Raw genomic sequence first — 57671 nt, forward strand, 5'->3', positions numbered from 1 at the left:
CTGAGTATTTATGGCGGACAGGATAAGTATGCCGATAAGGAGGAATTTATGTCATCGGGCCAGACAGAGGAGCAAAGCTTTAAGATGAACTGGGGCAACGCAACAGGCGCTTTGCGCTGGAACCATGTTTTTGGGCCCAAGCTATTCAGTAACCTCACGTTGATATACAGTAACTATAATTTCAACCAGAACACAGCGTCAAGCAGAAAAGCGAATGACATTACCACAGCACGGACTATCGACTACAGTTCAAGTATAAACGACTGGGGCGCGAAAGCCGATTTTGATTACATGGCTTCTGCGATGCATAACCTGCGCTTTGGCGGCAGCTATACTTACCATACTTTCAAACCGGAACAGGCAACACTCCGCACCGATACGCTTACATTTATCTCTGATTCCTTTTCCACTATACTTGCCCATGAGTTTTATACTTATGCCGAAGACAGGATACAGATTGGAGAACGTTTGCAGGCAAGCGCCGGACTGCATTTCTCTGGCTTCAGTGTAAACGGCAAATTTTATACTTCGCTTCAGCCACGCCTGGCAGTGGGCTATATTTTGCCAACAGGCATTAGCCTACGGGCCTCTTACGTTACGATGGCGCAATACCTGCACCTGGTTAGCAACAGTACAACAGGCACCCCAACCGATATCTGGGTACCGGCCACGGATAAAGTAAAACCGCAGCGTTCGTGGCAGGCTACACTAGGTGCAGCGGCTCTGTTTGCGCAAAACTCCCTGGAACTAACCTCCGACTTTTATTACAAAGAGATGAAGGATGTGTCAGAATTCAGGGACGGGGGAGATTTTGTAGGCGACTTTCTGCGCAGCGGCCCCCAGACCAATTTTGCCAATTTTGTAGCACCGTCTTATGAGACGCGCATGGCAAGCGGCAAGGGCTGGAGTTATGGGTCAGAGTGGTTGCTGCGAAAACGGCAAGGTAAAACTACCGGCTGGCTGGGTTATACTTTGGCTTGGTCGTGGAGGCAACTGGATAGTATAAACTTTAACCAAAAGTACCCTTACACTTATGACAGCCGACACAGTGTATCTCTTGTTGCCAACCACCAGCTTACTGAGAAGCTAAGTATAGGCGGCAGTTGGGTATACCGCACGGGCTATGCCACCACGCTGCCCATGGTCAGGTACAAAGCCTACGATGAGCCCATTTACAGACCCGGTGCCTCGTCTCCCTACATAGAAACCATAGATTACATGGGCGAACGCAACAATTACCGCATGCCATCTTACCACCGCCTGGACTTAAGCCTGACACACACAAAGATTAAAAAGTGGGGCGAACGCAGCTGGAACCTGTCGGTTTACAATGCCTACAACCACAGAAATCCATACTATTTATACCTGACCAATGCCAGCACAAGTACAAGCACCACCTCTACGCGCAAGCTTTACCAAAAGTCATTATTCCCGATATTACCTTCTTTCAGCTATGGTTTTAAGTTTTAGATATATCAGAAAACTAACTTCGCTGCTCAGTTTTCTTATCCTGGCAAGCGCATGTACCGATGTTGTAGAATTAGAGCTCCCCGAACCAAAGGCACAGTTGGTAGTAAACAGCACCTTTACCCCGGACAGTGCCTGGGCAGTGGAGGTAAGCACAAGCCAGAGTTCCTTAGTGAGCCAGCCATACCATATGGTTGAGAATGCCGTAGTGGAAGTATACCATGAGGGCCAGCACATAACCACGCTACCCTATACTGGCAAAGGAAAGTATAAATCGGATAGTGTTAAGCCACAAGCGCAGCAGGAATATACTATAAAAGTAAGCGCCCCGGGTTTACCAGGCTGTACCGCAACCGACTTTGTGCCTTCCAGCCCAGATATCAAAAATGTAAAGTTAGCCAATGTTACGAACACCAAAGACCCGCAGATACGAGAGGTAGAGGTAACCTTTACATTGCAGGATGAGCCAGGGAAAGCAAACTATTATTACATAAAGGCCTATATACATGACACTTCACATTCCGGAGAGCCCTTTAAAAACTACACCAGCCTTAAATTTGTAGCTCCATTCGGGGAAGAGTTCGGCATTGGAAGCCGGTATTTCTTTAGCGACAAATTTATAGATGGCCAGGCTGCCACGCTTAAAATAAGGTATGAAAGGCCAGCGAATGGCAAACTACTAACGCTAAGTATAACCCAGGTATCTCCGGACTACTATACTTACTCCAAAACGCTGGAGAAACAGTCTTACAGAGATAATTTTTTAACTACGCCAACCCCAGTGCATAACAACATAAAAAACGGGTTCGGAATATTTGCAGGCTATAATTCCAAATCCATTCACATTAAGCACTAGTGAGATAGTGATATAGGCAAGCGAACTTTACATTGGCGTAATCCTTCAATTCTGAGGTGAGGCTGGGCTGTGCCAATCATTTGCAGGCAAGTATAACTCTTTAACTCCCAAACGCTCTAACTCCCAAACTCAAATCAGTTCCTTCGCTGGGTCCCAGAACAGCTTGTCAAAGTTTACCACCTGGTTGTTCTCTACTTTTACCCCTTCAGCCTCCAGCCGCTCCTGCATGGCGTTGGGTGAGTCGAAATGCTGGCTGCCGGTAAGCATGCCTATGCGGTTAACAACCCGGTGAGCCGGGATCCGGGTCAAGGGATGCGAGGCGATCAGGGCCCAGCCTACCATGCGTGCCGATCCTTTAGAACCCAGGTAACTGGCAATGGCGCCGTAAGAGGTAACTCTACCCTCAGGTATCAGCTTTACCACCTCATACACATCCTGAAAAAAATTTTTCTTTTTATTATTCTCACTCATATCGGGACTAATCAGGCCATACTACTGTTTAAACATAATAATCAGCAGTATATCGGGCATTTTACACAATTGGTAGCGTGCCCTGGGCTACTGTTTTTGTTTAATGAAGTGTGTTAGTAACTTTAAACGTTTTCAGTTTTTACCAGTCTAAGACCAGACGCACCAGGCAGCAGTACTTTAAACTGTGTAAATATAACGCATTACAGATAAAACTTTGATCAAGCATACATGAGCAAACCCTTAAAATCCATACTAATACTTGTGGCGGTGGTGGCTGTTGGCTACCTGATTTACTCCAAGCTACTTGCCGGCGACGATGCCCCGGCAGCAGGCGGTGGTGGAGGTGGCGGCGGCCCTATGGCACAGAAAGTAGCCGTAGACGTGTTTGTGGTATCCCCTACTGCTTTCCAAAACAATATCGCAGCCACAGGCACCGTGTTGCCAAACGAAGAGGTAGAACTGCGCAGCGAAATTGCCGGCCGTGTTACGAACATCAACTTCCAGGAAGGCAGCCGCGTGCGTAAAGGCCAGCTGCTGTTTACCGTAAATGCCGCAGAAATGCAGGCCCAGTTGCGCAAACTACAGTCTAACCAAAAGCTGTACCGCGAAATGGAGCAGCGCCAGCGTACCCTGCTGGAAAAAGATTACATCAGCCGCCAGGAGTATGACCAGGTAAGCAACCAACTGGCCACGGCCACTGCCGATATCCAGGCCCTGAAAGCCTCCCTCGACAAAGCCTATGTAAGGGCTCCTTTCGATGGCGTGGTTGGTTTAAGGCAGGTTAGCGAAGGGAGTTATGTTTCCGCTGCTACTCCGATCACCCGCATTGTAGACATCAGCCCTGTAAAGATCGAGTTCTCCATACCGGGCCGTTACAGCCAGCAGGTTAAAACCGGCGACAAGATCAGGTTTACGGCAGAAGGCAGCCCTACCGAGTATGAGGCCACTGTGTATGCCACGCAGCCTATCATAGACCCCGCCACCCGCACCATGCAGGTACGCGCCCTTTACGACAACAAAAACGAAGAGGTAAAGCCGGGTGCTTTCGTAAAGATCAACCTGAACCTGGAAGAGCAGAACGAAGCCATCCTTATCCCAACAGAGTCTATTATACCGGAGGCTACCGGCCATAAGGTGTTCCTGGCTAAAAGTGGCAAGGCAGTACCACAAATGGTGAAGATCGGACAACGCTCCGAAACCATGATACAGATACTGGAAGGCCTAGCCCCCGGCGATTCTGTTATTCAGTCTGGCGTATTGCAGGCCCGCCCTGGCGCCGACCTGTCTATCCGGAAGGTAAAGACCGGTAAGTAAAAAAAGCCTTGCACCACTGCATTATGTAAAGCCACAGCCGTTAAAGAACAAGTATAAGCAACCGCTGTTTTATTACAGTGGCGCCCTTGAGCCTGAGGACCTTACTATTGCAGGTGCAAACATTGGCCGGTTACAGAAACCGGATTTTGATTTATTGGCGAAAAAAGCAGGAGTGCGGCCCCTGATGAAGTATAAAAGTATAAATCTATACTCCCTCAGGCACCACAAACTGCTTATTGACAGATTATTAAACTGATTTATGGCAAGCTTATCATCCATAAGTATAAAACGTCCGGTACTGGCCATCGTGATGAGCATCACGATCGTGGTGTTTGGTATCATTGGTATCACATTTCTGGGGGTGCGGGAGTATCCCAGCGTTGACCCGCCCATTGTAAACGTATCAACCAGCTACACGGGGGCAAACTCCGAAACCATCGAGTCTGAGATCACGGAACCGCTGGAAGAATCTATCAACGGTATTGCCGGTATCCGTACGCTTACCTCCAGCAGTCGCGAAGGAAGCAGCAACATTACCGTAGAGTTTAACCTGGGCGTAGACATGGAGGCCGCCGCCAACGATGTGCGCGACCGCGTGGCCCGTGCCCAGCGCAGGCTCCCCGACAATGCCGATCCTCCAACGGTGTCCAAAGCCGATGCTGATGCCAACCCGATCATATTTGTAGGTATAAAAAGCCCGACCCGCTCATTGCTGGATATCTCTGCCATAGCCCAGGATGTGTTTAAAGAGCGTTTGCAAACCATACCGGGTGTGAGCTCCGTGGATATCTGGGGCGAAAAACGCTACTCTATGCGCCTGTGGCTGGACCCGGATAAACTGGCCGCGCTGAATGTTACACCCATCGAGGTGCAGAACGCCCTGGTACGCCAGAACCTGGAGCTGCCCTCCGGCAGGATCGAGGGTGCCACTACGGAGCTTTCGGTACGCACCATGGGCCGCATTTCCACGCCTGATGAGTTTAACAACCTGATCGTAAAGGAAGAGGCTGACAGACTGATCCGATTCAGTGATATCGGTCACGCAGAACTGGCACCGGAAAACGAGAAATCCATACTTCGCCGCGACGGTATCCCGATGGTGGGTGTTGTGCTGATACCACAGCCAGGCTCTAACCAAGTGGAGATAGCCGATGAGTTCTATGTGCGTCTGGAGCAGATCAAAAAAGACCTGCCCGAAGATCTGGAAGTTGTTATCGGCTTTGACAACACACAGTATATCCGGGCTTCTATTGCAGAGGTGAAAGAAACTATATTTGTGGCATTTGGCCTGGTAGTGGTCATCATCTTCCTGTTCCTGCGCGACTGGCGCTCTACGGTAATCCCGGTGGTAGCCATTCCGGTATCGCTTATCGGTGCGTTCTTCATTATGTACCTGATGAACTTCTCCATTAACGTGCTGACCCTGCTTGGTATCGTGCTAGCCATTGGCCTTGTGGTGGATGATGCCATTGTAATGCTGGAGAACATCTATGCCCGGATTGAGGACGGCCAGCAACCGATGAAAGCGGCCAAAAAGGGTTCTGCAGAAATATACTTCGCTATTATCTCCACCACGGTAGCCCTGGCAGCGGTATTTATGCCGGTTATCTTCCTGGAAGGTATAACCGGACGCCTTTTCCGTGAGTTTGGACTGGTAGTGGCAGGCTCTGTTATTATTTCGTCTTTTGTGTCGCTAACGCTAACGCCCATGATGTGTTCGCGCATGCTGAAGCACCGCGAAAGGCCAAACTGGTTCTACCGTAAGACGGAGCCATTTTTCACCGCACTTACCAATGGTTACCGCAACAGTTTAGAGAGTTTTATGCGCGTGCGTTGGGTTGCTTTTGTGATCATACTTGTTTCAGCCGGCGCCATTTATATGTTCATGAACACGCTACCATCCGAGCTTGCCCCCGACGAAGACCGCAATGGCCTGCGCATCAGCGTTACCGGCCCCGAGGGTGCTTCGTACGAGTTTATGGATGAGTACATGGGTGAGCTGACACAACTGGTAAACGACTCCATCAAAGGCATTGACAACATGGTGGCCATGACCTCGCCAGGCTTTGGCGGTGGCGGCTCCAACTCCGGTTTCCTGCGCGTGAAACTGGTTACCCCTGATAAACGCAGCCAGTCACAAACAGAGATAGTGGAGGAAATAAGCAGACTAACGGGCCAACTGACAGGTGCCCGCGCTTTCCCTAGCGGCGATAAGGGCCTGGGTGGCGGACGTGGTGCCGGACAGCCAGTGCAGTTTGTGGTGCAGTCGCCGGATGGTTCGAAGCTGCGTGAGATCGTACCTCAGATCATGGACCTTGCCCGCCAGGACCCAACCTTTGGTTTTGTGGATGTGAACCTGAAATTTAACAAGCCGGAACTGCGCGTAGATATAAACCGCGAAAAAGCACAGGCAATGGGTGTTAGTGTGCGTGATGTGGCGCAAACCCTTCAGGCCGGCCTCAGCGGTCAGCGCTTCGGGTATTTTATAAAAGACGGCAAGCAATACCAGGTTATTGGCCAGGTAGCACGCGAAAACCGCGCTGCCCCGATAGACCTGCGCAGCCTGTATGTGAAAAACAATGCAGGACAGTTGATCCAGCTGGATAACCTGATCGAGCTCAGCGAAGAAAGCGCCTCTCCACAACTATACCGCTTTAACCGCTTTGCTTCCGCTACTTTCAGTGCCTCTTTAGCAAAGGGCAAAACCATTAGTGAAGGTATAGAGGCCATGGATGGCATCGCCGATAAAGTACTTGACGACTCGTTCCAGACTTCACTGGCAGGCCAGTCACGTGACTTCTCGGAGAGCTCCAGTAGCTTAATGTTTGCTTTCCTTCTTGCACTTGGCCTGATATACCTTGCGCTTTCCGCCCAGTTCGAGAGTTTCCGCGATCCGGTGATCATCATGTTTACCGTACCGCTAGCCCTTGCAGGTGCCCTGATCAGCATCTGGTACTTCGGCGAAACGCTTAACATCTTCAGCCAGATCGGTATGATCATGCTGGTGGGTCTCGTAACCAAAAACGGTATTCTGCTGGTGGAATTTGCCAATCAACGCAAAGAGGCTGGCCTTACCAAACTGGAGGCAGCCACCGATGCGGCCGTGCAGCGCTTCCGCCCAATCCTGATGACCTCGCTTTCGACCATACTTGGTACCTTACCAATTGCACTGGCATTGGGTGCCGGTTCGGAAAGCCGCGTGTCGATGGGTATAGCCGTGGTGGGTGGTTTGATTTTCTCTACCGGCCTGACACTTTACGTTATCCCGGCCGTTTACTCGTTCTTCTCATCCGCAGAGGCAAACGTTGGTCGTATGCAGGATGACGATGAGGACAAAGGCGAAGATACCCCGAAGGCAAAGCAGATGCCAGAGCCTGTTCTTGCCAAATAAAAGTATAATCTGAAACTTCCGTTTTACAACCAACCTTGGATAAACGATTAATGTCTCCGTTAAAAACAGCAGCGCTACTGCTTACCGTGGCAGCGCTGCTTTTACCAGCCACCTCCTATAGCCAGGAAGGGCTTACACTTCAGGAAGCGATCCGGATAGGATTGCAACAGAACTATGATATCAGGATTGCAGACAAGCAGGAAGATATTGCTGAAAACAATGTCACATTGGGTAACGCCGGTTTCCTGCCAAACGTTGATGGCCGTGCAAGCCGCACGTTCAGCGAGAACAACTCCAGACAGGAGTTCCAGGCCAGGCCACCTGTGGTGCGTACAGGCGCCACCTCCAACAACATCAGCAGCAGTGTAGCCCTTAACTGGACCATTTTTGATGGTATGGGCATGTTCATTGAGCTGGACAGATTAAAAACACTGGAGAAGTCCGGCAAGCTGCTGACAAGACAAGTAATAGAGAACACTGTAGCCGATATCTCGGATGCCTACTATGAGGTGGTGCGCCAAAGTCGCAGGATACAGGCCCTGGAGGATGCCATTGCCATTTCGCAGCAACGCATCGATCTGGCACAGGCACAGTATGAGGTTGGCGTTCGGGCAAAAGTTGAGATACTGCGCGCGCAGGTTGACTTCAATGCTGACCGATCAGAGTTGCTGAGACAGGAAGAAGCCCTGCATAACGCAAAAATAACCCTGAACCAGTTGCTGGGCCGTGCCCCTACCACTACTTTCATAGCCACTGATTCTATCCAGGTGGACCATACGCTGAACTATAGCCAGGTTGATAATGCTTTAATGGCTTCTAACCCACTGTTGCAGCGGCTGCAGTTGAACCGCGAAATCGCTGTACTGGACATTAAAGCAGTCAGGGCCAGCCGGTTCCCGACTATCGGTATCGCGAGTGCCTACAACTTCTCACGCTCAGAGGCTGAGCCGCTAAACGAGTTCCAGGCGCAGTTTAACCGCAACCATGGCTACAACTATGGCCTGACACTTAATGTGCCTATTTTCAACGGCTTCAATATTAACCGTTTGGCCCAGAATGCACGCATAAACCTGGAAACCAGCAACCTTGAATTGCAAAGAGAACAGAATCGCTTGCAGGCAGAGGTGGCCAGGGCTTACAGCCAGTATGCCAACCGCTTAAAACTCCTGGAACTGGAAGAGTCTAACGTGAAACTTGCCCAGGAGAATGCCAACATTGCCCTGGAGCGCTACAAGCTTGGTCTACTTACAGCCATCGAGTTACGTGAGGCACAACGTAACCAGCTCTTAGCCGAGAACAGGCTTATTGATATAAAGTATGAGGCCAAAACTGCTGAAACAGAGTTAAAAAGACTTAGCAGCAACCTTCTGCAGGAAATAAAACCTTAAAGCATATATTTCTCCTTTATGAGTATGCAAGTATAAAAGTATAGCCATGGCTATACTTTTATCTTTTTCAGGAGTATATAAGGCAGCACCATTTACTGATCTATGGAGTCAGAGTTATTTCTGAAGCTGGGTATTTCGCTTGGATTAGGTTTACTTGTAGGCTTGCAACGCCAGCACGAGAAGTCGGAGTTGGCTGGCATACGCACGTTCCCACTCATCACCCTGTTTGGGTCGGTTGCGGCCCTGCTCGGCCAGCATTTTGGCGGTTGGATCATAGCAGTGGGGTTGCTGGGCGTTACGATACTGGTAGCAATTGCCAACATCCTGAAAAGGAAAAACCCTCATTTTGATCCTGGCCTTACAACTGAAGCTGCCGCCTTGCTGATGTATGGCGTAGGAGCCTACACCATGATGGGCAGCGGCACGGTTGCCATTGCTGTTGGCGCCACAGTAGCGGTTTTGCTTCATCTTAAAGAAACCCTGCACCGCATAGTAGAGCGTATCGGCGAAAAAGACCTAAAGGCCATCATGCAGTTTGTGGTTATCCTGCTGATCATACTGCCCATACTTCCCGATGAAACCTATGGCCCTTACGATGTCCTGAACCCCCATAATGTCTGGCTGATGGTGGTGCTGATCGTGGGTATAAGCCTGCTTGCCTATTTTGCCTACAAGATATTTGGAGGTAAGGCCGGCACCTTGTTAGGGGGCATTTTAGGTGGCTTGATCTCCAGCACGGCAACTACCGTCAGTTACGCGCGTCGCACAAAAGAGAGTGATACAAGCACCAGCCTGGCCGCTATGGTGATCTTCATCGCTACTGTGGTGTCGGTGGTCCGGATCATTACGGAGGTGGCGGTGGTTGCGCCATCTACCCTAGGTGTAGTGCTTCCTCCGCTGGCAGCTTTGCTTATACTTATGCTGATAATTGGCGCCGTTACCTATATCTTTAGCAGGAAAGAGCACGACACCATGCCCGAACAAGGCAACCCAGCCCAGTTTAAGACTGCACTTGTTTTCGGAGCTGTTTATGCCCTTGTTATACTTGCCACGGCCTTCGCCAAAGATCAGCTGGGAAGCAAGGGTTTGTTCATAGTAGCCATCATTTCCGGCCTGACAGATGTGGACGCTATTACACTTTCTACGGCACGCCTCATGAACATAGGAAACCTGGAGGTGCAGAACGGCTGGAAAGTCATACTTGTAGCGGCACTCTCGAACCTTGTGTTTAAAGGGGCATTGGTGGGAGTGCTGGGCAACACCAAAGTATTTGCCAGAATTACCATATTGTTTGGCATTGTGCTGGCAGGCGGACTGCTGGTTTTGTGGCTCTGGCCGGAAGACTTTATCCTGTCGTTTTTCTAAGGCAATACCTGCTGTCTGCCTCTCCCCCGCCTACTTATACTTTCCTCTCAAACAGCATCACACAAACCTGAGTATCACTTACTTAAATTCATACCCAAGGCTTGTAATTAGACACCCATTATGTTAACTTGATTCGTTATTATAGTATACTTTGCACTTACTTTTATGAAGCAGACTTTACCCTTTCTATTTTTCTTTTTCAGTATAAACCTGCTTGCAGCCCAAACGCTGCCAGGGCTGCGGGTTGGCGGGAGTTACAGCAAGATTAACGGCATCAGTACAACAAAAGGCTCTTACGATTGGCAACAGTCGGCGCATGGCGGCCTTTTTATTATGCATAAGATAGGCGACAAGCTTTACATGCAGCCCGAGCTGCTTTACTCCCAGAAGGGCTATCGCTATGAAATAGACCGCAAGAACAAAGGAGTGGTGATACGATCAAATATCAGGAGAAAAACAGGATCGATTACCTGGAAGTGCCTTTACTGGTTAAACTGGAAGCTAAGGGAGTTTATGTTGAGGCTGGTCCGCAGTTCTCTTTCTTCCTGAGTGGGGAGCGCACCGAAACACGTACCACCAATACAAATGGCACATTTAGCTACCACCAAAACAGCCGCAATTTGAGCCGCCTTGTAGAGCGGGTTGATGTTGGCTTTGCTGGCGGATTGGGATACCAGTTTGAATCCGGGCTTGGTTTGGGCGCGCGATTTAACCAGGGTTTTAGAGAATTGATCGACAAAGAGAACTGGAAAAAACTGATCACCCTGCAGGCCTCAGCTTTTTATGTGTTGGGCAAACGCAGACATGCCCTGAACGCGGCCCCTGCTGTGCCCCCGGCCATCCCCGCACCAGACGTAGAGTACTTCGACAAGCGAAAGGCCAGCACCAAAGGCTATCAGGTCATCAGCAAGATGAACATCAACCGTGTTACTTTCACAAAGGTGGCAGACAGCAAACAACTTCAGGTAGAGTATAAGATCATATCCACCGGCGCCTTTTTTCCTCAGGACGTGATACTGGCAGGCTCCAGCGGCGCTATAGTGAACAGTGGCATGTTTATGGGGCACCGTGAGGTGGCCTACCCATTCCAGGGCAGTGTGCAGTTTTCCACTCCGGCCACTATCGGCACCAATGATTTAATGCAAAGCAGAATGGAATATGAGATCAAAGAGCCCGGGCACTGGCGCATCACAATTACTGTGAGCAGGTAGTTAACCCAGATGGCGAAAAGCAATATCTGGAAGAGATTTTAAACCAACCCATGTACCAAAAGAATTCGATGCGGCGGATTTAAAGACAATTCAACGGTACCATAATCTAGACGCTCGCAGGAGCTGCGCACGCTGCGAGGTCATTTGAAGTATTGGTAATTTGGGAACCCCGGTGATCTCCAGTCTAAACTCCTCTTTTAAAGACAGGGTCGTTTCATTCTCTTTCTCCCTACCGCAAGTTTTCAACTTTTGGTTTGAAATGGTGTTAAGTCTCTGACTTAACTGACCTGGCAAGACATAGTTAGTTGGGCACAAACAAAGGTTTTTACAACTCCTTAGCTACTTCTTCACAATTCGTATAAACCCTCTGTCGTATACTCTTTTGCCTGTATCCTCGTCCGTTTCGTACCAGAGGTCTGCTACGTAGTGTGGGGTAATGTAAGTGGTGGCGAACTCATCGGCCCCGTTAATCTGCTTGTAGTCCATCACCATTTCATAGCCAAGTTCCTGTGACCTGTAGTGAGCTTCGTCCTCATCGTCAAACTCATCCAGGAAGCCGTTGTATACTTCGTGGTAGCTGTCGGTTATTGCTTCGTAAATTCGCTGCAACTGAGATGTCTCGAATTCCATGTAACCCTCTTCGTCTTTGGTCCACCAGCCTTGCAATTCCATACTTATATCATAGTTTAACTTTAAAACCCTGTCCGGGATTTAGCAACCCAACCCTGAATTTATACTTTTAATGATATGAAAGAAGCTGTTTAGAGTTTTGTATAAAAATTTGACCCCGCCATTGCTGGTGTTCTTCACCAACAATTAAAAGGCACTGGCTTTTTACTTGCTGGTGATAACACGCAGCAAGGGCATGCAGTATGGATTTTAGTAAACTCTAAGAGGCTGTTTTGATATTACATTAAACTAAAGTATTGCTTACTCTACGTTCAATATTTTATGTGTTTGCACCGATACCCGCCACTCCGGATTATCCAGGGCAAAGTTAATAGCCATTTGGGTAGCCTGCTGTAGCCTTGCCCCGTCTTCTGGTTGCAGCCACAATAATGGCAGCCTGTCGCCTTGCACCTGGTGTTGTCGCTGGCGCTGGGCAAAGTTGCTATACTTCTCCGGGTGATAATCTGGCAGTACCAGTTTCAGTTCATCAAAGTACTCAAGCGTTAACTGCTCTTCAGGTAACTTTGGGCTGCATACAATCCAGTCGGGGGCCACAAGTTCTCCGGTCAGTTTATCCTGGCAAGACTCCTGCAGACTTACGGTGCCGTTGGTCTCGATGGCGATAAAAAAGCCCTCCTGGTGCAAGGCCTTCACCAATTCAGCATCTAAATGCAGCAGCGGTTCGCCACCGGTAACCACGCAAAATTTCACATCGCCTCCCACCTGGCGCATTTCTGTGGCCAACTCTTTGGCAGTATAGGCTTTGCTCCCCTCTTTGGTAAAATCGGTGTCGCACCATAATGGGCAGTTGGCACCGGTACGTGCAGCATCGCGGTCACGGGTATCGGCGTAGCCAGACCACAGGTTGCAGCCCACCATTCGCACAAATACCGCAGGCCGGCCTGCAAACAAACCCTCTCCCTGCAGTGTTTTCCAAACCGATTTTACTCTATACTTTGTAGCTTTCGCTTTTAATATTTCAGTGCTCATGTGTCTTTCCCTCTCCTATCCTAACCAACCGTTTGCCTTAGCCTCCTCGTAGCCTTTGGCCCGAAGTATAGATGCCGGATTGTCCAGCTTGCCGTAGCCCCACTCATTATAAGTGGTGCGGTCGCCGTTGTAATCGGTATGCGACATGTCGCGCACAATATCCAACACGCCCAGGTCGTGAGCCAGTTTCCAGGCCTCTGCCTTGCTCTTATACATAAGCGGAGTATGAATGCGGATATCCTTGTCCAGGGCCAGCGACATAGTGGTTTGCAGCGAATCGATGAACACGCGGCGGCAATCCGGGTAACCCGAGTAATCTGCCTGGCACATGCCTCCTACAATGTCTGTTATGTTTCTTGTAAAAGCATGGCTGATGGCAATGGTCAGGAAAACAGCGTTTCTGCCAGGCACAAAAGAGGCCGGCAAAGCCTCGTTGAGCTCATGCGGTGCCGACATATCCTTGTCGTGCTCCGTAAGGGCTGACCCCTGCAACATGCCGCTGATATCGATGACGTGGAAAGGCACCTGCGCCTTTTCAGCGATCAGTTGCGCTTGCTTTAACTCAACCTCGTGCTTTTGGCCATACTTAAAGCCAAGCGCCTCAACATTCTTAAATTGCTCTTTTGCCCAGAAAAGGCAGGTAGTGGAATCCTGGCCACCCGAAAAAAGCACCAGGGCTTTATCTGTCGTTAAAGACATAATTGATTCTTGTAAATAAAAACTGACGTGCTATAGAGTAACTGCCTCTGCAACACATCTTTCTACTTTATCAGCCAGCAATGCGGCTATCTTAACTTCATGCTCTGCGTAACAGGTTTCCGTTTCCTGCAGCTTTACATAAACACTCTCGATGTTATACTTTGTCAAAATATCCAACCCATGCCTGCCAAGGTAATCGATCACGAACTGGCAGATATTCTCGGACGTGGTATCGTAGGGCAGCACAAAGTGCTTCGACTTTAGCAGTGCCACAGCCTGAAGTAGGTCTGTATCGGATTCGGCAACCAACACACCATGGTCCCATGCCTTTACCAACGGAGAGAGTACTTTCTTGATCTCCTTAAAATCGATCAGCATGCCATTGCTGCAGGCAGGGCCACTTAACTCCACCCACATCTGGTAAGAGTGCCCGTGCAGGTTTTGGCAACCGTCTGTGTGCCAGGGCAACCTGTGCGCCCCCTCCCATCTAAATCTTTTGGCAACTTTCATACTTCCTGTAAATGCCTGGCCAAAGTATAAATCCAGCCCGGCTTTAAATCTTGAGCGCAACTTGTCTGCTATACTTTTATCAGCCAACATTTTAGCTTTTAAAAGCCGATGCGCCATTAACCCCGCAATTTACTCATAAATTAACTTTGTTTATAGCACTTTCATTCCTTATGCCGATATATTTATGCAAATAGCACCAATTAAGTACTAACTTTGTTGAACCAAAAAATCATGCATAGTTAAAGTGATGAACAGTACAGAACAGATTGATATTAAGGAACAATTAAAAGACACTTACAGAAAAGCCCTAGAGCACACCAGCAGCGCCCTGGATTACATGGCTGAGTATGGCATTAAGCCTGATGGCAAATTTGGCTTGTTCTTCTCGCCGGATACCCGCCAGCAAGACATACATGTGATGCCCTACAAGCACAAGGCAAAGCAGGTGGTTGTGTATGAAACTGAACCGGGAGAGTTCTCTGCGCTGTGCCCGTTCTCCGGCTTGCCTGACTTTGGCACACTGCGCGTAGAATACGTTCCGGGCTCGCACATACTTGAACTGAAAAGCCTGAAGTATTACCTGTTGTCCTGGAGAAATATCGGCTCCGCGCAGGAAGACATCACGGCCTATGTTTACGAGGACCTGAGCAGAATTCTGCCTGACGTTGATTACCTGAAAGTAACGACTGTGTACAACGTGCGCGGAGGCATTAACACTACCTGCACCATCGACAGCAGAGGACAATAAGATTTTAACTGCACGGGCACTGCCCTTACATTTCATATATAAAGCCGCACCATACTTTCTGGTGCGGCTTTATATTTTTATGGCCCTGTAGCAACACCCAGGCCGCCTATGCACTGCAGCAAAATTATACTATGCCGCTACAGGCCTGTAAAGGAAGCAATGCATGAAATTATATACCTTCCGATATCCTGAAACAGAAAAAAAGAGTATTTTGCAGTAGAGCTTATTTATTGATAATCAGGCTGCGAGCAGCAACTCACCCTATACCCCAGGAAAAGTATGAAATTTATTCGGGACCTTTCCATCAGAAATAAACTGCTGATCATTTCGCTTATTCCGCTAATTGCGCTGTTTTACTTTCTGTTGGTTGATATACTTGAGAAGATAGAAACCAAGCAAAGGGTACAGCAGGTATACGATGACACGCTAAAGTTTGAGGCCATCTCAGATGTGCTTCACCAGATACAGCAGGAACGAGGCTTTTCGCTTGGTTATATCCTGAGTGAGGGCAAGGAAGAAAAAAGCGAACTTTTCCAGCAGCGGCAACTCACCGACCAATCCATTTTTGAGCTTGAAAAACTATTAGCCCGCCAGGATACCGGTGTAACGGATTTGCTGGAATCACTGGAGACCATTCCTGGGTTAAGAGCTCGCATCAACAGCTTAAATGTGGCCCCAGACAGCGTGATAATAGCACTGAGCGCGATTAACAGTACATTGATCGATGAGATAAACCAAACGGCCTTATACTCCCAAAGCCCTGAAGTAAAGAACCAGCTCAACACCCATATTTTCCTGCTGCACAGTAAAGAGCAGTTTGGGCAGTTACGTGCCAACCTGAAACAGGCGCTGCTCAAAGGCGGTTTCGACAAAGATGGTTACGGGCAGTTTGCCGCCATCAAGGGCAAGTATGAGGCCAGCCTCGAGAACTTCAGAAAGAATGCCTCCCAAAAGTTACTGGCCTACCACACCAGCAAAACAGCAGCACCAGCCGCCCAAAAAGTAAACGAGATCTTAACCGCTGCTTTCCGCAATCCTGCTTTGGCGCAGTTTCCTTACCCTGAGGAAGAGTGGTGGCTTAACGGCGTGGCCTACCTGAACATGCTGAAAGAGGTAGAAGACAGGTCCGCCCTATCCATCAGGCAAACCGCCGAGGAGCAGCTTGATGAAATCGCCGGCACGGTAGTGGGCAACATTGCCATTACTGCAGTTGTGTTATTGCTTATTTCACTGCTGTTGTATTACACCATCAGGTACATTGTAAATGCCGTGGTGGAGATAAAGCAGGCTGCCGACCAGATCTCAAAAGGAGAACTGGACCTGAGCCTTTCTGTCCGCTCCAGAGATGAGATCGGAAACCTGGCCTACTCCTTCGACAAGCTCATACAGGTATCTAAAAATTACGCCGATGCAGCCGAAACGATTGGCCGCGGCGATTACACGCCTGTAGTTCATGTGCGCAGCAAAAACGACGTACTGGGCCAGTCGCTCAACAACATGAAGAGAAACCTGCAGGAGCTTTCGCGGGAGAACGAGCTGCGACACTGGTTGCTGACAGGCAACAGTGAACTGAACGACCTGATGCGTGGCGAGCAGGACATCCAGGACCTTGCCCAAAAAGTAATACAGCAGCTTACAACCTACCTAAACGCGCAGATAGGCGCCATCTACCTGAGCCAGAATGAGCACTTGCAGCTGGCCGGGAGCTATGCCTTTGAGCGGAACGGGAACAACAGCCACCAGATCAGAATCGGTGAGGGCCTGGTTGGGCAAGCCGCACTGGAAAAAAAACCTATCAGCTTTAGCCAGATCCCGGACGATTACATCAAGATCAGCTCGAGCCTTGGCAGTTCATCGGCCAGGCACATCATTATTTACCCTTTCCTGCACGACCACGAACTGAAAGGAGTTATAGAAATTGGATCGGCCCGTGAGTTTTCGGCTCATGACATGGAGTTTCTGGAAATCGTGGCAGAGAACATCGGTATTTCCTTCCACTCGGCCCAGTCAACGGCCCAACTAAAAGAGCTGCTGGAAGAAACACAGCGACAGGCCGAGGAACTGGAGGCCCAACAAGAAGAGCTAAGGCAGGCAAACGAGGAACTACAGGAAAAAACAAACCTGCTGCAGGAGTCGGAGGCTGAGTTAAAGGCACAGCAGGAAGAGCTGCAACAGACAAACGAGGAACTGGAAGAGCAGACCAATTTGCTGGAGGAGCAGAAAAACAAGCTGGAGGCGGCCAACATGGAAATTGAGACGAAGGCCAGGGAACTGGAGATCTCCAACAAGTATAAATCTGAGTTTCTGGCCAACATGTCGCATGAGCTGCGCACGCCGCTAAACAGTATACTTATACTTGCACAGCTTCTTAGCGAGAATAAAAACCAGGTGCTCGGCGAAAAGGAAGTGGAGTATGCCCGCAACATTTACAACTCCGGCACCGACCTGCTCAACCTCATTAACGAGATACTGGACCTGTCTAAAGTAGAGTCTGGTAAAATAGAGCTGGAAGTTGGAGAGGTGGAGATTCCCACTATCACGCAAAGCCTGCAGGCTACTTTCGGAGAGGTGGCAGGCAGCAGGGGCATCAACTTTAAAGTAAACTACAACCCCTCCGAAACAGGCTATACTTTAACTTCCGACAGGCAACGCCTGGAACAGATACTGAAGAACCTGCTTTCCAACGCATTCAAGTTTACAGAAAGGCAGGGCAGTGTAACGCTGGACATCCACAAATCCGTGCCTCCGCTCCGCCTTAAAAACACAAACCTGCGCGAACTGGACAAAGTGATCTCCTTTGCCGTAACCGACTCAGGCATAGGTATACCCGAAAGCAAGCAAAGCGTGATCTTTGAGGCTTTTCAGCAGGCCGATGGCTCTACAAAACGCAAGTATGGCGGCACTGGCCTGGGCCTGTCTATTAGCCGTGAACTGGCAAATGCCTTAGGAGGCGAGATACTCCTTGACAGCCAGGAGGGCCAGGGCAGCACCTTTACCTTTTATCTGCCTTATACTTACGATACCTCGCTGGCCGCACCCACCGAAAAAGAGATCACGGTAAAAGCCAGGCCTGTGAGGTTACCTATACCCGAGAGCAAACAAGCTGAGGTGGAAGCGCTGCATGAGAACGTGGCAGATGACAGGCACTCTATCCAGAAAAACGACAAGGTTATCCTGATCGTGGAGGACGATGAGAAGTTTGCCCAACTGCTGCTGGATTTTGTTAGGGAAAGAGGCTACAAAGGTATACTTGCCCACCAGGGTAACATCGGACTCAGCCTTGCCAGGCACTACACTCCGGATGCCATCATACTGGACATGAAACTGCCAGTGATGAACGGGACGGAAGTGCTCCGGCACCTGAAAAACGACCCGGAGCTCCGTCACATTCCTGTTCAGGCTATCTCGGGCCAAGACCTGAGAAGCGAAGGCTTTGACCTGGGGGCTTTTGATTTTATCAGGAAACCCATCACGCAGGACGACCTGAACGCGTCCTTTAACCGGATAGAGGACTTTATCAGCAGAAAACTGAAAAAGCTGCTTATTGTAGAGGATAATGAGATGCAGAACAAGGTAATCCGGGAACTGGTAAGCAACAGCGAGGTAAAATGCTTCTCTGCTTACACCGGCGAAGAGGCCTTTTCGATGCTGCAAAAAGAGAAGTTTGACTGCATCATCATAGACCTGGGCCTGCCTGACATGGGGGGCATTGAGTTGCTTGAAAAGATAAAAGCCAACGAAGAGCTTAGCAGAATACCTGTGATCGTGTATACTGGCAAGGAATTAAGCCGCGACGAAGCCTCGAGGTTAAATAAGCTGGCCAGCACCGTGGTACTGAAGACTGTAGACTCCGCAGAACGCCTGCTTGACGAAACAACGCTTTTCCTGCATAGCGTAGAGGCCAGGTTGCCAAAGGAGAAGCGCCAGATACTGCGCAAACTGCACAAAACAGACGAAGTGCTGCAACATAAAAAAGTACTGATCGCGGATGATGACATGCGTAATATTTACTCGCTTACCAATGCGCTGGAAGACGAGGGCATGCAATGCCTGACGGCAGAGAACGGGAAAGAAGCCATACAGATGCTGAAAGACAACCCGGATATAGACATTGTGCTGATGGATATCATGATGCCTGAAATGGATGGTTATGAGGCTACGCAGGAAATAAGAAAGAATGACAAGTATGCCAAACTGCCTATTATTGCCCTTACTGCCAAGGCCATGAAAGGAGACCGGGAGCGCAGCCTGGAGGCCGGCATGTCTGACTACGTGACAAAACCCGTGAACATGGAGCAGCTGCTTTCCCTGATGCGGGTGTGGCTGTACAGGTAAGCATACTTTTGCAGGAGTGCCAAAGTATAAAACTCAGGCATACCCAAGGGTTATACTACAGGCAGTGTATCATTCCGGCACCTATTCCGTTAAACTGCCATACCAGCCAGGTTTGCCCGTTGTATTAACGGGGGCACCTGGTAAGCACAGAGAACAGCATAAAGTATGATTTTAGATGAGGAGCTAACGGACCTGCTCGGATCTGTAAAAAAGAAGTATGGCTATGATTTTACGGAGTATGCCCAGGCCTCTGTCATGCGGCGCATTTCCCACTACATGAGAGCCAATAAGATCGCATCGGTACAGGAACTGCAGAAAACTCTTTTAGAGGATGAATACACGTTCTCGCAGTTTGTGATGGAGTTTACAGTGAATGTGACCGAGATGTTCCGGGACCCCTCCTTTTACATGAGCCTGCGCGAAAATGTAATAAAGCACCTGGCCACCTATCCCGTTATTAAAGTATGGATTGCGGGATGCTCTACTGGCGAGGAAGTATACTCGCTGGCAATATTGCTTCAGGAAGAAGGCCTGCTTGACAGGACCGTGATATATGCCACTGATATAAACCAACGGGCACTGAACACTGCCCGGGAAGGGGTATACAACATGAGCCAGATCAAAACTTATACTTCAAACTACCAGAAGGCAGGCGGCAAAAAAGCTTTCTCCGAGTACTATACCGCCAAGTATGATGCGGCCATGATAGACAAGTCCTTAAAAAAGCATGTGGTATTTTCGGTGCATAACCTGGCCGTTGACGGCTCGTTTAACGAATTTCAGCTGATCATGTGCCGCAATGTGCTCATCTACTTCAACCAGAGTCTCCAGAAAAAGGTGATCAACCTGTTTTACAACAGCCTGAGCCCTTTCGGATTTCTTGCTCTGGGTAATAAAGAGTCGCTGTTGTTCTCTGATAAGCAGCAGGAATTTACATCCATCGATAAGAGAGAGAAAATTTACCGAAAGGAAAACGGTAGCCAAAGGCAACGATAATGAAGTATGAGGCAGTAGTCATAGGCACGTCTGCGGGAGGGCTGTATGTTCTCACTGACCTCTTGTCGGCTTTGCCACCAACTTTCCAACTGCCTGTAATTGTGGTGCAGCACCGCTCTAAAGAAGAAAGAACCCTGCTGGAGGAAGTACTTTCCCAAAAGTGCAGGATCAGGATCAAACAGGCCGACGAGAAAGAACCGATACGGAAAGGCACAGTATACTTTGCCCCACCCGACTACCACCTGCTGATAGAGCAGGACCACACCTTTTCCCTGTCCAGTGATGAACGGGTTAACTATAGCAGGCCCTCTATTGATGTGCTCTTTGAGACGGCCGCATATGCATACAGGCAACACCTGCTGGCTATCATACTTACCGGGGCAAACCACGATGGCGCAGCCGGCATCGCCACCATCAGAAAGTATGGCGGCACCACCGTGGCTCAATCACCTGAAAATGCCCTGTATCCCGCCATGCCGAATGCTGCCATTAATACAGGCTGCATACAAAAAGTCCTGGATACAGAAGAAATCAAACAGTATCTCGTGAGTCTGTAAAAACACTTAAAAAAACTACGTATTTTTTCTTAACCAATGTTTGAACATTTCGTTGATAAAATGTAAATTGTAGATATATACATGCTTAATTAAAAAAAAGCTGATGCGAAGGCTCTTTTCCTTCGTATCTCCTGATACTTAATTACTCCACTGTCTCACCCAGCCATCACTAAGTATACAGGAGTTTACCTAAGCGTTCACCCTTTTCCGGATGCCTGAAAAAGACAATGTAAATATTCTGATCGTAGACGACAAGGTTAATAACATCTTCGCACTGGAGCAGATGTTGCTAAAACCTGACAGGAACTTTCTGAGCGCTACAAACGGGAACGAGGCGCTGAAAACCGCCTTGAATAAGGAAATAGACCTTATCATCCTGGATGTGCAGATGCCTGAGATGGATGGCTTTGAAGTAGCCCAGATCCTGAAGTCGAACAAGCGGACCAGGGAGATTCCCATCATCTTCGCTTCTGCCGAGAAAACAGAGCACCAGTTCATGCTAAAGGGCTTTGAGGAAGGCGCAGTAGATTACCTCTATAAACCGCTGAACAAAGAGCTGACCGAGGCAAAAGTATCAGTGTTGCTGGAACTGCACCTGCAAAAGAAAAAGCTGCTGGAAAACAATTTAGCCCTTGAGAAGTATGCCCTGCTCATAAACAACTCCGCAGACCTTATTTGTATCATCAACGCTGGCACGCTTATACTTGAGGAGGTAAACCAGGCCGTAAAGACAATGCTCGGCTATAGCGTTGATGAGGTTAAAGGAACGTCGCTGCTGCTTTACCTGGCTGAAGACCATGCACAGGACATACAGTCACTGTGCGACCAAAAGCCTGAATCTGCCTCTTTTGAAACGAGAGTATACGACAAGGACGGCAACAGGAAATGGCTGGACTGGAACATCGTATGCAAGGATAGACTGTGGTTTGCAAACGCCAGAGACATAACAAACCAGAAGAAAGCTGAAAAAGAGATCAAACAACTAAACGCCGATCTGAAGCAGCACCTGGATCAGCTTAAAGAAACCAACAAAGAACTGGAGTCATTCTCTTACTCTGTGTCGCATGACTTAAGGGCTCCGCTCCGTGCTATCAACGGCTATGCCAACATCATCAGGGAAGACTATAAAGACAACCTAGATGATGAGTTGAAACGGTTGCTTCAGGTTATTCAGGATAATGCCAAGAGGATGGGCCGGCTCATAGACGACCTGCTGGCTTTCTCGAAACTGGGTCGCAAAGAGCTCGTTAAAACCCGTATTAACACAGCCTCTATGATAGAGCAGATCATAGGCGAACTGAACGGGGCTGTAAAAGACAGGGTGAACTTTAAACTTGGAGAGCTGTTGCCTTTAGAGGGAGACTATACTTTATTATACCAGGTCTTTGTAAACCTGATCTCCAATGCCGTTAAGTACTCCTCTAAAAAAGAATCACCGCAGGTAGAGATCGGCTCCTATCCCAATGACCATCAGGTTACCTACTACATCAGGGATAACGGGACCGGCTTTAGCATGGATTATGCGCATAAATTATTTGGCGTTTTTCAAAGGCTGCATACCGATGCGGAGTTTGAAGGCACCGGGGTTGGGCTTGCCATTGTGCAGCGGGTAATACTGAAACACGGTGGCCAGGTATGGGCCGAAGGCGAACCGGACAAAGGCGCCACATTTTACTTTTCATTACCAAAACCATAATTACTAAGGTCATGAACACGAATCAGATTGACATATTGCTGGTGGAGGATAATGTGGATGAAGCAGAGCTGACGATCAGAGCCCTGAAAAAGGCAAAACAGGCAACTACGCTGGTGCATGTACAAAGCGGCGAAGAAGCCCTTAACTTTATTTTCTGCCAGGGCGAATACAGTGCCCGCAACATTCACAACATCCCAAAGCTCATACTCCTGGACCTGAAGATGCCACGCGTTGACGGGGTAGAGATACTCCGGAGGATAAAATGGGACGAACGCACTAAAATAATCCCAACAGTGATACTTACCTCTTCTAAAGAAGAGATAGATATCCATAGGAGCTACTTATTAGGAGCCAACAGCTACTTTGTAAAACCTGTTGATTTCGATGGCTTTGTAGATGCCATTTCCAGCCTTACCTATTACTGGCTGGAGTTAAACCAGCCGCCGAACAAATTATGACGCAAACCTTACCCCATGGAAACGCCCATAAAGATCCTGATTCTGGAGCACGACCCCAACGACTTTGAGTTGCTGCAGCGCGAACTCAGGAGGAGTGGTCTGTCTTGTATATCCGAGATGGTGCAAAACCAGGAGGACTACAAAGCATTGCTAAACACCTTTCAGCCGGATATCATTTTATCGGATTACACCCTACCCTCTTTTGATGGTTTGTCTGCCTTCCGCATAAAGCAAAACATTGCACCCGCCACTCCATTTCTTATAGTATCCGGCACGCTTGGCGAAGAAAGAGCCGTTGAGCTTATTAAGATGGGCGTAACAGATTATGTGCTTAAAGACAACCTGCAGCACATTGCCCTGAAAATAGAGCGTGCCCTGAACGAGGCGGCAGAGCGTAGCCAAAAGATAATTGCTGAGCAAAGCCTAAAACAGCGCGAAGAACAGCTCCAGAAAATAATGGACTTCTCGCTTGATGTGATCTGCACTACCGATGCGGATGGCAGGTTTGTAACATTAAGCGCCGCCTCGGAAAGGCTGTGGGGATATACTCCCGAAGAGCTTACAGGCAAACAAGCCGTTGACCTGATCTACGAACCTGACCGGCCTGCAACCATCAACATCATAACAGAGATCATGGGTGGCGTGGACTGCTCATTTTTCGAAAACAGGTTTGTGCATAAAAACGGCAGCCTCGTCACGCTCTTCTGGTCTGGCCACTGGGTTGCGGAAGAGCAATTGCTTTATGGCATTGCCCGTGACGGAACCGACATAAGAAAGGCCGAAGAAAAGATCCGAAACAATGAAAAGCGCTTCCGTTCACTGTTACTTAACAGCGCGGACGGCCTGCTATTGCTTTCAGCGGATGGCCGCGTTATAGAGCGAAGCAACACTGCCCTTAATATTTTAGGGCTGCAAGCAGGCAGTGTTACAGATAACTTCAGAATGGACCTGGTTCACTCCGCCGACAGGCATATACTTACAAATACCTTAAACCGCATTAAAGCACAGCCAAATGCCGTTGAAACAGTAGAGTACCGGATTCAGGTGCTGGACGGCAATTATATATGGTTGGAAACCACTATTCAGAACCAACTCACAAACCCTGCCGTTGCCGCCATTGTACTTAACTTCAGGGATATTACGGAAAGGAAGCTTGCTAAAACTGCCCTTGAGAAAAGCGAAGAGAAATACCGCGATCTGTTTAATTTAAGCCCCATGCCCATGTGGTTGTTCGATATGCACACCCTGCATTTTCTGGATGTAAACGAGGCAGCGATAAGGCTCTACGGCTATACAAAGAAGGAATTTCTTAAGATGACTGTAATGGATATCCGACCTAAGGAAGACCTGGGTTATCTGGAGAAAATTATCCAGTCGCTGCGGGAGAGCAAAGCCTACTACCACGATATTGCCCGTCATAAGAAGAAAAACGGCGACATATTTTACGTTGACGTTAAAAACAGCGCCATTGACCTGGACGGCGTTGAAGCAAGGATTGTGCTGGCTACCGATGTAAGTGAGAGAGTTAAGTACATACAAGCCATTGAGGAGCAAAACACAAAGCTTCGTGAAATTGCCTGGATGCAATCGCATGTGGTTAGGGCTCCGCTGGCCCGCATGATGGGACTGATCAGCCTGCTCGAAAAAGACAAACCTTCCGATAGTGGGATATCAGAAATAATGGAATACCTGCAGTCTTCAGCATATGAGCTTGATGGGATCATCAGGGAGATAGTTGCTAAAACAGAACAGGTACAGGAACCTCCGGCCTTAAAAGAAAGAGCAAGCAACTGAGTTATACTTCGAAAGTATAGCGTGCTGATTAAAACAAAAGAGCCTGCAAATTGCTTTGCAGGCTCTTTATATAAGCGGGTATTGCTACCAGCAGAGAGTGAGGGATTCGAACCCCCGGACCTGTTACAGTCAACGGTTTTCAAGACCGCCGCGTTCGACCACTCCGCCAACTCTCTAACGATTTCGAGTACAAAAGTATGGCACCGTTCCGAATTATCAAAACTATACGCAAAAATTTTTCTGCAGTTTCTAAGCCACAAAGTATAAAACTCTGATTTATAAGCTAAAAAATTTCAGAAACAGAACCCTTAAGCCAGGTTTCTCACGGAGTGCTTATGTTTATACTTTAGCTGCTGTTACGTGCATAGCCTTACCTCCTGCCCTAACCATACGCTTGGTCACGGAGTCTATACTTACGTTGATCTCGAAGCCAAGAATCAGGATCATAGATACAAAGTCCAGCCAGATCATCAAACCTATTAGAGCCCCAATGGAGCCATAGAACTTGTTGTAAGTATCAAAAGCACTGATATATGTAGAAAAGATCATGGAAACCAGGAAGATCAGACCGGTGGCCACCACAGCACCCGCTGAGAAAAAGGGCCATTTGTCTTCTATGGCAGGCACGAAGTAATATACAATAGAGGTAGCCAGCAGGAAAAGTAGGATGATCGCTACATACTTCAGGATAACGATCAAAGTATAAGTATAGCTTTCGGTAACAACTTCATAGAAAACCAGGGCGTCCAGTATCCATTGACCAAAGAAGATAGCCGCCACCGCCGTAAAAAGTATAAGTGAGAGCACCACTGTTAATGCTGTGGCAATAAGACGCTTTTTAAGGTAGCTGCGCTTGTAAAAAGTATGGTATTTTTTGTCGAAGGCATCCATCAGCGACATAATGCCATTGGTAGAAAGCACCAGCGCAAACAAAAAACCAAAAGACAGCAAGCCCCCGCGCGGCTTGTTCACAATATCCTCGATGGTAGTATAAGCGGCCGCATACATCTCCTCAGGCATAAAATCACCCAGGAAATCAAGTATACTTTGGCCCAGATCCAAGGAAAGTATATTGGGGATGTACGGGATAAGTGTGAACAGGAAAATGATGCTCGGGAAAATAGCCAGCGTAAAGTTAAAGGCCATGTAAGAGGCACGCTTTGTAACAGAGTCCAGGCGCAGTTCCCCTATCAGTACATCTACCACATCATACACCGAAGACTTGCCATTATTGAACCGCCATCGCTTTAAAAAAACGATGAACTTGCGGTACGCTCTGCGGCGCTTCAGGTATTGCTGGTTAAGCCTCATGCACTAAAGTATTCGTCCAGTTTCTCATGAATCAGGTCGGGTACTGCTGTTGGCCTGCCTGTTTTCATATCTACAAAAACCATCGTGGTTTCGCCGATGTTTAACAACGTTTGCTCTTCGTTATATACTTCGTACTCAAAAAGTATACGAGAACCATTCGGTTTATGCTTTAACAGTAGCTTTATGGTTAGCAGGTCATCATACTTGGCAGGGCGCAGGTATTTACACTTCAGTTCCAGCACGGGCATCATGGTTCCGGTTGCCTCCATCTCCTTGTAATGGATGCCAAGCCTCCTGAACACCTCGGTACGCGCTACCTCGTAATAAGCCGCATAGTTACCATAGTATACATAGCCCATCTGGTCGGTTTCGGCATACCGCACCCGTATCTGCACTTCTGATTCGAACACTGCTTAAATTGTTAAATGGTTAAAATGTTAAATGGCTAAATTAATAATTACTGCCTTGGCATGCACATACCAAAACAACAATTAATCAATTTAGCCATTCAGCAATTAAATTACTTCATTATTTTGCGGGCATTTAACGCGGCATGGAAACGGCGTGCGTTAGCCTGGTGCTCTTCCTCGGTGCGGGCAAAGGCATGGTACCCAGAGAAGTCTTCTTTGGCGCAGAAATAGATGTACTCGTGGTTCTCCGGGTTTAGCACTGCATCTATACTTGAGATAGTAGGTACGTTTATCGGCCCCGGAGGCAGCCCCTTATTGATGTAGGTATTGTAAGGCGACTGGTGGCGAAGGTGTGTGTTCAATACACGGCGGATTGTGAAGTCACGCACTGCATACACCACAGTAGGGTCGGCCTGCAGCAGCATATTTTTCTTTAGCCTGTTCAGGTACACACCTGCCACGCGCGGCTTTTCGTCGTTTTTAATAGTCTCTGCCTGCACAATAGAAGCCAGAGTGCTTACTTCCTTAGGGCTCAGACCTAGCTTTTGAGCCTTTGCTTTGCGTTCCGCTGTCCAGAAAGTGTCGTACTCCTTCTTCATGCGCTCCATCAGTTTGGGCGCAGTGGTAGTCCAGTATACCTGGTAGGTATTCGGGATAAACATACTTACAATGGTAGTGGTGTCGAAGCCAAGAGTGGCCAGGTAAGCCTCATTGTTCAGCAGGCTATCCAGTTCTTCTTCGCTGGCCTCTATCTCGTTTGCCAGTTTTTCGGCCAGTTGGCTGCGCAGGCGTATGTTGGCAAATGTAAGGTCTACGGGTGTTTGCTGGCCGGCGCGCAGCACCCCGATTAGCTGGCGGTTACCCCAGCCATGCTCCAGTTTATAACGGCCGGGCTTCACCAACTGGTCATAGTCCATCAGCTTAGCCATAAACCGCAACGAAAGTTTATCGATGATAACCCCGGATGCCTCTACTGAGTCCATGGCCTGCTCGTAGCTGGCTCCTGTTGGTATGGTAACATAGGCATCCTGCTTTTTAGTGTCTACGTTCGGCGTGTACACAATCTGGTAAGCGTAGTAAGAGAAGCTCACAAACAGGAACAGGAAAAGCACGATCAGGCTAGGCACTAGTTTGCTTTTCTCTTTTCTCTTTCTTTTGGTTGTTGTATTCAAATTCTCAGCCATAGTTCATGTAAAAGGCCTGAAACCATATTTAGGTTCCGCACCTTATTCTATTTGGGTCGCAAAAATAACACATATGCAGCTAATTGTGAATGTATGAACTTCATAATAGCATAATTAAAAATTGGTATGCATTCGTATTCTTGCGTAGCTTCGCTGAAACGCACATCTGCTTATTCAAGTATGTGTTACTTTAGACTTAATCTCTATACACAAAACCATGGCCAACGCTTTATTCCTCCAGATACACCCCGACAACCCGCAGGAGCGCAAAATACAGGAAGCTGTAGAGATACTCCGCAACGGTGGTGTGATCATTTACCCAACCGACACTATTTATGGTATAGGCTGCGACATACACAACAACAGGGCCGTGGAGCGCGTGTGCCAGATAAAAGGTGTAAAACCGGAAAAGGTAAACCTCTCCTTTATCTGCTCAGACCTTACCCACATTTCCGACTATGCCAAGATAGATACCCCAACCTATAAGGTTATGAAAAAGGCGCTGCCGGGCCCATTCACCTTTGTGTTGAACGCTACGAGCAATGTGCCCAAGTATGCGGGTGGCAAAAAGAAGACAGTAGGTATTCGTGTACCCGACAACAACATTGCATTGCTGTTAGTAAAAGAGCTTGGTAACCCTATCCTGTCTACCTCCATCCACGATGAAGATGAGGTAATAGAATACAGCACCGATCCCGAACTGATCTATGAAAAGTATAGAGACCTGGTGGATTGCGTAATAGACGGCGGCTACGGCAACAACATTGCCTCTACGGTAGTGGATGTAACCAATAACTTTGAAGTGCTGCGCGAAGGCGCCGGCGATATTGAGGAATATTTATAGGAGTTAGAGAATCTAGGAGTTAAAATGTAGAGACGCAATATTTTGCGTCTTTTTTTGCCGCGGTTTTAGCATGAGCGTAACTCGTGGCTATGCATAACGCAAGCTTCTAAGGATTCCCCTCCTCGGAGGGGCTAGGGGTGGGTTCTGCACAGCCAAAGTATAACGTATGGCCTCAGCCTTTGCAACCCTTGCTTTTTCAAAGCAAAGCAGTTGAAAACTGCTACCATCTTCCGCCACAAGTTACGCTTCACTAAACTTGCGGCAGAAACCTTTACCTCCTAAATTCTCTAACTCCCAAACTTTCTAACTCCTAAACTCAGCAGCCTGCGGCCGCTTGTGCTTCCAGCGTTTGTGGGTCCAGAGATAATCGGCGGGAGCGCGGCGGATGGCTGCTTCTAACTTTTGAGCAAATATCTCTGTGATAGAGGCTGGCTCTGGCAAGGTTTTATCCACAGAATTCCCGTCTGATATCAACTCAAATGTTAAAGTATAATATCCCCGCCTGGTCCTTTTTATATCCAGGAATAAGACAGGGCATCCAAAGCGAATAGCGAGTTTCTCTGCTCCTTCGTAGAAAGGTGTGTCCTGATGTAAAAAGGTAGTCCAGAAGGTGATTTCACTTTTAAGAGGGGTTTGATCTGATAGCATGGCCACAACACGTGGTTGATGGCGGTTGGCAGCAAAGTTGCGCAGGGTATCTTTCATTTTAATGAGCCTGGCCCCTAATCTTGTGCGAGCCTGAAGCATGAAAGCTTCAAAAAACGGGTTATTAAGGGGCTTGTAAATACCATAAGCGGGAAAGCTAAACTGAACCGCACCTGCTGATAGTACCCATTCCCAGTTACAGGAATGTGAACCCATAGTAATAACTGTTCTGCCTTGCTGCACAAAATCATCCAGTAACTCCTGGTTCGAGAAAGTGATTCGCCGCTTCATTTCAGCAGCATCTATAGAGTGCAGCTTTAGCGTTTCCACCACCACATCCATAAACTGCTTGTAGAAATCTTTAGCGACAAGCTTAATTTCTTCAGCACTTTTCTCCGGGAAAGCATTAGATAAATTACCAATCACCACTTTTTTCCTATACCTGACAACGTAGTATACTACTAAGTATAAAACATCGGAGAGGATGTACAGCAGCGGCAGTGGCAACAAGGACAAACCTTTTAACAGTAGCCACAGCGGGAAATACAAAGGCGGTATTTTTATACTTTTACTCATGCAGTTATTAAGCAACCGCAAAGGTACAATCATTTTGAATTACGAATTAATAATTAAGAATTATGAGTTGAAAAACAGGGAAGCTGTTTAGGGTTTTGGCTAAAAGAAATCGAACCCGCCATTGTTGGTGTTTTTCACCAACAATTTAAGGCTCTGGCTATTATACTTTCTGGTGAGAACACGCAGCAAGGGCAGGCAGTATGGATTTCAATAAACTCTAAACAGGCTCAGGGATTAAAAATAGAAAGCAAGCGTAAAAACCGTATGTATACACGACACACAAAATACTATATTTTGTTGTTAAAGAAATGAAAGCGTAATTCGTATCTGCATCTCTTCATTCATAATTCATAACTCATAATTTGGTCTTACTTACCGAAACACTGTACAACCCGCCTGTTGCATACTTTTATAATGCCATTCGCTCCGAAGGTATCTTAATAGAGGCACACGAAAACTATGTGAAGCAAAGCTACCGTAATCGCTGCCATGTACTTACGGCGCAGGGGGTGCAGCCCCTTAGTATACCTGTGCTAAAAGGCAGCAGTAAAAACAAAACTAAGATCACGGAAATTGAAATTGACTATAGCCAGAAGTGGTACAATGTGCACTGGCGTACGATACAGGCAGCTTATGGCCGTGCACCATATTTTGAATTTTACAGTGACTACATCAAAGAGGTGTATGAACGGCAACCAAAATTTTTATTTGAGCTGAACATTGATTTATTGCGGCTTTATTTTAAATTACTGAAAGTAAACAAGCCGCTCCAGTTTACAGCGGCTTACAATGAAACGGCACCGGATAACGTGGTGGATTTACGAAATAAAATCCATCCCAAAATCTATCCTGACAATTTGCACGTAAAACCCTATACACAAGTATTTGGCAAACAATTTGTACCAGAGCTTAGTATAATTGACTTGTTGTTTACCCAGGGGCCAGCATCGCTTTCACATCTGCAGTAAGTGGTTCAACGCGCTGAACATTAATAGTGTACAGCTTGTTTAAAGGTAGCGTTCGAAGTGAGCTTCAGCCAATTATAAATTTTTGACTTTTTTAAAGAATATACAAAGTATACATGGAAGCTAAATTCTCAAACCGAGTGAAAGAGGTCATCTCGCTCAGCCGTGAGGAAGCTATCCGTCTCGGCCATGATTACATTGGCACCGAACATCTGGTGCTGGGCATGATACGGGAAGGAGAAGGTACAGCCATTGCTCTGCTTAAGAAGCTTGGCGTTTCGATAGATGAATTAAAGTACGCTTTAGAACAAGCTACCCGAAATACAGCTACGCAAAGCAGCAACATTACCGGCAGTATCCCGCTTACCAAGCAGACCGAGAAGGTGCTGAAAATTACTTACCTGGAGGCAAAGATCTTCAAGAGTGATATTATAGGTACTGAGCACCTCTTATTATCCATCCTGCGGGATGAAGACAATATTTCTTCTCAAATCTTAGCGAAATTTAACGTGAACTACGAAGCAATACGCGACTCCCTGGATTATCATAGCAATAATCCACTTGCGTCGTCTGATACAGATGATACCGATGACTCTGACAAGTTTTTGGGCAGTTCTTCTTCCCGCTCAAGCAGCAGCAAGAAGCCTGGCGAAAAATCGCGCACCCCGGTGCTGGACAACTTTGGCCGTGACTTAACCAAGCTGGCTGAAGACGATAAACTTGACCCGATCGTTGGCCGTGAAAAAGAAATTGAGCGTGTGGCACAGGTACTTAGCCGCCGCAAAAAGAACAACCCTATACTTATAGGCGAACCTGGTGTTGGTAAAACAGCCATTGCCGAAGGTCTTGCCCTGCGCATCATCCAGAAAAAAGTAAGCCGCGTGCTGTTTAACAAGCGAGTGGTTACCCTGGATTTAGCATCACTTGTGGCAGGCACCAAGTATAGAGGTCAGTTTGAGGAGCGTATGAAGGCCGTGATGAACGAGCTTGAAAAGTCTCCGGACGTGATCCTGTTCATCGATGAGTTGCATACAATTGTAGGTGCCGGTGGTGCCTCCGGTTCTTTGGATGCCTCTAACATGTTTAAGCCCGCTCTTGCCCGTGGCGAGATCCAGTGCATCGGTGCAACTACCCTGGATGAGTACCGCCAGTACATCGAGAAGGATGGTGCCCTTGCCCGTCGTTTCCAGATCGTAATGGTAGACCCAACCACACCGGAAGAGACCATTGAAATATTGAACAATATCAAGGACAAATACCAGGACCACCACCATGTAAACTATACTGATAAAGCCATTGAGGCCTGCGTGAAGCTAAGTGACCGTTACATGAGTGACCGCTTCTTGCCAGACAAAGCCATCGATATTTTAGATGAGGCTGGTGCGCGTGTGCATATCAACAATATTGTGGTGCCGGATGATATCCTAAAACTGGAAGAGCAGATCGAGAACATTAAAGTTGAGAAGAACCGCGTAGTGAAGAGCCAGAAGTATGAAGAGGCTGCCCAGCTGCGTGATAAAGAGAAAAAACTGATCGACCAGCTTGAAACAGCGAAAAAAGACTGGGAAGAAGAGACGAAGAAGAAACGCTACACGGTAAAAGAGGAAAATGTGGCAGAGGTTATTGCCATGATGACAGGTATACCGGTGAAGCGTATCGCTCAGAACGAAGGTCAGAAATTGCTGAACATGGGCGAAGAACTGAAAGGCAAAGTAATTGGTCAGGACAAGGCCATTAGCCAATTGGTAAAAGCCATTCAGCGTACCCGCGTTGGCCTGAAAGACCCGAAGAAGCCGATTGGTTCGTTTGTGTTCCTTGGCCCGACAGGTGTAGGTAAAACTGAGCTTGCCAAAGTGCTGGCCACTTACCTGTTCGATAAAGAAGATTCGCTGGTGCGTATCGATATGAGTGAGTACATGGAGAAATTCAGTGTGTCTCGCCTGGTTGGAGCGCCTCCGGGATATGTGGGTTACGAAGAAGGTGGCCAGCTAACCGAGAAGATCCGCCGCAAGCCATACTCTGTGGTATTGCTGGATGAGATCGAGAAAGCACACCCGGATGTTTATAACCTGCTATTGCAGGTACTTGACGATGGTATACTTACTGACGGACTGGGCCGCAAGGTTGACTTCCGTAACACCATCATCATCATGACATCCAACATCGGTGCCCGTGACCTGCAGGACTTTGGTGCCGGTATCGGTTTCATGTCGAAGAGCAAGCAGGAGAATGTGGACGATATCATGAAGAGCACCATTGCAAGTGCGCTTAAGAAAACGTTCTCTCCGGAGTTCCTGAACCGTTTGGATGATGTGATCGTGTTTAACTCGCTTAACCGTGAGGACATGCACAAGATCATCGAGCTTTCGCTTGGCAAGCTGTTCAAGCGTGTGGAGGCACTTGGCTACAAGATCGAGCTTACCGACAAAGCCAAAGACTATGTGGCTGAGAAAGGGTACGATCCGAAGTATGGTGCCCGTCCGTTGAACCGTGCTATCCAGAAGTATATCGAGGACCCGATTGCCGAGGAAATTCTGAAAGCCGAGGTAAACCAGGGCGACACGATCAAAGTGGATTACGAAGAAGGCAAGGAGCAACTTACGTTTAACTCTGCCAAGTCTGGTGGCGGCAAAAAAGGCAAAGCCTCTGCAGCTAAAGACGACGAAGAGGAAACCGAGTCCAGCAAACCGTCAGGCACTGATAAGTCTAGCGATAAAGAATAATAAGAATAAAGTTTAAAGTATAAAGTTAGGGCTGTCTGTTTCAGGCAGTCCTAATTCTTTTTTAAGTCTGCACAGAGTTTACTTAAAATCCCCATTGCCTGTCCTGGCTAAGTATTTTTCCGGAAAGTATAATTGCCAGTGCCTTTTACCAGCCTTTGAAAACACCAGCAATGGCCGGGTCATATTTTTTTACTTAAACTCTGGACAACTTCTGAGTAAGTAACTCAAGTTGCTATTAACCCACCCCCGAAGGAGCTGCGCTCGCTAGCTCAAAACGCTCGTTTCGGCTAGTCCAGAGGAGGTCAATTTTGATCGTGCATATAATTCCCCTCTGGGGGTAGGGGCCCTCTTTAAAGAGAGGGGTGAAGGGGTGTGTTTATACCTGCCTGGTTTAGCATATTGCGCAACTTGGGTTAAGTACTTCATTTCTAATCCCTGACAGCAAATAGCATCTATAGAACCTGATCTAAAACTATATATTCAAAAAATACTGTAATAGTACAGGATTTAGGTGCAGAGTTTTTAAATTTGAGGATTAAATAATCTGAATAAATTACTTATACATACTTTTCATACATGGCCGGAGAAATCAGAGAAGCCCAGATAGAGACCCTCGAGCGTAAAAACGCAGAAGCCCTATTAGGTGGCGGCGAAGACCGTATTGCAGCACAGCATAAGAAAGGAAAACTGACAGCACGCGAAAGAATTCACCTGTTAATGGATGAAGGCTCTTTTGAGGAGATCGGCAAGTTTGTGATGCACCGCTCCAAAGACTTCGGCCTGGACAAGCAGTACTTCCTGGGTGATGGCGTTGTAACAGGCTACGGTACAATCAACGGCCGTTTGGTTTACGTATTCTCGCAGGACTTTACGGTGCTTGGCGGCTCACTTTCTGAAACCCACGCTGAGAAGATCGTGAAGATCATGGAGCTAGCCATGAAGAACGGTGCTCCGGTTATCGGTCTGAACGACTCTGGTGGTGCCCGTATCCAGGAGGGTGTGGTATCGCTGGGTGGTTATGCCGATATTTTCTACCGCAACACATTGGCCTCTGGCGTTATCCCACAGATCTCCGCTATCATGGGCCCATGCGCCGGCGGTGCTGTATACTCGCCTGCCATTACCGACTTTATCATGATGGTGGAGAACACCTCATACATGTTCGTGACGGGGCCAAACGTTGTGAAAACGGTAACACACGAAAACGTAACATCAGAAGAACTGGGCGGTGCCAGCACGCACAGCTCAAAAAGCGGAGTTACCCATTTCTCCTGCTCAAATGAGGTGGAATGTATCAACTACATCAAAAAACTGCTTAGCTATATCCCGCAGAACTGCGAAGAGCTTCCGCCTTCTTTGCCATACGAGCCACAGGGCGACGAGACACGTGAAGTACTGGACACCATCATCCCAGAGAACCCGAACCAGCCTTACGACATCCGTGAGGTGATTGAGGGCATCATTGACGAGGATTCTTTCTTTGAAGTGCACAAGAACTTCGGCGAGAACATCGTGGTGGGCTTTGCCCGCCTGGGTGGCAGAAGCATAGGTATCGTGGGTAACCAACCTGCCGTGCTTGCCGGCGTACTGGACATCAACGCCAGCACCAAGGCTGCCCGTTTCGTGCGTTTCTGCGATAGCTTTAACGTGCCATTGCTTGTTCTGGAAGATGTTCCGGGATTCCTGCCAGGCACTGATCAGGAGTGGAGAGGCATTATCACGAACGGTGCTAAGTTACTTTATGCTTTGTGAGGCTACTGTACCGCGTATCACGGTAATTACCCGCAAGGCTTATGGCGGCGCTTACGACGTAATGAACTCGAAGCACATTGGTGCTGACATGAACTACGCATGGCCAACTGCCGAAATTGCCGTTATGGGAGCACAGGGCGCTGCAGAGATCATCTTTAAACGTGAAATTGCTGAAGCTGAGAACCCGGAAGAGAAACTGGCAGAGAAGGTACAGGAGTATAAAGACAAGTTCGCCACTCCATACCGTGCTGCGCACCGTGGCTTCATCGACGAGGTTATACTTCCTTCGGAAACACGCGCTAAACTGATCAAGGCATTTAAGATGCTGGAAAACAAAGCGGTTACGCTGCCACGCAAGAAGCACGGCAACATTCCGCTTTAATATCGCATATACTACACTTAGGGCCTGTGCTTCGGGGGGAAAATTGCCGGGGCACAGGCTCATTTTACTAAACTAACCAAACAACCTTCACCTTAAACATGAGACAAGAATCATTTGATTTCTTACAGAAATATCTGAACAACTCCTCTCCCACTGGCTTTGAAGCAGAAGGTCAGAAACTGTGGTTGGAGTATGTGAAGCCATACATTGACGAGTACTTTGTTGACACTTACGGCACTGTAGTAGGCGTAATAAACCCAAAGGCCGAGTATAAAGTAGTCATTGAGGCGCATGCCGATGAGATCAGCTGGTTTGTGAACTACATTACTCCGGAAGGCTACATTTACCTGAAGCGTAACGGTGGTTCTGATGCTTTGATCGCACCATCTAAACGTGTGAATATCTACACTGCCAAAGGCGTTGTGAAAGCCGTTTTTGGATGGCCGGCCATACACGTGCGCAAGGTAGAGAATGATAAAGCCCCTACCATCGAAACTGTGTTCCTGGACTGCGGCGCCAACAACCGCGAGGAAGTAGAGGCGATGGGCATACACGTAGGTTGCGTGGCTACTTTTGAAGACGAGTTTACAGTAATGAACGACCGCTACTATGTAGGCCGTGCTCTGGACAACCGCATCGGTGGCTTTATGATAGCTGAAGTGGCCCGCATGCTGAAAGAGAACAAACACGAGCTGCCTTTTGGCCTGTATGTTGTAAATGCCGTGCAGGAAGAGATCGGTTTACGCGGTGCCGAGATGATCGCACACCGCATTAACCCAGATGTAGCTATTATTACTGACGTTACCCACGACACGCAGTCGCCGATGTACGACAAGAAGACCAGCGGCGATATTTTCTGCGGTAAAGGCCCGGTAATTGCCTACGGCCCGGCCGTGCAAAACAACGTTCGTGATCTGATCATCAATACAGCAAAAGAGAAAGATATACCGTTCCAGCGTTCTGCAGTTTCACGTGCCACGGGCACTGATACCGATGCCTTTGCATATTCTAACGCTGGTGTGGCCTCTGCACTGATCTCGTTGCCGCTTAAGTACATGCACACTACTGTCGAAACTGTGCACAAAGACGACGTGGAGAACGTGATAAAGCTAATTTACGAAACAGTGCTTAAGATTCAGGACAAGCAGGACTTCCGCTACCTGAACTAAGATTTATACTTATACTACCAAAGCCCCGCAAACTTACAGGTATGCGGGGCTTTTGTTTTTAGTAGGCCTGTTCGTATCTTATACTTGAAACAAACTTTATACTTATGAACCGCTACTTGTTTTGGGCACTGATGATCTTACCCTGGCTGGCATTTATCTTGAGTACATTTATACTTAAAGACACAGCGCACCCGTGGGTTTTTATACTTAATATCTTGACTTTGCAAAGTATAGCAGTTAATGCGCGTCGAAAGCAGGTAGGTCTTAGTTTGTCCTCAACTATAAAAGCCATTGTACCGGGCATCGGCTACCAGGAGTGGAGGCATTTATACTTTGCGAAACCATAAACACTCACAGGTCTGAAAGACGCTGTGAGGTTTTTGAACCCATGTCCATTCATAATTTATAATTCATCATTCATAACTCCACACCGTGCTTTTCAACGACCAAATGGGTTACAGCATTACGCTTGATTACCTGCCTCAGCGTATTGTTTCTTTAGTACCCTCTCAAACAGAACTTCTTTTCGATCTTGGTTTAGGAGATCGTATAGTGGGCGTCACCAAATTCTGCATCCACCCCAAAGAGCAGGTAAAGCATAAAACCAAGATCGGAGGTACTAAGAATTTTAAATTTGATGTGATTGACGAGTTACAGCCAGACCTGATCATCGGTAATAAGGAAGAGAATTACCAGGAGGGCATTGAGCAGCTGCAGCAAAAGTATAAAGTATGGATGAGTGATATTTATACTTTGGACGATGCGCTGGAAATGCTACAACAGGTCGGACAAATAACTGGTACCCAAGCCAGAGCAACTGAATTAGAGCAAAGTATAAAAGCCGGCTTTGAGCAGCTGCAACCACTACAGCCAAGTATAAAAACAGCCTACTTTATCTGGCAAAAGCCTTACATGGCCGTGGGCAGCCACAACATCATCGACCACATGCTGCACCGTTGCGGTTTCGAGAATGCGTTCGGCCACTTAACCCGCTATCCGGAGATTACGGCAGAGCAATTACAGGAGGCAAACCCACAACTTATACTTCTCTCTTCTGAGCCCTACCCCTTCAAGGAAAAGCACATAGAGGAGTTCAGGGAGATTTGCCCGCAGGCAAGTATAAAAGTGGTGGACGGTGAAATGTTTAGCTGGTATGGCAGCAGATTGCTACACGCACCGGCATATCTGCAACAGGTAGTTGAGGAGGCAAGGCAGGAGTTATCTTGACTTTAGTAAAGCTTATCATGCCGCAAGTTTAGCGTTAGCGTAACTTGTGGCTGTACATGATGCCAGTTTGCAACTGGCTTTCTGTGTGAGCAGAAAAATAATTTGAAAGAAGATTCCCCTCTTGCAGACTAGCCAAAACGAGAGTTTTGAGCTAGCGAGCGTAGCTCTAGGGGTGTGTTAATCTACAGTTTCCAAAGTATAAAGTACAGCTAACAACTTTGCTGTTCTTACTTTTCCAAAGCAAAGCAGTTGTAAACTGCTACTATTCTTAACCACAAGTTGCGCTAACGCTAAACTTGCGGCATGAATTACAACCTATCCAACAACTCCAAGGCCTTTTTCGAAACAGCCTCAAAGTATAAAGCATCGGCTTTTAGTTGTTCAATAGTTTTGCCTTTTATTTCGCGTTTGTTGGTGGGGTCTGTTAAGGAGGTTAGGGTGATGATCTTGCGGATGCGTTGCTTCTGGTCTGATGTAGCTTTCACCAAATCCATTTCTTCCAGTTGCTGTACCAAAATATGTCGGAAGTCTTTTCCTTCTACAGCCTCTTCATCAAGTAACCGCATAATGGCTGCCACTGCTTCATCCTCGTGAGGCGAGGTCATAGCAACAGCAATCAGCTCGGTGAAGGTTGGCAGGGGTAGCTTTATCAGCAGTTCGTAGCCACCTGCGCTTTGCTCGCCTGCGGTAGTATAGCACTTCATCCAGAACTTGCCAGAGGCAGAGTCTCTGTATACGGCAGCCCATCCACCAGCGGACTCTTCCATCAGCTGCATTTTACCCAGTAGCTCCTTTATAAGCTTTGCGTCTCCATACAGCTTCCGTTCTGCCATAAGCTTTAGTTGTTATACTTTATCTCAAACCCGGCTTTCTCCAGGTCGTCCCAATATCCAGGGTACGATTTACGCACCACCGAGGGTTCCTGTATTTTGGTTGGGGCCAAAAGGGCAAGCGGTGCAAAGGCCATGCCCATGCGGTGATCCTGGTACGTGCGGAACTCGAAATTTTCTTTAGAAATAATACCCGGCTCCATCCTAAAAACTCCCGGAGTGATTTCCTCCAGTTTACTTCCCATACTTAGTAGTTCTATCTGCAAGGCATGAATTCTATCTGTCTCTTTTATGCGGAGGCTCTCCAGGCCGGTTATCTCCAAAGTAACTCCCAGCGCAGCGCACAAGGCCACTACAGTTTGTGCCAGGTCGGGGCAGTCAGAAAAATCGTAGACCAGATGCCTTTCGCAGTGTTTTTTGGTAAGGTAAACTCCATCTTTTGTAAAAGAAGTATAAACCCCAAGGTGGTCCATGATCTCCACAATAGCGCTGTCGCCTTGAAAAGAATCTTTCTTGAGGCCCAGCAATGTTACCTCTGCCTCTTTAGCCAGCGCCACCATACTATACCAGTAACTAGCCGCCGACCAATCCGACTCTACCTGAAAAGTGGCCGGTTTATACTTTTGATGCGGAACGGTAATGGTATTTCCCTCGAAAGTTGCCTCCACACCAAAGTGTTGCATCAGCGAGAGCGTCATGTTGATGTAGGGCTTGGAACCTATCTTACCTTCCAACTCCAGCACCAACCCATTGGGCAAGAGTGGCGCTACCATAAGCAAAGCAGAGATATACTGACTGCTGATGTCGCTACGTACTTTAAGGTGCTTTTTTCCGCTGCCTTTAAACGCTTCAATTTTCAAAGGTGGGTATCCCTCCTCCCCTAGGTAAGTTATACTTGCACCCAGTTCACGCAGTGCATCTACCAGCACTTTAATAGGCCGCTGGCACATGCGCTCCGTACCTGTAAGGGTCTTGGCTTGCCCTGTAACTGAGTAGTAAGCTGTTAAAAAGCGCATCACCGTGCCGGCATCCTCGGCATCTATGGTTTCGGAGTTGCTCTTAAGCAGGCGCTGCAAAAGCTGCGTATCGTTAGCCTCGGACAGGTTCTGGAGTTCTGATGCCCCACCCGAAAGGGCCGAGATGATAAGGGCACGGTTTGCCTCGCTTTTAGAGGCTGGTAATTTTATACTTGTATGTATGGCACCGATGGGGTGGCTAAGGGTAAGGTTTTGGTTCATAGTAAGCTATAATAACGCAACGACTCTACAATTTGCTGTACCGTTACAGGCTGGTCGTAAACCGCCTTCCCGATGCCGTTTAGGAGTGTGCAGTTAATGGTAGTGCGAGTGTTCTTTTTATCCTGCAGGGCCAGCAGGGCTATACTTTGGATATCGGCTTCGGTTAGCGGCACCTTCTCGTAAACCGATACCAGGAACGTTTCAATCTTATCCAGTTCATCCTGGGAGAGCAGGTCGTGGTTCACAGATAGCCAGGCTTCGCAGAGCATGCCCACCGCAACAGCCTCGCCGTGCAGCAGCTCACGCCCAGATTGCTCTAGTAAGTAACTCTCCACGGCGTGCCCTACAGTATGGCCAAAGTTCAGCACCTTGCGGTAACCTCCCTCTAGTGGGTCAGCCTCCACCACCCTGGATTTTATACTTACCGAGTGGCGAATAAGCTCTTCCCAATCTTCTGTAAACAAGCCAACATGGCGCTGTGTCTGAAAAGCCTCTTTGTCTGCGATAAGCCAGTGCTTGATAATCTCAGCGTAACCAGACTTTAACTGACGGGGCGGCAGGGTTTGCAGAAAATGTGGGTAGATGAACACGGCTTGTGGCTCCTGGTATACCCCGATGTGGTTTTTCAGTCCATGAAAGTCGATACCCGTTTTACCACCCACGCTTGCATCTACCTGCGCCAGCAAAGTGGTGGGCACCTGCACAAAGTATAAACCGCGCTTAAACACCGCCGCACAAAATCCTCCCATATCGCCTATCACACCGCCGCCCAGGTTTACCAGCACCGACCAGCGGTCCAGGTTCAGCTCGGTCATGCGTTCCCAGATATACTCGCAGGTTTGCAGGGTCTTGTGTTCCTCTCCACTCTGTACCTGAATCAGGTCATGCTCTGGCAGGTATGGCTTCACCAAGGTATAGCAATGGTGCAGGGTGTTCTCATCTACCAGCACGGCTACTTTGCTAAAAGCTTTATTTTTCAGAAAAGTATCAAGTTCCTGCAGCGTGTTCTGCCCAATGTATATGGCTTCGGTCATTCTGAGTTAGAAAGTTAGAGAGTTAAAAAGTTAGAGAGTTAAAGAATTGTAATTGAGTTAATTTAATAGATATTCAATCCTTTATTTCTTCTGATCCAGAAAACCCAGATTCAAATAATCAATTCTAATCTATAAAATCCCCTTAATCACCGGTTAACATTTGCGTTTGCTTACGGATGGATTCCACGTGGATCAGCTTGTAGAGTTCGGCTACGAAATCTGGGTTAATGCCAGCCTCCTCGGCCCACTCGGCCCTGCTCCTGAAGATTTCCTTCCAGCGCTCCAACTGCAGAATCTGCACATTGTTCTGCTTTTTATACTCCCCAATCTGCTCAACCAAAGCCATGCGCTTGGCAAGTGCGGCAATAATGTCGTGGTCTGCAGCATCAATCTGCAGGCGAAGTTCCTCGGCACGGTTTACCAGTTCCGCATCATCGTAATTGGTTTTGCGCACTTGCAGCTTTTCAAATATTTCGGATAGCCTGGCTGGGGTCACCTGCTGCTCCGCATCACTTAGAGCCTTGTCCGGGTCCGGGTGCGTTTCTATCATCACGCCGTCATATCCCAGGTCCAGCGCCTTCTGCGATACTGGCAATATCAGGTCGCGGTTACCTGCAATGTGGCTGGGGTCAACTATGATCGGTAAGCTCTGGAAACGTGCCTTCAGCTCTATCGGAATCTGCCACACCGGCGCATTTCTATACTTTGACTTCTGATAAGACGAGAACCCTCTATGGATGGCAGCCAGATCGGTAACGCCTGCACTGTACACACGCTCAATAGCCCCTATCCACAAAGCAAGGTCAGGGTTTACCGGATTCTTGATCATGACAGGTACCTTTACTCCGCGCAGGGCATCGGCAATCTCCTGCACCGCAAAAGGGTTTACCGTGGTGCGGGCCCCAACCCAAAGCACGTCAATGCCATACTTGAGGGCCTCTTCTACGTGGCGGGCATTGGCAACTTCTGTGGTTACTTTCAATCCAAAAGTCTGTTTAACCTGGCCCAGCCACTCCAAACCCTTGTAGCCTATGCCTTCAAAAGTGTTCGGACGTGAGCGGGGTTTCCAGATACCGGCTCTGAACAAATGTATTCCCTGGCTGGCAAGTGCCGCTGCTGTCTGCATTACCTGCTCTTCGCTTTCTGCACTGCAAGGTCCTGCTATCTTTAGCGGCCCCTGCCCCCCTGCCAGCAGCTTTGTAAAATAAGACTCTTTGGTGTTAAACTTCATCCGATGTTACTAATTGCCGTAAAGTTAACGTTTGTTTACACAAATGACCACTATTTATGTGACCTTGGCTACGTTACAGTCATGGTAAATAATTACAGTCTGATGACCAAGAATAGAACATAAAAGCAAGTGGTTCTGTTTCTGGTTTGGTTTTTAGACGAAATTAAGCCTAATTGAACCCCTAAATGGTTGTGAACTATACCCGAAGCAGTATCTTTGCAGCGCAAAATTTTCTTACATGAACCCGATTACCAAAGTATCTTTCGATGATACAGCTGTAGCCTTCTCATCGAAATCAGACGCTGAATTATACAAAATGTACCTGCTGTTTAAAGCAATGAACAGCAACAAGTTTGTGAAATTAGGCGGCTCACTTTTAAACACGGCCATAAACCTGCACTTACCCGTTAAGTTTATAATTAAGCCAACCATCTTTAACCATTTCTGCGGCGGCGAAACCATCGAGGAATCGGAACGTGCCATTAAGCAGCTTAGCAAGTATAACATCGGTACCATCCTGGACTACTCCGTTGAGGGCGAGGGCAACGACAAGAGCTTCGACGCTACCCGCGATGAGCTGCTTCGTGCCATCGAGAAGGCACATGGCAACAAGAATATTCCTTTTGCGGTTTTCAAGATCACGGGTCTGATGGACATCAACCTGCTGGAGAAGGTGCAGAAAAAGCAAGACCTTTCGGTAGATGAACGTGCCGCCTACGAGCGTGGCCGTGACCGCATCAACGAGATATGCAAGCGTTGCCACCAACGTGATGTGCGTGTTTTTATAGATGCTGAGGAGAGCTGGATACAGGACACAATAGACAACCTGACCTACGAGATGATGGAGCTCTATAACAAGGAGAAAGCCAATATCTATAATACGTACCAGCTTTATCGCCACGACAGGCTGGATGTGCTGAAGCGTGACTTTGAGAATGCTGTAAAAGGCGGTTATTATTTGGGTGCCAAGCTTGTGCGTGGCGCATACATGGAAAAAGAGCGTAAACGTGCTGAGCAGGAAGGATACCCAAGCCCGATAAACCCAACCAAGCAGGCGTCAGACAAATTGTTTGACAATGCGCTGCGCTTTTGCATGGAGCACCTCGACAGGATCTCTATCTGCAACGGTACTCACAACGAGGCTAGCTGCTACCTGCTAATAGACCTGATGGACAAGTATGGGATAGCACATAACGACCCTCGCGTATACTTTGCCCAGCTTTACGGTATGAGCGACAACCTCTCTTACAACCTGGCACATGCCGGCTACAATGTGGCAAAGTATGTACCTTATGGCCCGGTAAAAGAGGTAATGCCTTATCTGCTACGCAGGGCCAATGAGAACACGGCCATTGCCGGACAAAGCAGCCGCGAGTTTCAGCTTATCGAAAGCGAAATGCAACGAAGAAAAAAACAGCGATAAACAGAAAGGCCAGCAAATGCTGGCCTTTTTTACAGCCCATTAATTATAGGGCATAAAAAAGCGGGACCTCACACCAATGTGCGAGGTCCCGCTCTGTGTTTCGAACTATAAGCTATTCGCCGTAGTTCTTGCTTAATTACTGTACTGGAGCAGCTTCTTCAGTAGCTGGAGCCTCTTCAACAACTACAGTTGAGTCAGCAACAACTTCTTCCTCAACAACTGGAGTCTCCTCTACAACCTCAGTCTCAACTGCTTCAGTCTCAGTAGTTGCTTCTTCGTTGTTGCAAGCTGTGAAAGAAAGAGCAAGAGCTACGATGGCGAAAGTGAATAAATTTTTCATTTTGTGTTAATGATTAAGTGTTTTGGTTTCGATTTTGACACTTCATACCAGAACTGCGGATAGGTAACCCAACTTTTTAAAAAAACTTTTTATTTTTTTCTGAGTCTACACTAAGTTCTTTGCAATCTGGTTTGTCTCTAAAAAAAACGAGACCCCGCACAAAAGTGTGGGGCCTCGCCTCGTGTTTCGAACTATAAGCTATTCGCTGTAGTTCTTGCTTAATTACTGTACTGGAGCAGCTTCTTCAGTAGCAGGAGCCTCTTCAACAACTACAGTTGAGTCAGCAACAACTTCTTCCTCAACAACTGGAGTCTCTTCTACAACCTCAGTCTCAACTGCTTCAGTTTCAGTAGTTGCTTCTTCGTTGTTGCAAGCTGTGAAAGAAAGAGCAAGAGCTACGATGGCGAAAGTGAATAAATTTTTCATTTTGTATTTGTGATTAAGTGTTTTGGTTTCGATTTTGACACTTCATACCGAAATCAGCAGGAGGTAACCCGAGTTTTTAAAATTTTTTAAATTAATTTTTTGTTGGGTTACCTGAGGCACTTTACTGTATTAAAAATTGACTGGAATGAAGAAGAGTTTGTATGAGACGGATGAGGCGGTGATTGAAGGCATTCGGCGTAACGACGAGCGTGCACTTGCATATCTGTACAAACTTTATTTCCCGATGATCTCTCATTTTATTTTGAGTAACAGCGGAACCGATGACGAAGCCAAGGATATTTACCAGGAAGGCGTTATCGTGTTCTATGAAAAGATCCGGGATAATAGCCTGGAGTTAAGCTGCCAGATCAAGACCTACCTGTATTCTGTGTGCAGAAGGCTTTGGCTAAAGAAGCTGGCAGAAAAAGGGCGCTACGCCAACAAACTGGAAGAAACCGACAGCTTTGTTTCTGTAGAGGATGACACCCAGCAGCACGAGGAGCAGGAAAAGCAGTTTGGCATCATGGGCGAGGCGCTGGGTCAGCTCGGTGAGCCTTGCAAATCGTTGTTAGAGGACTTTTATATTAACGCGCAACCAATGCAGGTAATAACGGATAAGTTTGGTTATACCAATACCGATACCGCTAAAAACCAGAAGTATAAATGCCTGCAGCGCCTGAAGAAAATATTTTTTGCCACCTACAAGCCGGGTGTATAGCAAACAAAGGTTTATTAGTGTATGGCTTTTGCCAAAATTTAGAAGAAGATGTTAGAGTACCGCGCTTACGAACAAATTGAACGTTACCTGAACGGGGAAATGGCTGCAGAGGAAAAGCAGGCCTTTGAGGCTTTGCTTCATACTGATGCGCGCTTGTCTGATCAAGTGCGTGAACACAGGCAGATGCTCGACACGATGCGTAAAATTGGTAAACGCCAGACGCTTAGACAGCAACTTCGAACCATCCATGCTGAAATGGAAGCCGAACATGTACCTGCCTCTCCTAATGGCTGGAAGATTTTCTGGAACAAGCATAAGCAAACAGTAGCGGTGGCTGCCAGCGTTTCCATGCTGTCTGTTTTCGGTACTTTATGGAGCGTACAGCAGCTTAAAACTCCTGTACAGCAGCAAACAGCACGCTACGTAGAACTTCGCCGCGAGGTGGAGCGCCTGAAGAAAACCCAGACAGCTATCATTAACGGAATTAACGATGCCTCTAAACCTGCGCCACGCGCAGCTGCCTTTAGCGGTACCGGATTCGCTATATCTGCAGATGGCTACTTGGTTACCAGCTCGCACGTAGTAGAAAGCGCTGACTCTATCATGATAGAGAACAAGGCCGGCTTAAAGTATAAAGTAACCGAAGTATACCGCGATGAGATCCATGACCTATCTATATTAAAAGTATCGGATCCTGCTTTTAACGGCTTTGGAAAGCTGCCTTATACTTTCAAAACGAACGAGTCTGACCTGGGCGAAAAAGTGTTTACACTGGGCTACCCACGTGAGGATATCGTATTTGGTGAAGGCTCTTTGAGTTCTACTTCCGGTTTTGAAGGCGACACAACTTCTTATCAGATCTCGATTCCGCTTAACCCGGGTAACAGCGGCGGCCCCTTGCTGGATGACAAGGGCAACCTGATCGGCGTGATCAGCGGCAAGCAAGCCGGCCAGGAAGGTGCTGCCTTCGCGGTAAAGTCTGCTTATGTGTTACAAATGATAGAGGAACTGCCAGCTTCTGCTAAGATGGCGCCGGTTACCTTACCTAAGTATAATTCACTTTTAGGCAACTCAAGGCCACACCAGTTAAAAAAACTAAAAGACTACGTTTTTGTAGTAAAGGTTTACAATTAAGCCGTAAAGCACCTTTCTTTTTTAGCGAAATGCATAAATGTTAACCTGAGGCTGCTCCTAATGCAGTACACAGGTTAACATTTTTATTTCTGTTTCAGTTAAAGTACTGTGGGTAATTGCTGCCCTTTTACCTTAACACGCTTACAAACTATGAAACAGAAACTTATAATGCCGGCAGTTATTGCTTTAGCACTCATGTTTACGCTGTTTAGCTGTGCAAGCTCAAGCCAATCCACCGCCATGGAAGATAACACAACAAGCATGAGCGAAACGCAGGTAATGGCCGGCGAAACCGAAGAGATGGAGGAAGCCGACGCAGCAATCATACTCTCTGTAGAAAACAGGGAACCGGTTGAGGACATGTTTGACAAAGTGGCTGACACAAAACAATTCGACCTCATAGCTCTGGCAAAAACAAGCCCTAACCTGAGCACATTTGCCGCCCTTGCTGAGGCGGCGGGTATACCCAAAGCACTGAAGGCAGATCAAAAGTATACCATATTTGCACCCACCAACGAGGCATTCAGTTCCTTGTCTGCAGCAGAGCTTAACAGGTTACTGCTGCCCGAAAACAAGGCCGACCTGATAAAAGTACTTCAATTGCACATCTTACCTAACGAGGTAACCTCAGCGCGTTTTACAGATAACCAGCGCATAAAGGCAGGTGAGGACAAGTTTATCAACGTAGAGCTCAACAAAGACACCCGCGCACTACGAATAGGCGGAGCTACTGTTGTACGCCCTGATGTATACGCATCCAACGGCGTGCTGCACGTTGTAGACGGTTTAGTAACTACCACAGCCGGCACTGCCCGTTAACCACCCTAAAGATCTTAAATTTTATACCCGACCTTCGGAAAGCCGAAGGGAAGTATAAGTTTTGCCCAGGCTATGTAAGTGCCTGGCAAGTATTGTTTAACCATAAAGCTAAATTAACGATGAAAAAGATACAGATTTTTGCAGCAGCCTTTGCTGCCACAGCTATGTTTGGTTGTGCCAGCTCAGACCAGACAGCCATGGAGGAAACCACAACCATGAGCGAGACCCAAGTAATGGCCGGAGAAACAATGGACGATGCTGAGAGTGTAGTAGTTGCAGCGGACGTTGTAGTGCCAGTGGCCACCATACCTATTGCCACCCTGTCTCTTACAAACCCAACCGACCTGGATGAAATGTTTGATAAGATAGATGAGACAGAAAACTATACAATTATGGAACTGGCCAAAATGAGCCCTAACCTGAGCACATTTGCCCAGTTGGCAGAGGCAGCAGGCATACACGACGACCTGAAACGTGATGGTAAGTTTACCTTGCTCGCACCAACAAACGAGGCCTTCTCTAAACTGCCCAAGCAGGATTTGGAGATGCTGTTGCTGCTAGAGAACAGGGCACAACTTATTTCTATCCTAAAAGTACATGTTCTGCCATCAGAGGTAGTTTCTACGCAGTTTAACTCCAGCCAGCGAATTGATATTGGCAACAACCGTTACCTGCCTGTTAGCACTGCTAACAATATTATTTCCATAGGTGGCTCTACTGTGGTTGTTCCTAATGTAGAGGCATCAAACGGTATGATACATGTCGTTGACAAAGTAATCATACCTAGCAAAGATGCCAGAGACAGCAGTTTACGCTAAGCAGACCTGATGTAGGTATTTACCAAACAGCTCTTCAGTTAACGGGGAGCTGTTTGTTTATACTCAGCTGTGCGCTTTGCACACTTTCACGTAAATGATAAAACTGTTAACTGATAACCCAGGACTATGAAAAAGTATAAACGCAACCTTCTGTTACTGCTAGGCACGCCACTGCTGCTTTTTGGCTGTGCCGGCTCCGAGACTACTGGCACCGACACCCTTGGCACAACGATAGAGTCGGAGATCAAAGAAGACCAGTCTGGCAGTCAGGCACCCATGGACCCGGATACGGACATGTCTGCTGAGGAAAAAACAGATAAAAACATTTCGGCAGAGAACCCAATAGGCCGTGAGATGAACATTGTGGCCCTGGTGCAACAAAACCCAAACCTCTCTACCCTGTTGGAGCTAATAAAAGCTGCTGATCTGGTTGTGGTGCTGGAAAGCCCGGCGCCATATACGGTATTTGCTCCTACCAACCAGGCTTTCGCCGCACTGCCTGCCGGCACCGTGGACATCCTGAAACAACCGGAAAACAAACTGGAGTTAAGGCGCCTGTTGCAGGCCCATGTGCTACCAAACCGCATAACGGCAGCCGAAATGAAGGACAACATGCCCATGAAAACCGCACAGGGTGAGGAAGTGATCGTGAAAAGGAAAGGCCAGACCCTGACCGTGGGTGGCGCCAATATCCTTACACCTGATGTTAATACATCGAATGGAGTGGTGCATGTGATAGACAAAGTGCTGGTGCCGCCCCAGAAGTAAGTGCTTACGCTGCTGAAAGGCATGGCTAGGTTACACAGACCAATGATCTAAGTAGTATAGCATGCATTTGCAGCCGTAACTATATGCACCTTGCACCGTTATTATTAACCAGCAGCCTATACTTAAAAAAGGCTGTTACAAAACTATATTGACCAAAACTATAAAAAGAAAGCTATGATGGACAAAAGAGAAAATTCAGGCATGATGACTGCTATGTTCCGCGACAGAGAAAGCGCTGAGCGTGCTTATAACGAATTAAGAGCACGCGGATATGACAAAGATGATATTAATGTGGTAATGTCGGACAAAGCCCGTGACCGCCATTTTGCAGATAAAGATGAAGCCCGTGAAACAGAACTTGGCAACAAATCTCTGGAAGGCACCGGAGCCGGTTCAGCGATAGGTGGTACATTAGGTGCCATTGTTGGTGCTGTTGCCGCTATTGGTACTTCCGTGGCTATACCTGGCCTTGGACTTGTTGTGGCAGGCCCATTGGCTGCTGGCCTGGCTGGCGCAGGTGCCGGTGGCTTAACAGGCGGACTGATCGGTGCACTTGTTGGAGCTGGCATACCAGAAGAACGCGCAAAAGTATACGAGACCGGCATTAAAGAAGGCAACATTGTGTTAGGTTTCAAACCTCATTCTGCAGAAGATGCGCGCTATTTCGAAACGCACTTCCAGAAGCACAGAGGCGAACACATCTATTACTAATATAAGATTGTAAAATGCTAACTAACGTACCTGTCCTGTAACTTCGGGGCAGGTACGTTTTTTTTTACAAGAATCGCATTTGTTGCGCCTGAGCACCGTTTAAGCAAACAATTCGCGCCATCTGCGTATGCTAATTAAACAAGGTCAGCATCAAATAACACAACTATGAAAAGATATCTGCCAGTACTACTTAGCCTGTTTATTATGTTCGGCTTTACTGCCTGCGACTCTGACTCCAAAGTTGAAAACGAGGACAGCGTATTATCAGAGAAGAAACAAAAATCCATGATGACGGCAGCGAGAAACCTGATGCTGCAGAAGGAGCTTGCTATAATGGCCATTGAGAACACAGAAACCAACAATGCCAAGGCTTATGGTCAGGAACTGATGTCCTGGGCAACCACAAAACAGAACGAGCTTCAGGAATTGGCCCAGCAATACAACGTAACATTGCCTGACCAGATGGAGAGAAGGCAGATGAAGCATATAAAAGACGTGACAGAGAAAGACGCCACAAACTATAAGTATGACTTAGAACTGTGGGACAGTATAAAAGATGCCCAGCGCGATGCCGCAGAGGATTTTGAGGAAGCTATAAAGGATTATGACGAAGCAGATATAACGGCTTATTCTTTGTGGCTACGGAATACGGCAAAAGAACTCAGGGCATACCTAACGCAGGCCGCAAAGTATGATTTAGAGCTGAAGAACCGTGAGGGAGGTATAGCCAAACCCATACTTGAGGACATGAAAAACTAGGAAAAGGCAGCTGAACGGCTGCCTTTAAAGTTCCAGGTGATTTTTTAAAACAGCCCAGGTATGCCTGGCAAGCAACTTCTGCCCTTCCGCATTGGGGTGCACTCCATCTGGCAAGTTCAGGTGCCTCACCCCTGCCACTCCCTCCAGCAAAAAAGGTATAAACGCTATGTTATTCTTTAAGGCCAGCTCTCTGAATAGCTTTCTGAATTCCGCAGCATAACGGCCGGGCACGATATCCGGTATCTCCATGCCTGAAAGTATGATCCTGGCATCCGGGGCGTGCAATCGTACCTTATCAATGATCTGCTGCAGGTTTTGAGATGTTTCGCGTGTAGGAATGCCACGCAGGCCATCGTTTGCTCCCAGTGCCAGCACAAAGATCTTGATGGGCTTTGTCAGCCACCTGTCGAGCCTGTACAGGCCTCCGGCTGAAGTATCGCCGCTAAGGCCTGCATTTATAACGTTGTACCTTGTGTAGCCCTCTTCACTTAACTTTTTCTGTATCAGGCTTGGGTAAGCCTCAGCTGCACTCAGGCCATAGCCTGCCGTTAAGCTGTCCCCTAAAAACAGGATGTTTTTCATTGCAATAGCGTGTGTAGCAAATCACGAAGTATAAATAAAAAAAGGGCTGCCTTAATCAGGCAACCCTTAAAATAACTTGGCGCTTTATTAATCAGCGGCATGCTTCATCTGGCGCAGGTGCTCACAAGCGGCTAACGATGCCTGCTTTTGTTTTTCTACCATCTGCACAACATTTGGTGGCAATTCACCTTTATGGTCCAGGGCATCGTTATAAGCTTTTTGTGCCCACTCTTCACCATAAATATTAGATTCGATCACCGATTCTTCATCGCGGCCTGTAATATTGTTCTTCACATCCATCCAGCCACGGTAAATTTTACCTTTTGCAGTTGTGCCGGTTTCAGTTGTTCCTCCCATACTGCTTATCGTACTGTTTATCTCGTTCGAGAACTTAGTACTCTGGTTTACCAGATCATTATAGTATGATCTGTGAGATGGATCTTTCGTAAGCTTGGCTGCGTGTTTATAGCCTTCGATTCTGTCGTTTACAAATTGGTTTAACTCTTGTAAAACATCAACGGCTTTCTCATTGTTATTCATAGCTTTCAAATATTTGTTTCTATAAACGGAAACGAAAAAATCAGGCGTATAGTTATAATAACTGTATGCTCTAAACGTATCGTATAGACAAATCAGGTCTTTATCCGGTCAAAAGCACAGCCTGTATAAAGCCTGTTACCGTATTTATGATTTAGTTTTAAATTATAGTACATTACGCTTTAAAATACGTGCAAACAGTTCATCTCCGTTTTAAATAACGGCACTACTTTTGCACAAGATTAATTGGGTTCAACTAACTAATTAGATGCTATCATTGACAACCAGAATTAAAATAATTTTTTCGGTACTCGTTGTTGTTCTACTCACCGGTTCATTTATCCTGTACAAGTCTACGGATGTGCCGGAGGGCAAAAACGAGATTCTGATCAAGGCTTTGATGCAAGGCCTGAGCCAGGGGCATTACCGACCAGAAAAAATAGATGATTCCTTCTCGAAGAAGGCTTTTGGCCTATACCTGGATCGTCTGGACTACAACAAGAAGTTCTTATTGGCTTCGGATGTGGCGCAGCTTCGCAAGTATGAAACTGCTATTGACGACGAGTTGAGGGAAGGTTCATACGCATTCTTTGATCTTTCGGCAGAACTGATCGATAGGCGCGTGAAAGAAGCAGAGCCTTTTTATAAGGAGATACTGGCTACGCCATTCGATTTTAATGTGGATGAATCGATTGAACTGGAAAGCAAAAAGCTTACGTATGCCAAGGATAAAGCGGCTTTGAAGGAGGAGTGGCGCAAGCAGCTGAAGTACCAGGCTCTGGTACGTCTGGCAGATATGCACAAAGAGCAGGAAGAAGCAATTGCCAAAGGCGAGAAAGTTGAGAAAAAGACTTTTGAGCAGATGGAAAAAGATGCCCGTGAGAAACTTACAAAGAATTACAAGGACCTTTTTGACAGGCTATCCAAAATAAACAAGGAAGACCGCCGTGCTATCTACATCAACGCAATCACGAATGTGTATGATCCGCATACGGGTTACTTCCCTCCAAAAGCTAAATCGGATTTCGACATCAATTTCACTGGTCGCCTGGAAGGTATCGGAGCATCACTGCTTGAGGTAGACGGGCAGATCAAGGTTAACGAGATCGTACCTGGCAGCCCATCCTACTTACAAGGTGACCTGAAGCCTGGTGATGTGATCCAGAAAGTGGCGCAGGGTAAGGAAGAGCCTGTGATCGTAATGGGTATGCGTATTGATGATGCGATCCAGTTGATCAGAGGTAAAAAAGGTACAGAAGTTCGCCTTACCGTTAAAAAGCCGGACGGCTCAATGAAGGTTATTCCGATCATCCGTGATGTGATCATATTTGAGGAAACTTACGCACAGTCTGCCCTGATCGAGGATAAGGAGAAGATTGGTTACATTAAACTACCAGGATTCTATGCTGATTTTGAGCGCAACGGAGGCCGTAACAGTGGCGCCGATGTGAAGAAAGAAGTTGAGAAACTGAAAGCTGCCGGCATGAAAGGCCTGATACTTGACCTTCGCAACAACGGTGGCGGTTCTTTGGCTGATGCCGTTGAAATGGCTGGCTTATTCATCGAGAAAGGCCCTGTCGTTCAGGTTAAAACATCATCAGGCAAGTCTATTGTGCTTGATGACCGTGATCCGAAAATACAGTACGACGGCCCGCTTACCATACTTGTAAACGCCAACAGTGCCTCTGCTTCTGAGATTCTGGCTGCTGCCATGCAGGACTATAAGCGTGCCGTGATTATCGGTAGCCCAACCTATGGCAAAGGCACAGTGCAGCAGTTCTTTGAACTGGACGAGGCACTTCCGGCTCAGTTTAACGCCTATAAGCCTTTTGGTGCATTAAAGCTTACTACACAGAAGTTTTACAGAATTAACGGTGGCACTACGCAGCTGCGCGGAGTAACCCCGGATATCATACTTCCGGATGCTTACAGCTACATGGAGTTTGGCGAAAAGGAGCAGGAATACCCGTTGCCGTTTGATGAGATTACGCCAGCTAACTATAAAACCTGGATGAACAACAAGCTGAACATTGCCAAAGTACAGGCAAACAGCAAGAACAGAATTGCTCAGAACAAGTCGTTCACGCTGATTAAAGAGAGCGGTGAGCGTCTTAAGAAGCAGTCTGAGAATACGGTTCGTTCGTTGCAGTTTGCCAGGTATATGGCAGATGAGAAAAAGGCAGAGGCTGAAGCAAAACGCTATGAGGATGCTCAGAAAGAGGTGCCTGTACTGAATGTGAAGCGCTTGGCTGAAGACCTGAAAGAAATTGGCAGCGACACAGCACAGGTGGCCCGCAACAAGGAGTTCCTTAAGAGCCTGCGAAAAGACATTTACATTGAAGAGGCTGTTGCTGTGATCCAGAACGACCTGAAATAAAATTAAAAATTTATACTTTAAACGCCCGCTGTGTACTACATAGCGGGCGTTTTTTTATCTTACCTGCCCTAACCCCAACTTTTAACTATGCAAAAAATAAACGTCCGTGATATAAGCGCGCCAACAACTGCCACCACAGTTAAAGTGTGGCTGCTTTTCATAGCCATTTTTCCAGCGATGTTTTTTGGCTGTGGTAAAACATCGCAGTTACCCGAACAAAGCCAACAAGCAGAAACTGCTAACCAGGCCATGGTGGTTTCAGCACATCCGGAGGCTACACGCATTGGAGTAGAGGTTTTACGGAAAGGTGGGAACGCATTTGATGCAGCGATTGCCACACAGTTTGCGCTTGCAGTTGCGTTTCCGGCTGCAGGTAACATCGGCGGAGGCGGGTTTCTGGTGTACCGCCAGACAGATGGCAGCATTGGCTCCCTGGACTACCGCGAAATGGCACCGGCCACAGCCTATGAAAAAATGTACCAGGATAACCAAGGCAATGTGATCGAGGATCTTAGTCTGGCAGGGCACCTGGCCTCCGGAGTACCCGGTAGCGTGGCAGGAATGTATGAAACACATCAGAAATTTGGCTCCTTGCCATGGGCGGCTTTGGTGCAGCCCGCCATAGACCTGGCACGCAATGGGGTTGTGTTAACGGAAAAAGAGGCTGCAGGCATGAACAACGCCCGGGAAAAATTCATCAAACATAACAAGCACCTCCCCTACTTGGTAGCAACCGATAGCTGGAAAGCCGGAGACACACTAAAGCACCCGGACCTTGCCCGTACCCTTGAACGCATCCGTGATAAGGGCCGGGATGGTTTCTACAAAGGCGAAACAGCTGACCTTATTGTGAAGGAGATGCAACGTGGCGAAGGCATCATTACGCACCAGGATCTGGAAAACTATAAAGCCGTGTGGCGCAACCCTGTTACAGGAAAGTATAAAAACTATAAAGTGATTTCGATGGGGCCTCCTTCCAGTGGGGGTGTGGCGTTGCTGCAACTACTTGCCATGGTTGAGCCTTATAACCTCGGAAAGTATGGCTGGCAGAGCCCAGAGGCCATACAGCTTATGGTTGAAGCCGAACGCCGTGCCTACGCAGACCGTGCCGCCTACCTCGGTGACCCTGACTTTGTGAAAGTACCTGTAAGCGAATTGCTTGATGCAGAATACCTGAAAGACAGAATGAAATCGGTAAGCCTGAGCCGTGCCACTACATCAGCAGAGATAAAAGAAGGCGCCTTGCCAGTATACGAATCGGAGCAGACTACCCACCTAAGTATAATAGATGCGGCGGGCAACGCCGTTTCAGTAACAACCACACTTAATGGCAGCTATGGCTCTAAGGTAGTGGTTGAAGGTGCCGGCTTTTTGCTGAATAATGAGATGGATGATTTTAGTGTTAAGCCAGGCTCTCCGAATATGTATGGATTGGTTGGTGGCAAGGCAAACGCCATTGCGCCTGGCAAACGAATGCTAAGCTCCATGACACCAACTATACTTGAGAAAGACGGCAAGCTGTTTATGGTGGTTGGCACACCTGGAGGCTCCACCATCATCACATCTGTATTTCAGGCCATACTTAATGTGGTGGAGTTTAACATGACCATGCAGGAAGCTGTTGCCGCTCCGCGCTTTCATCACCAGTGGTTACCCGACGAGATACAACACGAACCAACTGCCATTGCCCCTACAGTAAGGGCCATACTTACAGTCAAAGGATATAAGCTACAGGAACGCGGTCCTTTTGGCCGGATAGATGCCATACTTGTTTTGCCAGATGTCAGGTTGCAAGGTGGCGCCGACCCACGAGGCGATGACAAAGCAATGGGATATTAAAACGGAAGTATAAAAAAGAGGCCTGCAACTTACATTGCAGGCCTCTTTTTTCTTATTGATTAGGATTAATTTTTTAGCAATCTGGCCTGGTATGCCTCGTTGCCAGCCATTATCCTGATGATGTAGACACCTTCTTTTAATGTGCTTACTTTACGGTTCAGGCTATGGTTTGCCTCCGTCAGTTTACCGGTGGTCTCAAACATCATTCTTCCATCAACGGACCAAACACTCAGGTTTATACTTTGCTGCGCACCCACTTTTGCTGGCAATGCCAGGCGCACATGGTTCTGCGCAGGATTCGGATAAACAGAGAACTGGCCTTTGGTAGCATCGGCTATGCCTGTGGTAACCTCTGAGTTAACAAAGAAACGTGCCGACACTGGTGCATGGTCTGAAGTAGAGTTTCGGTAGTTCTCTATCTCCTCGTCAAATTGCTCATTTATCATGATCGAGTTACCAACGTACTCATCTGTTAATGTGCTTGAAATAACAATGTGGTCTAAGAAACTACTTAAGCTGCTTGACTTATAAGTTACAGCGCCACTCGCACTCAGATCATAGGTCAGGGTGCTGTAGTTGCTGTTGTTCACAAACACCTCAAATGGTGAAGCGTAATTGCTTACTACCGACACGTCAACGTCATCATTGAAATCGCCAAGTATAACCAGATTTGCATTAGCATACTGTGCTGCCAGCGTGTCTGCTAATACCTGCGCATCATACTTACGTCTTTGGTAATCCTGCTCCGGGTTATTTACAGTTGCCTTGGCGTGCAGGTTTACCAGGCTGTAAAGTTGTTTCGCTCCGCTAATGGTTGCCTCGAACTGCACCATGTAAGGCAAACGACCACTCGACCACAGGAAAGAACTATTGCCTCCCGGGTAGTCTGTTAACGTAGCAGCGCCGGCTTTGATATCGGCATAAAGTTTAGCTAAGATCACTTTCTCCTTTTTCACCGAAACCACGCCTGGCTTGTATAAAAAGCCCAGCTTCTGGTCTGCGGCATCCTGCCACGCAGTCATGGTCATACTTTCGTAGGCATATCCGGTTTCTAGAGCCAGCTTCTGTACTTGACTCTCATCAACTATCTCCTGCAAGGCAATAATATCAGCATCTAATTTCTGGATCACAGTTTTTGCGTTAGCAAATTGCACATCATCATCTTGTGGACCATTACTAGCAGAGCCAAACCACTCCAGATTCCAGGTTACGATATCGAGTGTGTTCTCTTTTAAGATTGATGAGCCATACAGGTAACCGATGTTTTCGATGGCAGAGCCGCTGGCTATATTTAGCTTTCCTTCGATTTTTGCTTTGGCCTCGGTTGGCTTAAAACGCAGGTATAAGGTATTTGCATTTGCAGCCTCAGCTGCTGTAAATGTTACCGACGAGGCAAAGGTTACATTGTCTTTAGATACCTCGAAGTTTGCGGGGGCAGTTACCACCACATTTTCTGTAAAGCCGAGGGCACGCAGCTCAAACGTTTGTGCCGCAGAGGCATTGCCTACCGCCGTTTCATCAAACCTGAGCATCTGGCTGCTGTAGTTTAGCAGTTGCTCTTTGTTTTCAATTTTAAAGTTGTCGAGTGTCCAGCGCGCAGAGGCTGTTGAAGTGGAAGTATAAACGAAAGCCACATACGTGTTAGCAGCTTTGTAGTCAGCTAGACTGATACCTTGTAATGTTTTCCAAACGTCGGCGTTGTCAGCTTCTAACACAAGCAAGGTTGTCCAGGTTGCTGCAGCCGGGTTGCCGGAGCCGGTGTAATCCGTGGATACCTTCACCACTAAATCTTCACCACTAAACTTTGTGCGGTAGTCAACAGTTAGCACTGGCAGCTTGTCAAATGTGGTCAGGTTTAATGATGGGGAAATCAGCCAGTCTTCGTTTTCGTTGTTGCCACCGCTGTAGCCATTCATCTGCACCCCATTTCCCTCTTTGCCATACGTGGTGCACTCCCATGTTTGTGTACCTGTTACGCTATACT

At 47.5% G+C, this 57671-nt stretch carries 48 protein-coding genes, 1 tRNA gene and 2 pseudogenes (2 of these 51 cut by a window edge); 32 read left to right on the forward strand and 19 right to left on the reverse strand.

Annotation, left to right across the window (positions count from 1 at the left end; all coding sequences use genetic code 11):
- Together AC4BAP_RS14465 and AC4BAP_RS14470 are read left to right on the forward strand one after the other, a co-directional pair.
- Positions 1-1470: the 3' portion of a TonB-dependent receptor gene (locus AC4BAP_RS14465; RefSeq protein WP_490583381.1), read on the forward strand. Its footprint begins 924 nt before the window's first position; the window shows 1470 of its 2394 coding nt (coding positions 925-2394); the start codon falls outside the window, past its left edge; its stop codon occupies positions 1468-1470.
- Positions 1454-2323 carry a DUF4249 domain-containing protein gene (locus AC4BAP_RS14470; RefSeq protein WP_490583382.1) on the forward strand — a complete coding sequence of 290 codons (870 nt, stop codon included), beginning with the start codon at positions 1454-1456 and terminating at the stop codon, positions 2321-2323. Before AC4BAP_RS14465 ends, AC4BAP_RS14470 begins: the two co-directional genes overlap by 17 nt.
- 129 nt (positions 2324-2452) lie before the next feature.
- Here the strand turns inward: AC4BAP_RS14470 and AC4BAP_RS14475 are convergent, their stop codons facing one another.
- Entirely contained in the window at positions 2453-2794 is a 342-nt protein-coding gene (locus AC4BAP_RS14475) for an MGMT family protein (protein ID WP_490583383.1), read from the reverse strand.
- 228 nt (positions 2795-3022) lie between these two features.
- Here AC4BAP_RS14475 and AC4BAP_RS14480 point away from each other — a divergent pair, with 228 nt between their 5' ends.
- From AC4BAP_RS14480 to AC4BAP_RS14505, 6 genes are all read left to right on the forward strand, one after another.
- On the forward strand, positions 3023-4108 hold the full coding sequence (locus AC4BAP_RS14480) for an efflux RND transporter periplasmic adaptor subunit (protein WP_490583384.1): 1086 nt from the start codon (positions 3023-3025) through the stop codon (positions 4106-4108).
- A 259-nt stretch (positions 4109-4367) separates the two neighbouring features.
- Positions 4368-7499, forward strand: a complete 3132-nt coding sequence (locus tag AC4BAP_RS14485) for an efflux RND transporter permease subunit (RefSeq protein WP_490583385.1) — start codon at positions 4368-4370, stop codon at positions 7497-7499.
- A gap of 35 nt (positions 7500-7534) precedes the next feature.
- Entirely contained in the window at positions 7535-8887 is a 1353-nt protein-coding gene (locus AC4BAP_RS14490) for a TolC family protein (protein ID WP_490583386.1), read from the forward strand.
- Between the two features lie 102 nt (positions 8888-8989).
- Positions 8990-10252: an MgtC/SapB family protein gene (locus AC4BAP_RS14495; protein ID WP_490583387.1), complete on the forward strand. Its 1263-nt coding sequence runs from the start codon at positions 8990-8992 to the stop codon at positions 10250-10252.
- 165 nt (positions 10253-10417) lie between these two features.
- Positions 10418-10801: a hypothetical protein gene (locus tag AC4BAP_RS14500; RefSeq protein WP_490583388.1), complete on the forward strand. Its 384-nt coding sequence runs from the start codon at positions 10418-10420 to the stop codon at positions 10799-10801.
- Entirely contained in the window at positions 10729-11463 is a 735-nt protein-coding gene (locus AC4BAP_RS14505; protein WP_490583389.1) for an outer membrane beta-barrel protein, read from the forward strand. Before AC4BAP_RS14500 ends, AC4BAP_RS14505 begins: the two co-directional genes overlap by 73 nt.
- Positions 11464-11802: 339 nt before the next feature.
- Here AC4BAP_RS14505 and AC4BAP_RS14510 read toward each other — a convergent pair whose 3' ends face one another.
- The 4 genes and pseudogenes from AC4BAP_RS14510 to AC4BAP_RS14525 form a co-directional block, all read right to left on the reverse strand.
- On the reverse strand, positions 11803-12135 hold the full coding sequence (locus tag AC4BAP_RS14510; protein ID WP_490583390.1) for a hypothetical protein: 333 nt from the start codon (positions 12133-12135) through the stop codon (positions 11803-11805).
- Positions 12136-12393: 258 nt separating this feature from the next.
- The gene (locus tag AC4BAP_RS14515; RefSeq protein ID WP_490583391.1) at positions 12394-13122 is read right to left on the reverse strand and encodes a 7-carboxy-7-deazaguanine synthase QueE; all 729 of its coding nucleotides are present in this window, start codon (positions 13120-13122) and stop codon (positions 12394-12396) included.
- Between the two features lie 15 nt (positions 13123-13137).
- Positions 13138-13827: pseudogene (gene queC / locus AC4BAP_RS14520) on the reverse strand (7-cyano-7-deazaguanine synthase QueC); the annotation flags it as partial.
- 24 nt (positions 13828-13851) lie between these two features.
- On the reverse strand, positions 13852-14421 hold the full coding sequence (locus tag AC4BAP_RS14525; protein ID WP_490583392.1) for a 6-pyruvoyl trahydropterin synthase family protein: 570 nt from the start codon (positions 14419-14421) through the stop codon (positions 13852-13854).
- Between the two features lie 157 nt (positions 14422-14578).
- On the opposite strand from AC4BAP_RS14525, the gene queF reads away from it, so the two are divergent.
- The 7 genes from queF (at position 14579) to AC4BAP_RS14560 (ending at position 24915) form a co-directional block, all read left to right on the forward strand.
- On the forward strand, positions 14579-15079 hold the full coding sequence (queF, locus tag AC4BAP_RS14530) for a preQ(1) synthase (protein WP_490583393.1): 501 nt from the start codon (positions 14579-14581) through the stop codon (positions 15077-15079).
- Positions 15080-15358: 279 nt separating this feature from the next.
- Positions 15359-19414, forward strand: coding sequence for a response regulator (locus AC4BAP_RS14535; protein ID WP_490583394.1), 4056 nt, complete (start codon positions 15359-15361; stop codon positions 19412-19414).
- Between the two features lie 165 nt (positions 19415-19579).
- Positions 19580-20410: a CheR family methyltransferase gene (locus tag AC4BAP_RS14540; protein ID WP_490583395.1), complete on the forward strand. Its 831-nt coding sequence runs from the start codon at positions 19580-19582 to the stop codon at positions 20408-20410.
- Positions 20410-20967, forward strand: a complete 558-nt coding sequence (locus AC4BAP_RS14545; RefSeq protein ID WP_490583396.1) for a chemotaxis protein CheB — start codon at positions 20410-20412, stop codon at positions 20965-20967. The genes AC4BAP_RS14540 and AC4BAP_RS14545 overlap by 1 nt, the downstream gene beginning before the upstream one ends.
- A gap of 211 nt (positions 20968-21178) precedes the next feature.
- Positions 21179-22663: a sensor histidine kinase gene (locus AC4BAP_RS14550; RefSeq protein WP_490583397.1), complete on the forward strand. Its 1485-nt coding sequence runs from the start codon at positions 21179-21181 to the stop codon at positions 22661-22663.
- An 11-nt stretch (positions 22664-22674) separates the two neighbouring features.
- Positions 22675-23121, forward strand: a complete 447-nt coding sequence (locus tag AC4BAP_RS14555; RefSeq protein WP_490583398.1) for a response regulator — start codon at positions 22675-22677, stop codon at positions 23119-23121.
- Between the two features lie 15 nt (positions 23122-23136).
- Positions 23137-24915, forward strand: coding sequence for a PAS domain-containing protein (locus AC4BAP_RS14560; RefSeq protein WP_490583399.1), 1779 nt, complete (start codon positions 23137-23139; stop codon positions 24913-24915).
- 91 nt (positions 24916-25006) lie between these two features.
- Here AC4BAP_RS14560 and AC4BAP_RS14565 read toward each other — a convergent pair.
- The 4 genes from AC4BAP_RS14565 to mltG all read right to left on the reverse strand — a co-directional run bounded on the left by AC4BAP_RS14565 (position 25007) and on the right by mltG (position 27820).
- A tRNA-Ser gene (locus tag AC4BAP_RS14565) sits at positions 25007-25091 on the reverse strand.
- A gap of 163 nt (positions 25092-25254) precedes the next feature.
- Positions 25255-26226, reverse strand: a complete 972-nt coding sequence (locus tag AC4BAP_RS14570; RefSeq protein WP_490583400.1) for a YihY/virulence factor BrkB family protein — start codon at positions 26224-26226, stop codon at positions 25255-25257.
- Entirely contained in the window at positions 26223-26636 is a 414-nt protein-coding gene (locus AC4BAP_RS14575; RefSeq protein WP_490583401.1) for an acyl-CoA thioesterase, read from the reverse strand. Before AC4BAP_RS14575 ends, AC4BAP_RS14570 begins: the two co-directional genes overlap by 4 nt.
- A 110-nt stretch (positions 26637-26746) precedes the next feature.
- On the reverse strand, positions 26747-27820 hold the full coding sequence (gene mltG / locus AC4BAP_RS14580; protein ID WP_490583402.1) for an endolytic transglycosylase MltG: 1074 nt from the start codon (positions 27818-27820) through the stop codon (positions 26747-26749).
- A gap of 217 nt (positions 27821-28037) precedes the next feature.
- Here mltG and AC4BAP_RS14585 point away from each other — a divergent pair, with 217 nt between their 5' ends.
- The gene (locus tag AC4BAP_RS14585) at positions 28038-28664 is read left to right on the forward strand and encodes an L-threonylcarbamoyladenylate synthase (protein ID WP_490583403.1); all 627 of its coding nucleotides are present in this window, start codon (positions 28038-28040) and stop codon (positions 28662-28664) included.
- A gap of 303 nt (positions 28665-28967) precedes the next feature.
- Here AC4BAP_RS14585 and AC4BAP_RS14590 read toward each other — a convergent pair whose 3' ends face one another.
- Positions 28968-29885: a lysophospholipid acyltransferase family protein gene (locus AC4BAP_RS14590; RefSeq protein ID WP_490583404.1), complete on the reverse strand. Its 918-nt coding sequence runs from the start codon at positions 29883-29885 to the stop codon at positions 28968-28970.
- Positions 29886-30247: 362 nt separating this feature from the next.
- Between AC4BAP_RS14590 and AC4BAP_RS14595 the strand changes: the two genes are divergently transcribed.
- The 6 genes and pseudogenes from AC4BAP_RS14595 to AC4BAP_RS14620 all read left to right on the forward strand — a co-directional run bounded on the left by AC4BAP_RS14595 (position 30248) and on the right by AC4BAP_RS14620 (position 38103).
- Positions 30248-30853, forward strand: a complete 606-nt coding sequence (locus tag AC4BAP_RS14595; RefSeq protein ID WP_490583405.1) for a WbqC family protein — start codon at positions 30248-30250, stop codon at positions 30851-30853.
- Positions 30854-30966: 113 nt separating this feature from the next.
- Positions 30967-33573 (forward strand): ATP-dependent Clp protease ATP-binding subunit, encoded by a 2607-nt coding sequence (locus tag AC4BAP_RS14600; protein ID WP_490583406.1) that lies wholly within the window; start codon positions 30967-30969, stop codon positions 33571-33573.
- Between the two features lie 576 nt (positions 33574-34149).
- Positions 34150-35707: pseudogene (locus tag AC4BAP_RS14605) on the forward strand (acyl-CoA carboxylase subunit beta).
- Positions 35708-35805: 98 nt separating this feature from the next.
- Positions 35806-36876, forward strand: coding sequence for a M42 family metallopeptidase (locus AC4BAP_RS14610; protein ID WP_490583407.1), 1071 nt, complete (start codon positions 35806-35808; stop codon positions 36874-36876).
- Between the two features lie 104 nt (positions 36877-36980).
- Positions 36981-37223, forward strand: coding sequence for a hypothetical protein (locus AC4BAP_RS14615; protein WP_490583408.1), 243 nt, complete (start codon positions 36981-36983; stop codon positions 37221-37223).
- A gap of 103 nt (positions 37224-37326) precedes the next feature.
- The gene (locus AC4BAP_RS14620) at positions 37327-38103 is read left to right on the forward strand and encodes a helical backbone metal receptor (RefSeq protein ID WP_490583437.1); all 777 of its coding nucleotides are present in this window, start codon (positions 37327-37329) and stop codon (positions 38101-38103) included.
- A gap of 308 nt (positions 38104-38411) precedes the next feature.
- Here AC4BAP_RS14620 and AC4BAP_RS14625 read toward each other — a convergent pair whose 3' ends face one another.
- From AC4BAP_RS14625 to AC4BAP_RS14640, 4 genes are all read right to left on the reverse strand, one after another.
- Positions 38412-38936 carry a hypothetical protein gene (locus AC4BAP_RS14625; RefSeq protein WP_490583409.1) on the reverse strand — a complete coding sequence of 175 codons (525 nt, stop codon included), beginning with the start codon at positions 38934-38936 and terminating at the stop codon, positions 38412-38414.
- 5 nt (positions 38937-38941) lie between these two features.
- Positions 38942-40171, reverse strand: a complete 1230-nt coding sequence (locus AC4BAP_RS14630) for a 3-phosphoshikimate 1-carboxyvinyltransferase (protein ID WP_490583410.1) — start codon at positions 40169-40171, stop codon at positions 38942-38944.
- The gene (gene aroB / locus AC4BAP_RS14635) at positions 40168-41205 is read right to left on the reverse strand and encodes a 3-dehydroquinate synthase (protein ID WP_490583411.1); all 1038 of its coding nucleotides are present in this window, start codon (positions 41203-41205) and stop codon (positions 40168-40170) included. The genes AC4BAP_RS14630 and aroB overlap by 4 nt, the downstream gene beginning before the upstream one ends.
- A gap of 142 nt (positions 41206-41347) precedes the next feature.
- On the reverse strand, positions 41348-42436 hold the full coding sequence (locus AC4BAP_RS14640; RefSeq protein WP_490583412.1) for a chorismate mutase: 1089 nt from the start codon (positions 42434-42436) through the stop codon (positions 41348-41350).
- 238 nt (positions 42437-42674) lie between these two features.
- Here AC4BAP_RS14640 and AC4BAP_RS14645 point away from each other — a divergent pair, with 238 nt between their 5' ends.
- A complete protein-coding gene (locus AC4BAP_RS14645; protein WP_490583413.1) occupies positions 42675-43859 on the forward strand; it encodes a proline dehydrogenase family protein in 1185 nt (394 codons plus the stop codon).
- A gap of 136 nt (positions 43860-43995) precedes the next feature.
- Here the strand turns inward: AC4BAP_RS14645 and AC4BAP_RS14650 are convergent, their stop codons facing one another.
- Positions 43996-44199, reverse strand: coding sequence for a hypothetical protein (locus AC4BAP_RS14650; RefSeq protein WP_490583414.1), 204 nt, complete (start codon positions 44197-44199; stop codon positions 43996-43998).
- A 222-nt stretch (positions 44200-44421) separates the two neighbouring features.
- Complete coding sequence (locus tag AC4BAP_RS14655; protein ID WP_490583414.1) at positions 44422-44625, reverse strand: hypothetical protein; 204 nt, start codon at positions 44623-44625, stop codon at positions 44422-44424.
- Positions 44626-44770: 145 nt separating this feature from the next.
- On the opposite strand from AC4BAP_RS14655, the gene AC4BAP_RS14660 reads away from it, so the two are divergent.
- The 7 genes from AC4BAP_RS14660 to AC4BAP_RS14690 all read left to right on the forward strand — a co-directional run bounded on the left by AC4BAP_RS14660 (position 44771) and on the right by AC4BAP_RS14690 (position 50352).
- Complete coding sequence (locus tag AC4BAP_RS14660; RefSeq protein ID WP_490583415.1) at positions 44771-45343, forward strand: RNA polymerase sigma factor; 573 nt, start codon at positions 44771-44773, stop codon at positions 45341-45343.
- Between the two features lie 48 nt (positions 45344-45391).
- Positions 45392-46477, forward strand: a complete 1086-nt coding sequence (locus tag AC4BAP_RS14665; RefSeq protein WP_490583416.1) for a trypsin-like peptidase domain-containing protein — start codon at positions 45392-45394, stop codon at positions 46475-46477.
- A 150-nt stretch (positions 46478-46627) separates the two neighbouring features.
- On the forward strand, positions 46628-47296 hold the full coding sequence (locus tag AC4BAP_RS14670) for a fasciclin domain-containing protein (RefSeq protein ID WP_490583417.1): 669 nt from the start codon (positions 46628-46630) through the stop codon (positions 47294-47296).
- Positions 47297-47415: 119 nt separating this feature from the next.
- The gene (locus tag AC4BAP_RS14675; protein WP_490583418.1) at positions 47416-48114 is read left to right on the forward strand and encodes a fasciclin domain-containing protein; all 699 of its coding nucleotides are present in this window, start codon (positions 47416-47418) and stop codon (positions 48112-48114) included.
- A gap of 126 nt (positions 48115-48240) precedes the next feature.
- Complete coding sequence (locus AC4BAP_RS14680) at positions 48241-48882, forward strand: fasciclin domain-containing protein (RefSeq protein WP_490583419.1); 642 nt, start codon at positions 48241-48243, stop codon at positions 48880-48882.
- Positions 48883-49056: 174 nt separating this feature from the next.
- Positions 49057-49593, forward strand: a complete 537-nt coding sequence (locus AC4BAP_RS14685) for a hypothetical protein (RefSeq protein ID WP_490583420.1) — start codon at positions 49057-49059, stop codon at positions 49591-49593.
- Positions 49594-49758: 165 nt separating this feature from the next.
- Complete coding sequence (locus AC4BAP_RS14690; protein ID WP_490583421.1) at positions 49759-50352, forward strand: DUF4142 domain-containing protein; 594 nt, start codon at positions 49759-49761, stop codon at positions 50350-50352.
- Positions 50353-50376: 24 nt separating this feature from the next.
- On the opposite strand, the gene AC4BAP_RS14695 is transcribed toward AC4BAP_RS14690, so the two are convergent.
- On the reverse strand, positions 50377-50934 hold the full coding sequence (locus tag AC4BAP_RS14695; RefSeq protein WP_490583422.1) for an arylesterase: 558 nt from the start codon (positions 50932-50934) through the stop codon (positions 50377-50379).
- An 87-nt stretch (positions 50935-51021) separates the two neighbouring features.
- Positions 51022-51474: a PA2169 family four-helix-bundle protein gene (locus tag AC4BAP_RS14700; protein WP_490583423.1), complete on the reverse strand. Its 453-nt coding sequence runs from the start codon at positions 51472-51474 to the stop codon at positions 51022-51024.
- 265 nt (positions 51475-51739) lie between these two features.
- On the opposite strand from AC4BAP_RS14700, the gene AC4BAP_RS14705 reads away from it, so the two are divergent.
- Both AC4BAP_RS14705 and ggt read left to right on the forward strand, forming a co-directional pair.
- Positions 51740-53848 (forward strand): carboxy terminal-processing peptidase, encoded by a 2109-nt coding sequence (locus AC4BAP_RS14705; protein ID WP_490583424.1) that lies wholly within the window; start codon positions 51740-51742, stop codon positions 53846-53848.
- Between the two features lie 177 nt (positions 53849-54025).
- Positions 54026-55687 (forward strand): gamma-glutamyltransferase, encoded by a 1662-nt coding sequence (gene ggt / locus AC4BAP_RS14710; RefSeq protein ID WP_490583438.1) that lies wholly within the window; start codon positions 54026-54028, stop codon positions 55685-55687.
- Between the two features lie 65 nt (positions 55688-55752).
- Here ggt and AC4BAP_RS14715 read toward each other — a convergent pair whose 3' ends face one another.
- Positions 55753-57671 carry the 3' portion of a choice-of-anchor J domain-containing protein gene (locus AC4BAP_RS14715; protein WP_490583425.1) on the reverse strand. Its footprint extends 949 nt past the window's final position, so only the last 1919 of its 2868 coding nucleotides appear in the window; the start codon falls outside the window, past its right edge; its stop codon occupies positions 55753-55755.

The organism is Pontibacter sp. GD7 (assembly GCF_058216375.1).

What these genes read in the sequence shown, in the direction of transcription:
- AC4BAP_RS14690 (WP_490583421.1), top strand. Translation starts at nt 49,759, where the DNA reads ATGAAAAGATATCTGCCAGTACTACTTAGCCTGTTTATTATGTTCGGC.
- AC4BAP_RS14515 (WP_490583391.1), bottom strand. Translation starts at nt 13,122, where the DNA reads ATGAGCACTGAAATATTAAAAGCGAAAGCTACAAAGTATAGAGTAAAA.
- AC4BAP_RS14550 (WP_490583397.1), top strand. Translation starts at nt 21,179, where the DNA reads ATGCCTGAAAAAGACAATGTAAATATTCTGATCGTAGACGACAAGGTT.
- aroB (WP_490583411.1), bottom strand. Translation starts at nt 41,205, where the DNA reads ATGACCGAAGCCATATACATTGGGCAGAACACGCTGCAGGAACTTGAT.
- AC4BAP_RS14695 (WP_490583422.1), bottom strand. Translation starts at nt 50,934, where the DNA reads ATGAAAAACATCCTGTTTTTAGGGGACAGCTTAACGGCAGGCTATGGC.
- AC4BAP_RS14610 (WP_490583407.1), top strand. Translation starts at nt 35,806, where the DNA reads ATGAGACAAGAATCATTTGATTTCTTACAGAAATATCTGAACAACTCC.
- AC4BAP_RS14600 (WP_490583406.1), top strand. Translation starts at nt 30,967, where the DNA reads ATGGAAGCTAAATTCTCAAACCGAGTGAAAGAGGTCATCTCGCTCAGC.
- AC4BAP_RS14535 (WP_490583394.1), top strand. Translation starts at nt 15,359, where the DNA reads ATGAAATTTATTCGGGACCTTTCCATCAGAAATAAACTGCTGATCATT.
- AC4BAP_RS14625 (WP_490583409.1), bottom strand. Translation starts at nt 38,936, where the DNA reads ATGGCAGAACGGAAGCTGTATGGAGACGCAAAGCTTATAAAGGAGCTA.
- AC4BAP_RS14640 (WP_490583412.1), bottom strand. Translation starts at nt 42,436, where the DNA reads ATGAAGTTTAACACCAAAGAGTCTTATTTTACAAAGCTGCTGGCAGGG.
- AC4BAP_RS14615 (WP_490583408.1), top strand. Translation starts at nt 36,981, where the DNA reads ATGAACCGCTACTTGTTTTGGGCACTGATGATCTTACCCTGGCTGGCA.
- AC4BAP_RS14675 (WP_490583418.1), top strand. Translation starts at nt 47,416, where the DNA reads ATGAAAAAGATACAGATTTTTGCAGCAGCCTTTGCTGCCACAGCTATG.
- AC4BAP_RS14700 (WP_490583423.1), bottom strand. Translation starts at nt 51,474, where the DNA reads ATGAATAACAATGAGAAAGCCGTTGATGTTTTACAAGAGTTAAACCAA.
- AC4BAP_RS14545 (WP_490583396.1), top strand. Translation starts at nt 20,410, where the DNA reads ATGAAGTATGAGGCAGTAGTCATAGGCACGTCTGCGGGAGGGCTGTAT.
- ggt (WP_490583438.1), top strand. Translation starts at nt 54,026, where the DNA reads ATGTTTTTTGGCTGTGGTAAAACATCGCAGTTACCCGAACAAAGCCAA.
- AC4BAP_RS14570 (WP_490583400.1), bottom strand. Translation starts at nt 26,226, where the DNA reads ATGAGGCTTAACCAGCAATACCTGAAGCGCCGCAGAGCGTACCGCAAG.
- AC4BAP_RS14470 (WP_490583382.1), top strand. Translation starts at nt 1,454, where the DNA reads ATGGTTTTAAGTTTTAGATATATCAGAAAACTAACTTCGCTGCTCAGT.
- AC4BAP_RS14660 (WP_490583415.1), top strand. Translation starts at nt 44,771, where the DNA reads ATGAAGAAGAGTTTGTATGAGACGGATGAGGCGGTGATTGAAGGCATT.
- AC4BAP_RS14680 (WP_490583419.1), top strand. Translation starts at nt 48,241, where the DNA reads ATGAAAAAGTATAAACGCAACCTTCTGTTACTGCTAGGCACGCCACTG.
- AC4BAP_RS14650 (WP_490583414.1), bottom strand. Translation starts at nt 44,199, where the DNA reads ATGAAAAATTTATTCACTTTCGCCATCGTAGCTCTTGCTCTTTCTTTC.
- AC4BAP_RS14630 (WP_490583410.1), bottom strand. Translation starts at nt 40,171, where the DNA reads ATGAACCAAAACCTTACCCTTAGCCACCCCATCGGTGCCATACATACA.
- AC4BAP_RS14590 (WP_490583404.1), bottom strand. Translation starts at nt 29,885, where the DNA reads ATGAGTAAAAGTATAAAAATACCGCCTTTGTATTTCCCGCTGTGGCTA.
- queF (WP_490583393.1), top strand. Translation starts at nt 14,579, where the DNA reads ATGAACAGTACAGAACAGATTGATATTAAGGAACAATTAAAAGACACT.
- AC4BAP_RS14705 (WP_490583424.1), top strand. Translation starts at nt 51,740, where the DNA reads ATGCTATCATTGACAACCAGAATTAAAATAATTTTTTCGGTACTCGTT.
- AC4BAP_RS14560 (WP_490583399.1), top strand. Translation starts at nt 23,137, where the DNA reads ATGGAAACGCCCATAAAGATCCTGATTCTGGAGCACGACCCCAACGAC.
- AC4BAP_RS14655 (WP_490583414.1), bottom strand. Translation starts at nt 44,625, where the DNA reads ATGAAAAATTTATTCACTTTCGCCATCGTAGCTCTTGCTCTTTCTTTC.
- AC4BAP_RS14495 (WP_490583387.1), top strand. Translation starts at nt 8,990, where the DNA reads ATGGAGTCAGAGTTATTTCTGAAGCTGGGTATTTCGCTTGGATTAGGT.
- AC4BAP_RS14645 (WP_490583413.1), top strand. Translation starts at nt 42,675, where the DNA reads ATGAACCCGATTACCAAAGTATCTTTCGATGATACAGCTGTAGCCTTC.
- AC4BAP_RS14485 (WP_490583385.1), top strand. Translation starts at nt 4,368, where the DNA reads ATGGCAAGCTTATCATCCATAAGTATAAAACGTCCGGTACTGGCCATC.
- AC4BAP_RS14670 (WP_490583417.1), top strand. Translation starts at nt 46,628, where the DNA reads ATGAAACAGAAACTTATAATGCCGGCAGTTATTGCTTTAGCACTCATG.
- AC4BAP_RS14620 (WP_490583437.1), top strand. Translation starts at nt 37,327, where the DNA reads ATGGGTTACAGCATTACGCTTGATTACCTGCCTCAGCGTATTGTTTCT.
- AC4BAP_RS14540 (WP_490583395.1), top strand. Translation starts at nt 19,580, where the DNA reads ATGATTTTAGATGAGGAGCTAACGGACCTGCTCGGATCTGTAAAAAAG.
- AC4BAP_RS14500 (WP_490583388.1), top strand. Translation starts at nt 10,418, where the DNA reads ATGAAGCAGACTTTACCCTTTCTATTTTTCTTTTTCAGTATAAACCTG.
- AC4BAP_RS14475 (WP_490583383.1), bottom strand. Translation starts at nt 2,794, where the DNA reads ATGAGTGAGAATAATAAAAAGAAAAATTTTTTTCAGGATGTGTATGAG.
- AC4BAP_RS14585 (WP_490583403.1), top strand. Translation starts at nt 28,038, where the DNA reads ATGGCCAACGCTTTATTCCTCCAGATACACCCCGACAACCCGCAGGAG.
- AC4BAP_RS14525 (WP_490583392.1), bottom strand. Translation starts at nt 14,421, where the DNA reads ATGTTGGCTGATAAAAGTATAGCAGACAAGTTGCGCTCAAGATTTAAA.
- AC4BAP_RS14510 (WP_490583390.1), bottom strand. Translation starts at nt 12,135, where the DNA reads ATGGAATTGCAAGGCTGGTGGACCAAAGACGAAGAGGGTTACATGGAA.
- AC4BAP_RS14665 (WP_490583416.1), top strand. Translation starts at nt 45,392, where the DNA reads ATGTTAGAGTACCGCGCTTACGAACAAATTGAACGTTACCTGAACGGG.
- mltG (WP_490583402.1), bottom strand. Translation starts at nt 27,820, where the DNA reads ATGGCTGAGAATTTGAATACAACAACCAAAAGAAAGAGAAAAGAGAAA.
- AC4BAP_RS14480 (WP_490583384.1), top strand. Translation starts at nt 3,023, where the DNA reads ATGAGCAAACCCTTAAAATCCATACTAATACTTGTGGCGGTGGTGGCT.
- AC4BAP_RS14685 (WP_490583420.1), top strand. Translation starts at nt 49,057, where the DNA reads ATGATGGACAAAAGAGAAAATTCAGGCATGATGACTGCTATGTTCCGC.
- AC4BAP_RS14555 (WP_490583398.1), top strand. Translation starts at nt 22,675, where the DNA reads ATGAACACGAATCAGATTGACATATTGCTGGTGGAGGATAATGTGGAT.